Origin of the sequence: Kribbella lupini (genome assembly GCF_039529595.1) — a bacterium.
Taxonomy (GTDB): domain Bacteria; phylum Actinomycetota; class Actinomycetes; order Propionibacteriales; family Kribbellaceae; genus Kribbella; species Kribbella lupini.
Genome location: NZ_BAAANC010000003.1, coordinates 668,054 through 724,907, shown reverse-complemented (window position 1 = coordinate 724,907; position 56,854 = coordinate 668,054). Strand labels below are relative to the sequence as shown.

54 protein-coding genes and 1 pseudogene (1 of these 55 only partly in view) are annotated in these 56,854 nt (G+C 70.4%); 39 read left to right on the top strand and 16 right to left on the bottom strand.

Annotated elements, in window-relative coordinates:
* A protein-coding gene (locus tag ABD235_RS29560) for an SIS domain-containing protein (protein WP_344180082.1) crosses the window boundary here: on the top strand, positions 1–764 show its 3' portion. It extends 118 nt beyond the left edge of the window; 764 of the gene's 882 nt are visible here — the last part of the coding sequence; its start codon lies off the left edge, out of view; it ends in the stop codon at positions 762–764.
* A 46-nt stretch (positions 765–810) separates the two neighbouring features.
* Here the strand turns inward: ABD235_RS29560 and ABD235_RS29555 are convergent, their stop codons facing one another.
* Both ABD235_RS29555 and ABD235_RS29550 read right to left on the bottom strand, forming a co-directional pair.
* Entirely contained in the window at positions 811–1,443 is a 633-nt protein-coding gene (locus tag ABD235_RS29555) for a GNAT family N-acetyltransferase (protein WP_344180079.1), read from the bottom strand.
* A complete protein-coding gene (locus ABD235_RS29550) occupies positions 1,427–2,605 on the bottom strand; it encodes an MFS transporter (protein WP_344180077.1) in 1,179 nt (392 codons plus the stop codon). Before ABD235_RS29550 ends, ABD235_RS29555 begins: the two co-directional genes overlap by 17 nt.
* Before the next feature lie 69 nt (positions 2,606–2,674).
* Here ABD235_RS29550 and ABD235_RS29545 point away from each other — a divergent pair, with 69 nt between their 5' ends.
* From ABD235_RS29545 to ABD235_RS29495, 11 genes are all read left to right on the top strand, one after another.
* Positions 2,675–3,214, top strand: a complete 540-nt coding sequence (locus ABD235_RS29545) for a CGNR zinc finger domain-containing protein (protein WP_344180075.1) — start codon at positions 2,675–2,677, stop codon at positions 3,212–3,214.
* A 121-nt stretch (positions 3,215–3,335) separates the two neighbouring features.
* On the top strand, positions 3,336–3,557 hold the full coding sequence (locus tag ABD235_RS29540) for a biotin/lipoyl-binding carrier protein (RefSeq protein ID WP_344180073.1): 222 nt from the start codon (positions 3,336–3,338) through the stop codon (positions 3,555–3,557).
* A 159-nt stretch (positions 3,558–3,716) separates the two neighbouring features.
* Positions 3,717–4,403 carry an RNA polymerase sigma factor SigE gene (gene sigE / locus ABD235_RS29535; RefSeq protein ID WP_344180071.1) on the top strand — a complete coding sequence of 229 codons (687 nt, stop codon included), beginning with the start codon at positions 3,717–3,719 and terminating at the stop codon, positions 4,401–4,403.
* Entirely contained in the window at positions 4,400–4,630 is a 231-nt protein-coding gene (locus ABD235_RS29530; protein ID WP_344180069.1) for a hypothetical protein, read from the top strand. Before sigE ends, ABD235_RS29530 begins: the two co-directional genes overlap by 4 nt.
* Complete coding sequence (locus tag ABD235_RS29525) at positions 4,627–5,244, top strand: anti-sigma factor family protein (protein WP_344180067.1); 618 nt, start codon at positions 4,627–4,629, stop codon at positions 5,242–5,244. The genes ABD235_RS29530 and ABD235_RS29525 overlap by 4 nt, the downstream gene beginning before the upstream one ends.
* 5 nt (positions 5,245–5,249) lie before the next feature.
* Entirely contained in the window at positions 5,250–6,329 is a 1,080-nt protein-coding gene (locus ABD235_RS29520) for a sigma-E factor regulatory protein RseB domain-containing protein (RefSeq protein WP_344180064.1), read from the top strand.
* 318 nt (positions 6,330–6,647) lie between these two features.
* On the top strand, positions 6,648–7,937 hold the full coding sequence (locus ABD235_RS29515; protein WP_344180062.1) for a S1C family serine protease: 1,290 nt from the start codon (positions 6,648–6,650) through the stop codon (positions 7,935–7,937).
* 188 nt (positions 7,938–8,125) lie between these two features.
* Entirely contained in the window at positions 8,126–8,476 is a 351-nt protein-coding gene (locus ABD235_RS29510; protein ID WP_344180059.1) for a sec-independent translocase, read from the top strand.
* 66 nt (positions 8,477–8,542) lie between these two features.
* A complete protein-coding gene (locus tag ABD235_RS29505) occupies positions 8,543–8,806 on the top strand; it encodes a phosphoribosyl-ATP diphosphatase (RefSeq protein WP_344180056.1) in 264 nt (87 codons plus the stop codon).
* A gap of 48 nt (positions 8,807–8,854) precedes the next feature.
* Entirely contained in the window at positions 8,855–9,700 is an 846-nt protein-coding gene (gene hisG, locus ABD235_RS29500; protein ID WP_344180052.1) for an ATP phosphoribosyltransferase, read from the top strand.
* Positions 9,700–10,176 carry a PH domain-containing protein gene (locus tag ABD235_RS29495; RefSeq protein WP_344180050.1) on the top strand — a complete coding sequence of 159 codons (477 nt, stop codon included), beginning with the start codon at positions 9,700–9,702 and terminating at the stop codon, positions 10,174–10,176. The genes hisG and ABD235_RS29495 overlap by 1 nt, the downstream gene beginning before the upstream one ends.
* Before the next feature lie 39 nt (positions 10,177–10,215).
* Here ABD235_RS29495 and ABD235_RS29490 read toward each other — a convergent pair whose 3' ends face one another.
* From ABD235_RS29490 to ABD235_RS29480, 3 genes are all read right to left on the bottom strand, one after another.
* On the bottom strand, positions 10,216–11,106 hold the full coding sequence (locus ABD235_RS29490; RefSeq protein WP_344180048.1) for an aldose 1-epimerase family protein: 891 nt from the start codon (positions 11,104–11,106) through the stop codon (positions 10,216–10,218).
* Between the two features lie 131 nt (positions 11,107–11,237).
* Positions 11,238–11,894: a uridine kinase family protein gene (locus ABD235_RS29485; protein ID WP_344180045.1), complete on the bottom strand. Its 657-nt coding sequence runs from the start codon at positions 11,892–11,894 to the stop codon at positions 11,238–11,240.
* On the bottom strand, positions 11,881–12,381 hold the full coding sequence (locus tag ABD235_RS29480) for a hypothetical protein (protein WP_344180042.1): 501 nt from the start codon (positions 12,379–12,381) through the stop codon (positions 11,881–11,883). The genes ABD235_RS29485 and ABD235_RS29480 overlap by 14 nt, the downstream gene beginning before the upstream one ends.
* An 89-nt stretch (positions 12,382–12,470) precedes the next feature.
* Between ABD235_RS29480 and ABD235_RS29475 the strand changes: the two genes are divergently transcribed.
* Entirely contained in the window at positions 12,471–12,962 is a 492-nt protein-coding gene (locus ABD235_RS29475) for an SseB family protein (protein ID WP_344180039.1), read from the top strand.
* Here the strand turns inward: ABD235_RS29475 and ABD235_RS29470 are convergent.
* From ABD235_RS29470 to ABD235_RS29460, 3 genes are read right to left on the bottom strand one after another with little or no spacing between them, the layout of a single operon-like run.
* Entirely contained in the window at positions 12,959–15,406 is a 2,448-nt protein-coding gene (locus tag ABD235_RS29470) for an ABC transporter permease (RefSeq protein WP_344180037.1), read from the bottom strand. The genes ABD235_RS29475 and ABD235_RS29470 overlap by 4 nt on opposite strands.
* Positions 15,403–16,131, bottom strand: coding sequence for an ABC transporter ATP-binding protein (locus ABD235_RS29465; RefSeq protein WP_344180034.1), 729 nt, complete (start codon positions 16,129–16,131; stop codon positions 15,403–15,405). Before ABD235_RS29465 ends, ABD235_RS29470 begins: the two co-directional genes overlap by 4 nt.
* Entirely contained in the window at positions 16,131–16,562 is a 432-nt protein-coding gene (locus ABD235_RS29460; protein WP_344180032.1) for a DUF1707 domain-containing protein, read from the bottom strand. Before ABD235_RS29460 ends, ABD235_RS29465 begins: the two co-directional genes overlap by 1 nt.
* Positions 16,563–16,727: 165 nt before the next feature.
* Here ABD235_RS29460 and ABD235_RS29455 point away from each other — a divergent pair, with 165 nt between their 5' ends.
* Positions 16,728–17,447, top strand: a complete 720-nt coding sequence (locus ABD235_RS29455) for a TetR/AcrR family transcriptional regulator (RefSeq protein WP_344180029.1) — start codon at positions 16,728–16,730, stop codon at positions 17,445–17,447.
* 75 nt (positions 17,448–17,522) lie between these two features.
* On the opposite strand, the gene ABD235_RS29450 is transcribed toward ABD235_RS29455, so the two are convergent.
* Positions 17,523–18,689 (bottom strand): glycoside hydrolase 5 family protein, encoded by a 1,167-nt coding sequence (locus tag ABD235_RS29450; RefSeq protein ID WP_344180026.1) that lies wholly within the window; start codon positions 18,687–18,689, stop codon positions 17,523–17,525.
* Positions 18,690–18,833: 144 nt separating this feature from the next.
* The gene (locus tag ABD235_RS29445; protein WP_344180023.1) at positions 18,834–19,850 is read right to left on the bottom strand and encodes a LacI family DNA-binding transcriptional regulator; all 1,017 of its coding nucleotides are present in this window, start codon (positions 19,848–19,850) and stop codon (positions 18,834–18,836) included.
* 94 nt (positions 19,851–19,944) lie between these two features.
* Between ABD235_RS29445 and ABD235_RS29440 the strand changes: the two genes are divergently transcribed.
* The 3 genes from ABD235_RS29440 (at position 19,945) to ABD235_RS29430 (ending at position 23,037) form a co-directional block, all read left to right on the top strand.
* Complete coding sequence (locus tag ABD235_RS29440; protein WP_344180021.1) at positions 19,945–21,237, top strand: ABC transporter substrate-binding protein; 1,293 nt, start codon at positions 19,945–19,947, stop codon at positions 21,235–21,237.
* A 4-nt stretch (positions 21,238–21,241) separates the two neighbouring features.
* A complete protein-coding gene (locus ABD235_RS29435; protein ID WP_344180018.1) occupies positions 21,242–22,120 on the top strand; it encodes a carbohydrate ABC transporter permease in 879 nt (292 codons plus the stop codon).
* Between the two features lie 95 nt (positions 22,121–22,215).
* Positions 22,216–23,037 (top strand): carbohydrate ABC transporter permease, encoded by an 822-nt coding sequence (locus tag ABD235_RS29430; protein ID WP_425553208.1) that lies wholly within the window; start codon positions 22,216–22,218, stop codon positions 23,035–23,037.
* Between the two features lie 56 nt (positions 23,038–23,093).
* Here the strand turns inward: ABD235_RS29430 and ABD235_RS29425 are convergent, their stop codons facing one another.
* On the bottom strand, positions 23,094–23,513 hold the full coding sequence (locus ABD235_RS29425; protein ID WP_344180014.1) for a DUF1844 domain-containing protein: 420 nt from the start codon (positions 23,511–23,513) through the stop codon (positions 23,094–23,096).
* Positions 23,514–23,828: 315 nt separating this feature from the next.
* Between ABD235_RS29425 and infC the strand changes: the two genes are divergently transcribed.
* From infC to ABD235_RS29400, 5 genes are all read left to right on the top strand, one after another.
* Positions 23,829–24,551 (top strand): translation initiation factor IF-3, encoded by a 723-nt coding sequence (gene infC / locus ABD235_RS29420; RefSeq protein ID WP_344180011.1) that lies wholly within the window; start codon positions 23,829–23,831, stop codon positions 24,549–24,551.
* 72 nt (positions 24,552–24,623) lie between these two features.
* Positions 24,624–24,818: a 50S ribosomal protein L35 gene (gene rpmI, locus ABD235_RS29415; protein WP_344180008.1), complete on the top strand. Its 195-nt coding sequence runs from the start codon at positions 24,624–24,626 to the stop codon at positions 24,816–24,818.
* An 81-nt stretch (positions 24,819–24,899) separates the two neighbouring features.
* On the top strand, positions 24,900–25,289 hold the full coding sequence (gene rplT, locus ABD235_RS29410; RefSeq protein ID WP_077015477.1) for a 50S ribosomal protein L20: 390 nt from the start codon (positions 24,900–24,902) through the stop codon (positions 25,287–25,289).
* Positions 25,290–25,312: 23 nt separating this feature from the next.
* The gene (locus ABD235_RS29405) at positions 25,313–26,125 is read left to right on the top strand and encodes a TrmH family RNA methyltransferase (RefSeq protein WP_344180004.1); all 813 of its coding nucleotides are present in this window, start codon (positions 25,313–25,315) and stop codon (positions 26,123–26,125) included.
* Complete coding sequence (locus tag ABD235_RS29400) at positions 26,122–27,030, top strand: CehA/McbA family metallohydrolase (protein ID WP_344180001.1); 909 nt, start codon at positions 26,122–26,124, stop codon at positions 27,028–27,030. The genes ABD235_RS29405 and ABD235_RS29400 overlap by 4 nt, the downstream gene beginning before the upstream one ends.
* Here the strand turns inward: ABD235_RS29400 and ABD235_RS29395 are convergent.
* Entirely contained in the window at positions 27,027–27,728 is a 702-nt protein-coding gene (locus tag ABD235_RS29395; protein WP_344179998.1) for a TetR/AcrR family transcriptional regulator C-terminal domain-containing protein, read from the bottom strand. The two genes, ABD235_RS29400 and ABD235_RS29395, sit on opposite strands and share 4 nt — an antisense overlap.
* 55 nt (positions 27,729–27,783) lie before the next feature.
* Here ABD235_RS29395 and ABD235_RS29390 point away from each other — a divergent pair, with 55 nt between their 5' ends.
* Complete coding sequence (locus ABD235_RS29390) at positions 27,784–29,334, top strand: MFS transporter (protein ID WP_344179995.1); 1,551 nt, start codon at positions 27,784–27,786, stop codon at positions 29,332–29,334.
* On the opposite strand, the gene ABD235_RS29385 is transcribed toward ABD235_RS29390, so the two are convergent.
* On the bottom strand, positions 29,242–29,838 hold the full coding sequence (locus ABD235_RS29385) for a vitamin K epoxide reductase family protein (RefSeq protein ID WP_344179993.1): 597 nt from the start codon (positions 29,836–29,838) through the stop codon (positions 29,242–29,244). The genes ABD235_RS29390 and ABD235_RS29385 overlap by 93 nt on opposite strands.
* Before the next feature lie 140 nt (positions 29,839–29,978).
* Here ABD235_RS29385 and pheS point away from each other — a divergent pair, with 140 nt between their 5' ends.
* From pheS to ABD235_RS29355, 6 genes are all read left to right on the top strand, one after another.
* Positions 29,979–31,088 carry a phenylalanine--tRNA ligase subunit alpha gene (gene pheS, locus ABD235_RS29380; RefSeq protein ID WP_344179991.1) on the top strand — a complete coding sequence of 370 codons (1,110 nt, stop codon included), beginning with the start codon at positions 29,979–29,981 and terminating at the stop codon, positions 31,086–31,088.
* A complete protein-coding gene (pheT, locus tag ABD235_RS29375) occupies positions 31,088–33,613 on the top strand; it encodes a phenylalanine--tRNA ligase subunit beta (protein ID WP_344179988.1) in 2,526 nt (841 codons plus the stop codon). Before pheS ends, pheT begins: the two co-directional genes overlap by 1 nt.
* Positions 33,614–33,751: 138 nt before the next feature.
* Complete coding sequence (locus ABD235_RS29370; RefSeq protein WP_344179986.1) at positions 33,752–35,296, top strand: gamma-glutamyltransferase; 1,545 nt, start codon at positions 33,752–33,754, stop codon at positions 35,294–35,296.
* Positions 35,297–35,431: 135 nt separating this feature from the next.
* Entirely contained in the window at positions 35,432–36,412 is a 981-nt protein-coding gene (locus tag ABD235_RS29365; protein WP_344179983.1) for a glycosyltransferase family 2 protein, read from the top strand.
* Positions 36,409–38,724: a hypothetical protein gene (locus ABD235_RS29360; protein ID WP_344179980.1), complete on the top strand. Its 2,316-nt coding sequence runs from the start codon at positions 36,409–36,411 to the stop codon at positions 38,722–38,724. Before ABD235_RS29365 ends, ABD235_RS29360 begins: the two co-directional genes overlap by 4 nt.
* Positions 38,725–38,829: 105 nt before the next feature.
* Positions 38,830–44,673 (top strand): Ig-like domain-containing protein, encoded by a 5,844-nt coding sequence (locus ABD235_RS29355; protein WP_344179978.1) that lies wholly within the window; start codon positions 38,830–38,832, stop codon positions 44,671–44,673.
* A gap of 51 nt (positions 44,674–44,724) precedes the next feature.
* Here the strand turns inward: ABD235_RS29355 and ABD235_RS29350 are convergent, their stop codons facing one another.
* Positions 44,725–45,249: a GNAT family N-acetyltransferase gene (locus ABD235_RS29350; RefSeq protein ID WP_344179975.1), complete on the bottom strand. Its 525-nt coding sequence runs from the start codon at positions 45,247–45,249 to the stop codon at positions 44,725–44,727.
* An 85-nt stretch (positions 45,250–45,334) separates the two neighbouring features.
* On the opposite strand from ABD235_RS29350, the gene ABD235_RS29345 reads away from it, so the two are divergent.
* On the top strand, positions 45,335–46,210 hold the full coding sequence (locus ABD235_RS29345) for an alpha/beta fold hydrolase (RefSeq protein ID WP_344179973.1): 876 nt from the start codon (positions 45,335–45,337) through the stop codon (positions 46,208–46,210).
* Here the strand turns inward: ABD235_RS29345 and ABD235_RS29340 are convergent.
* Both ABD235_RS29340 and ABD235_RS29335 read right to left on the bottom strand, forming a co-directional pair.
* On the bottom strand, positions 46,176–47,072 hold the full coding sequence (locus ABD235_RS29340; protein WP_344179971.1) for an RNA polymerase sigma-70 factor: 897 nt from the start codon (positions 47,070–47,072) through the stop codon (positions 46,176–46,178). The genes ABD235_RS29345 and ABD235_RS29340 overlap by 35 nt on opposite strands.
* Positions 47,069–47,620, bottom strand: a complete 552-nt coding sequence (locus ABD235_RS29335; protein ID WP_344179969.1) for a carboxymuconolactone decarboxylase family protein — start codon at positions 47,618–47,620, stop codon at positions 47,069–47,071. The genes ABD235_RS29340 and ABD235_RS29335 overlap by 4 nt, the downstream gene beginning before the upstream one ends.
* A 137-nt stretch (positions 47,621–47,757) precedes the next feature.
* Here ABD235_RS29335 and argC point away from each other — a divergent pair, with 137 nt between their 5' ends.
* From argC to ABD235_RS29290, 9 genes and pseudogenes are all read left to right on the top strand, one after another.
* Positions 47,758–48,789 carry an N-acetyl-gamma-glutamyl-phosphate reductase gene (gene argC, locus ABD235_RS29330; RefSeq protein ID WP_344179967.1) on the top strand — a complete coding sequence of 344 codons (1,032 nt, stop codon included), beginning with the start codon at positions 47,758–47,760 and terminating at the stop codon, positions 48,787–48,789.
* A complete protein-coding gene (gene argJ / locus ABD235_RS29325) occupies positions 48,786–49,988 on the top strand; it encodes a bifunctional glutamate N-acetyltransferase/amino-acid acetyltransferase ArgJ (RefSeq protein ID WP_344179965.1) in 1,203 nt (400 codons plus the stop codon). The genes argC and argJ overlap by 4 nt, the downstream gene beginning before the upstream one ends.
* A gap of 26 nt (positions 49,989–50,014) precedes the next feature.
* Positions 50,015–50,905 carry an acetylglutamate kinase gene (gene argB / locus ABD235_RS29320; protein ID WP_344181336.1) on the top strand — a complete coding sequence of 297 codons (891 nt, stop codon included), beginning with the start codon at positions 50,015–50,017 and terminating at the stop codon, positions 50,903–50,905.
* Positions 50,902–52,131: an acetylornithine transaminase gene (locus ABD235_RS29315; RefSeq protein WP_344179963.1), complete on the top strand. Its 1,230-nt coding sequence runs from the start codon at positions 50,902–50,904 to the stop codon at positions 52,129–52,131. Before argB ends, ABD235_RS29315 begins: the two co-directional genes overlap by 4 nt.
* Positions 52,132–52,285: 154 nt before the next feature.
* Positions 52,286–53,218, top strand: coding sequence for an ornithine carbamoyltransferase (argF, locus tag ABD235_RS29310; protein ID WP_344179961.1), 933 nt, complete (start codon positions 52,286–52,288; stop codon positions 53,216–53,218).
* A 161-nt stretch (positions 53,219–53,379) separates the two neighbouring features.
* Positions 53,380–53,919 carry an arginine repressor gene (locus ABD235_RS29305; RefSeq protein WP_344181334.1) on the top strand — a complete coding sequence of 180 codons (540 nt, stop codon included), beginning with the start codon at positions 53,380–53,382 and terminating at the stop codon, positions 53,917–53,919.
* A gap of 70 nt (positions 53,920–53,989) precedes the next feature.
* Positions 53,990–55,405 carry an argininosuccinate lyase gene (argH, locus tag ABD235_RS29300; RefSeq protein WP_344179959.1) on the top strand — a complete coding sequence of 472 codons (1,416 nt, stop codon included), beginning with the start codon at positions 53,990–53,992 and terminating at the stop codon, positions 55,403–55,405.
* A gap of 415 nt (positions 55,406–55,820) precedes the next feature.
* Positions 55,821–56,492 (top strand): DNA-3-methyladenine glycosylase, encoded by a 672-nt coding sequence (locus ABD235_RS29295; RefSeq protein WP_344179957.1) that lies wholly within the window; start codon positions 55,821–55,823, stop codon positions 56,490–56,492.
* An 80-nt stretch (positions 56,493–56,572) separates the two neighbouring features.
* Positions 56,573–56,854 (top strand): annotated as a pseudogene (locus ABD235_RS29290) (hypothetical protein); the annotation flags it as partial.

The following is a 56,854-nucleotide window of genomic DNA, read 5'->3' as shown; positions in this document are numbered from 1 at the left end:
CGGCCGTGGGCTGCGGCACCTCCTGGTTCATGGCGATGGCGTATGCCGCGCTGCGCGAGGACCTCGGCCAGGGCGAGACCGACGCGTTCGCCGGGTCCGAGTTCGCCTTCGACCGCGCGTACGACGCGATCGTGGTGATCAGCCGCTCCGGTACGACGACCGAGGTGCTCGACTTGATTCGCCGTACGTCGGTGCCGACGATCGCGATCACCGCGACGCCGGGTTCGCCGATCACCGAGCTGGCCGACCACACGATCATGCTCGACTTCGCCGACGAGCAGTCCGTCGTACAGACCCGCTTCGCGACTACCACCCTGGCACTGCTGCGGGTGTCGCTCGGCCAGGACCTGACCCAGGCCGCCGCCGACGCCGAGACCGCGCTGACGATCGACGTCGACGAACTCGCCAAGCTGGAGCAGGTCAGCTACCTCGGCACCCGCTGGACCATCGGCCTGGCCCACGAAGCCGGCCTGAAGCAGCGCGAGGCCGCGTCGGCCTGGACCGAGGCGTATCCGGCGATGGACTACCGCCACGGCCCGATCGCCATCGCCCAGCCCGGGCGTGGGGTCTGGCTCTTCGGTGACGCGCCTGAGGGTCTGCTCGGCGACATCACCGCCACGGGGGCCACTGTCGTCCACCACGCGGACCTCGACCCGATGGCATCCCTGGTGGTCGCCCAACGGGTCGCGGTCGCGAAGTCGCTGGCGCTCGGGCTCAATCCCGATCAGCCGCGGAGCTTGAGCCGGTCGGTCATTCTGGATTGACCTGCGCGGGTCGCCTCGGGCCAGCGCGGCTCAGCCGATGACGGCTTCAGGGCCGGATCCAGGCGACCGTGAGCGTGCTGATCAGGTCCCAGCCGAGCCGGGTGTAGAGAGCCCGGCCGGCTTCGGTGGCCACCAGTACGCCGGTCCGGGCGCCCTGCCTCGCCGCTGCGGCCGACAACTCCTGCATCACGACCGAGCCGAGCCCGCGCCGCCGGTAGGCGGGCTGGGTGACGATCTGGTCGAAGGTGGCGTACTTGCCCCAGACGGCGACCTGTCCCTGGGCGGCGACGACGCCGTCGAGCTCAACGGTCAGGTGAATAAGTCCACCACCTGCAGCTGTCACCTTCACGAGTCCGCCGCCAGCAGCGTTGCTCGGCCCTGGCGGCTTCAGCGGGGTGGCCATCAGGTACTCCGGCGGCTCGAGCGTCCAGCGACGCGAAAGCGTGGGCAGGGCACCCGCCGTCTTCAGCCAGGTGCCTGGCTCGTGCAGCTGATCGATCAGGTCCTGCTGCGGAGTCGGCAGAACGTACCGGACCAGGTGACGCGGCTGGCAGACGTCGATGCGGTAGCCCTCGGGCAGCGCGACCGGCGGGGGAGTGCTGCGCGAGATCGACCAGCCGTGCACCCAGCCCGCCAGCACATCGGTGAGCGAGATCGGGTGGTCAGCGGGTGAGGGCATGGGTGGGCCTTCGTTCGGTGGTGAGTCGGCCGAGCGCGGCTGCGGCGATCAGGGAGATGGCTACGGCTAGGAGTGCTGTGTGGGTGCCGACTACGGGGACCAGCAGGCCGCCGGCGGCTTGGCCGAGGGCTGCGGCGCCTACGCGGAGGCTGGCGGCTGTGGTGCTGACGCGGCCTTGCAGTTCGACAGGGGAGTACTGCTGGCGGGCAGCGAACATCGCCGGGAGCATCGGGCCCTCGAGGAGACCAGTGGCGGCTGCGAGCACCAGGAGGACGGGGAACGTGGTGGCCAACGGCCAGGTGCTCATGGCGAGGCCGTACGCCGCGACGGCAACCATGACGACCAGTTCGGGCCGCCAGCGAGTCTGCAGACGACCTAGCAGGACTGCGGTGGTGACACTGCCGAGCTCGAGCGCCGTCCAGAGGTAGCCGGCGGCCGAGCGAGGTACGCCGAGAGCGCTCATGTGGAGCGGCAGTGTGATCAGCAGGACGCCGACCGAGCCCATCAGGGCCGTGGTGGTGATCGTGGATGCGCGCAGCCGGGGAGTCCGCGCGAGGTGGGTCAGGCCGCCGATCATCGAGGCCAGGAAGGGTTCGCGGTTGTCCGCGGTGACAGCGGCGGGGAGTGCGGGGAGCTTGGCCATGGCGATGATGCTGAGCGTCGCGGTCAGCGCGATGACCACCACTGCGGCCTCGACGGAAACGGCTGCGGCGAGAGTGGCCGCTGCGGCCGGACCGGTGATCGTGGCAGCACCAAAGCTCGCGGCCTCGCGGCTGTTCGCCTTGGCCAGCAGGCGCTTGGGCACGAGCGACGGCAGCATGCTGGTGAAGCCGCCGCTCACCATCGGGAGTGTCACGCCGGCCACGGCGGCCAGCGCGGGCGTCAACCAGTCAGGTGCGTGCCCAGTGACGAAAACCAGCGTCACCATGACTGTGCCGAGCAGCGCCTGGTTCAGCCCCAGCGCCGTACGCCGGTACGCCGTTCTGTCGAGCCACGTCCCCAACAGCGGTCCGGTGAGGACGGCGGGGAGCGCGTACGCCGCGCCGGTGATCCCAGCGAGCGCGGGGCTGTCGGTGCGAGCCAGCACGAGCAGGACCAAGGTGAACGCGACCATCTCGTCGCCGAGGCGGGCCAGCGTCGCCGCCCAGTAGTACGCCCGCATGATGCACCTCGCTGTAACGCGTTGGGATCAGTTACGCGTTACGCTAACAAAGCCGTTACTATGGCGCCAATGGAAAGCCTGCAGACTCCGGATCGGCTCGTCCGGCTCGCGGTCGACCTGGTCAACACCCGGACGCTGGAGCCGGAGAAACTGACCAAGCCGGCCGACGTCCGGCAGTTCCTGCTCGACCACGGTGAGTCCGAGCCGGTCAGGATCGACTGGCCGGAACTGGTCGAGGTCCGCCAGGTGCGCGAGCTCATCCGGCCGGTCTTCCACGTCGAGCCCGCCGAGGCCGCGCGGATCCTGAACGACCTGCTCGCGGAGTACGCCGTACGGCCGTACTTGTCGGACCACGACGGATCGCCGTGGCACCTGCATGTCGCGAAGCCGGGTGCGAACTGGGCGCAGTGGCTGGCCGCCGGCACGGCGCTCGGCCTCGCCGGGTTCGCCGCCGGCCACGGCTTTCAGGCACTCGGCGTCTGCGCGGCCGGCGACTGCGAGCGGGTCTTCGTCAACCCAGCCGCCAAGCGTCCCCGCCGTTTCTGCACCCCCACCTGCGCAAGCCGCACCCGAGTCGCCACCCACCGAGCCCGCCGCGCAACCAGCTAGCCGCGGGCCGCTGCAGGGGTGCCACCAGTTGACCGGCGTTGCGGGGGCTTCTGGTGTGGGGAGGGGGGTAATCCGTGCGCACTAGGATCGGGAGTCAGGTTCCGGCGATGGAGGAGTGCTCGTGGGTCACACCGTGGTGGCAGAGCTGGTGGCGAACGTTCTGAAGATCACCGCCAAGGCCGGGGACACCGTCGGGCCGCAGGACACGTTGGTGATCCTGGAGTCGATGAAGATGGAGATTCCGGTGCTGGCCGAGGTGGCCGGGACGATCACCGAGTTCAAGGTGAGCGAGGGGGAAGTGGTCCGGGACGGGGACCCGATCGCGGTGATCGAGGAGAAATAGGTCACCCGGTCAACCGATCGCCGGTCCCGTGGCGTCTACTGGGGGACGAGTGATCACCGGGAACTTCCCGTCCGCGCGCGCCGTTGGACCGTCGTACCGGCATCTCAGGGTTCAGCCCGGGTGTCCCCGACGTGCGCAGAGGACGGTGAACACGGCACCATGGTGGTCACGCTCGTTGCCGAGAGGACCCAGGGAGGCGTTGCCGTGAAGCCGGTCGACACCTCCGTGGTGCCTGCCCTGGCCCCCCAGTCGCTCCCGCAGGACCAGCCCGACGTACTGCCGTCGTGGGACGAGATCGTCCGCACGCACTCGGCCCGCGTCTACCGGCTGGCCTACCGCCTGACCGGCAACAAGCACGACGCCGAGGACCTCACCCAGGAGGTCTTCGTCCGGGTCTTCCGGTCGCTGTCGAGCTACACGCCGGGCACGTTCGAGGGCTGGCTGTACCGGATCACCACGAACCTGTTCCTGGACGGCGCCCGCCGCCGGCAGCGGATCCGTTTCGACGGCCTGCCCGAGGACGCGCACGACCGGCTGCCGGCCAAGGGCAGCGGCCCGGCCGAGAAGCTGGACTCCGACCAGTTCGACCACGACGTCCAGCACGCGCTGGACGCGTTGCCGGAGGACTTTCGCGCGGCCGTGGTGCTGTGCGACATCGAAGGCATGACGTACGACGAGATCGCGGCGGTGCTCGACGTCAAGCTCGGCACCGTCCGGAGCCGGATCCACCGCGGCCGCTCGATGCTGCGCAAGCACCTCGAGCACCGCGCACCCCGGACCGGCCACTCCCGAGTCAGCGGCCCGCCCGCGGACGGGCCCCTTCCCGGTGGAGGTGGGGACCGATGATCGCGCAGGACAAGCTGCAGGCCGGCGGCAAGCCCGCGCCGGCGCTCGCCGAGACGGTCGCGCCTCGCGCCGTTCTCGACCGTGTCGGTAGAGGTCAGGGACCGGTGGCCGCGCTGAGCCAGCCGAGCGCCGTTCTTGGCCGTGCCGGTAGAGGTCAGGGACCGGTGACCGCGCTGAACCAGTCGAGCGCCGTTCTCGACCGTGTCGGTGGAGGTGACGACCGGTGACGGTGCAGCACCCGCTGGACAAGCTGAGCGCCGCCGTCGACGGCGAGCTCGACCACGACTCACGCGACCGGGTGCTGAGCCACCTGGTCTGCTGCGACTCCTGCCGCGCCGAGGTGGACGCCCAGCGCCGGCTGAAGGCGCAGATGTCGGCCCTGGAGTCCCCGGAGCCGTCGACCGACCTGATGCAGCGCCTGCTGGGTGTGCCCGCGTTCTCGCTGGAGCCGCGCGAGGAGGTGCGGCCGGTCGTCACGCCGGCTGTCACGCTCAGCCCGCAGCGCTCGGCGTTCCCGGCCGCCCGGACCGGTGCGACCAGACCGGCTGCTCGGACGACGACGCCGAGGTCGCGTCGGCGTACCGGCGTATTGGGTGCTGCTGGGTCTGCCGCTGCGGTCGCCTCCCTGCTGGGGACGGCGTTCGTGCTGGGCGACCCGGCGCGTGGCACCGAGCAGCCGCCGGTGCTGGCGCCTCCCGTGGCCAGCTTCTCGGCCGACCACGCGGCCACCACGGGTGGTAGCCCGTTCGGTGACCCGGTGGCCTTCTTCAACTCCTACAACGGGACTGGGTACGCCGGGCTGAGCCCGACGCTCCAGCCGGTGGCTCTGAGCGGGCGCTGAGTCCTGTGAGTACTACCCGGCTGGTCGGCCCTGCCCGGCTCGCGGTGTTGGTCAGCACTGTCCTGATCGGTATCGGCCTGCCCCTGCCCGCTACAGCCACGCCTGCGCCCGCGTCACCTCGTGAGGACGCGCCGCAGGCGGTCAGCTGGCTGGAGCGGGCCGCTGCCGCGCCGGACCACATCTCGTACCACGGCACGCAGATCGTCACCTCGTGGGGACCGCAGGGCTCCAGCTCCGCGATGCTCGACATCGTGCACGCGGCCTCGCAGGGGTCGGAGATCAGTCTGGTCGGCTCCGGCTCGTCGGACGCCAAGTCGTTCGTGCAGCGGGCCACCCAGGGGCACAGCCCGGCTGTCGACGGCGGACCGCTCGCGTTGCTCAAGGCGACGTACCAGCTGGTCTACCGGTGCTGCACGGACACGATCGGACGGGCCGCCGTACTGGTGGACGCGCTGCGGGACGACCAGACGCTCGCGGCGCGGTTCTGGATCGACCGGGCGACCGGGCTGCTGCTGCAGCGGCAGCTGTTCGCGGCGGACGGCAAGGCGCTGGTGCGGGCGACGGTGTTCACCGACCTGGAGATCGAGAACGGCGAGTTCCTCGGGCACCTGCCGCCGATGCTGCCGGGCGGGTCGGACTCGATGGGGCTCGGCGGGGTCGACGGGCTGCGGACGCAGGGCTGGACCTGCACGAGCGAGCTGCCGAACTCCCTGGAGCTGTACGACGTGCACCAGGACACCGCTGCCGGGGTGCTGCAGTTCTCGTACTCCGACGGGCTGTTCAACGTGTCGCTGTTCCAGCAGCGTGGGGCACTCGATCCGAAGGCCGTCGCCGGGTACGGGACGACGGGGACGCCGGGCGTGCACGTGCGGTACGGGATGCCGTCGTACGCCGTGTGGTCGTCGGGCGGGATCGTCTACACACTCGTCGGCGACCTGCCGGCGGACGTGCTGGCGCGGGTCGTGGACGCGTTCCCGCACGAGGTGCCGGCGCGGGTGACGCCGGTGCAGCGGATGGGTACCGGACTGGCCCGAATCGCGACGTGGCTCACTCCGATGAGTGCGCTCTCGTGGAAGCTGGGATAATCAAACCTGGGAGTGTTTTGCGGAGCTCTCACCACGAGACAACGACGACGTGAGGCGGCCACCGTGAGCTGGGACGACGCCGAACCGACAGTACGAACGCCACAGGACGCGGAACCGACCCGCCCGGTCCCCACCGCCGGTCCCGTGGTGCCCCCGCCTGCCCCCGAGGGGGGAAGGGGAGGAGGGGCAGCGTCCCCGGAGTCCAGCGCCTCCGGCGCGGACGCGCTCGGCAGGCCCACCTCTGCAACCGGTGCGCCCCAGACGAGCCCGGCTGTTTCTGCTTTGACGCCTCCTTCGCCGCAGAACGGGAGTGCGCCGTTGGCGACCCCGGGCGGCGACGCGGCGTACCGGCAGGCCGAGCGGTCGATGACTCAGCGGAGCTTCGGACGGCCTGAGTCGGCAGAGCCCGCGTTCCGGCCCGTGTACCAAGGGCAGGCGTGGCCGACCCAACCGCAGCCGACGTACGTGCCACCGCCGCCGCTTGACTGGCACCAGCAGCAGGCACGGGCGTACACGCCGTCCCAGCCGCCGAAGAACCCCAACGGGAGCCGGACGATCCTGATCGCGGCGATCGTCTCGCTGATCGTCGCGCTCATCGCCGGCGCCGGTGCGGCCGCGACCGTCGTCGCGCTGGACCGGCCCGACCCGATCGTCGACCAGCCGGGCCCGGCGATCGGCAACGGCGCCGACCCGAAGATCCGCACCGGCAGCGTCTCAGCGGTCGCCCAGGCCCTGCTGCCGAGCGTCGTCCAGCTCAAGGTCGAAGGCGCCGACGACAGCAGCGCGACCGGCTCGGGCTTCGTGATCGACGGCTCCGGCCACATTCTGACCAACAACCACGTCGTCTCGGCCGCGGCCAACGGCGGTTCGATCCAGGTCGTCACGCAGCAGGGCAAGGCCGCGACCGCCCGCCTGGTCGGCCGCTCCCCGGCGTACGACCTGGCCGTCGTCGAGGTGGTCGGGATCGATGCTCCGGCCGTCCAGTTCGGCCGCTCCGACCAGGCGATCGTCGGGCAGGACGTGGTCGCGATCGGTTCGCCGCTCGGCCTGGCCGGGACCGTCACGTCGGGCATCGTCTCGGCCAAGAACCGCCCGGTCACCGCCGGCGGCGAGGGCGAGATCTCCTACATCAACGCGCTGCAGACCGACGCCGCGATCAACCCGGGCAACTCCGGCGGCCCGCTGGTCGACATGAACGCGAAGGTGATCGGCGTGAACTCCGCGATCGCCACCGTGCGTGGCGCCGAGGAGGGCAGCAGCGGCAACATCGGCCTGGGCTTCGCGATCCCGATCGACCAGGCCCGCCGGACCGCGCAGCAGCTGATCGCCAGCGGCAAGGCGTCGTACCCGGTGATCGGCGCGAACGTGGACATGCGGTTCGAGGGCGGTGCTCGGGTCACCGACGTGACCGCGGGCTCCCCGGCCTCGCAGGCCGGGCTGCGGACCGGCGACGTCGTCACCTCGATCAACAACCAGCCGGTCGACACGGCGGAGGGGCTGATCGTCGCGATCCGCACCCACCGGCCGGGCGAGACCGTCAAGCTCGCGTACCAGCGCGCCGGCCGTCCCCGCGAGGCCACGATCACGCTGGGGCAGCAGACCGGCTGAGACGCCGTACGCCGGGTAGTTGGCCGGAACCGGACACCAGCAGGTCCGGCGGCCAGGAGTTGACCGGCAGGAAACCGGGAAGGAAAGTCGGCGGGACTCCGCCGACGTGAGGCTGACCCGCCCGACGTGCTGACCGCACGCGGGCTACCCTGTCTGCGGACTGGGGAACGACCGGAGAAGGTGGGGACATGTTCGGCATCGGGCCGCTCGAGCTCGTCGTGATCGCCATCGTCGCCGTGCTGCTGTTCGGGCCGGACCGGCTGCCGGAGTTCGCCCGGACGGCGGGCCGGCTGCTGCGCCAGGTGCGCCAGCTGGTCAACAACGCCCAGAACGACCTGCGCAACGAGCTCGGCCCGGAGTTCGCCGATCTCGACGTCCGGGATCTCAACCCGCGCAGCTTCGTCCGCAAGCACCTGCTCGAGGGCATGGACGACGACTACGACGACGACAAGCCGGTCTCCAACTCGGCCGACCTGATGGAGTCCGTGCAGCGGCTCCCGGCCGGTCAGCGGGCGCCGTACGACCCCGAGTCGACCTGAGCTTCGTCCCGCTGGACGAGACCTGTTGACCGGGCGTCACCGGCCAACCTCTAGGCTGGGCCCGCGATGAAGACCTTTGAGGAACTGTTCGCCGAACTGGGTGAGAAGGCGCTGACGCGGCCGGAGGGATCCGGCACCGTGGCCGCGCTGGACGCCGGCGTGCACGCGATCGGCAAGAAGCTGGTCGAGGAGGCCGCCGAGTCCTGGATGGCCGCCGAGCACGAGGGCAAGGACCGGGCCGCCGAGGAGCTGAGCCAGCTCTTCTACCACGCGCAGGTGATGATGCACGCGCTCGGCCTGGACCTCGACGACGTGTACCGACATCTGTAGCAGCCGCTGCGGAGACCGGGACCACTTCTTTCGAAAGGCCACAGACCCATGCTGCGCGTCGCAGTACCGAACAAGGGCTCGCTGAGCGAGTCCGCCACCGCCATCCTGACCGAGGCGGGCTACAAGCAGCGCCGGACCACCAAGGACCTCGCGCTGACCGACACCGCGAACGAGGTCGAGTTCTACTACCTGCGCCCCCGCGACATCGCCGTGTACGTCGGGGAGGGCACCCTCGACGTCGGCATCTCCGGCCGTGACCTGGTGCTCGACTCGCACGCCGACGACGACATCCTGATGGAGCTCGGCTTCGGCGGCTCGACCTTCCGGTTCGCCGGCCGGCCCGGCGTCGCGAACTCCGTGAAGGACCTGGCCGGGAAGCGGATCGCGACGTCGTTCGCCGGCATCCTGTCCGACCACCTGGCCGAGAACGGCGTCGAGGCGTCCGTGGTCAAGCTCGACGGCGCGGTCGAGTCCGCGGTCCAGCTGGGTGTCGCCGACGTGATCGCCGACGTCGTCGAGACCGGTACGACGCTGCGCCAGGCGGGGCTCGAGGTGTTCGGCGAGCCGATCCTGACGTCGGAGGCGGTGCTGATCACCCGCCACGGCGTCGACCAGCCGGCCGGTCTGCAGCAGCTGGTACGACGGCTGCAGGGCGTCCTGGTCGCGCGCAACTACGTGATGATGGACTACGACATCCGGGCCGAGTCGGTCGAGGCCGCCAACGCGCTGACGCCGGGCCTGGAGTCGCCGACGGTGTCGCCGTTGCATCGCGAAGGCTGGGTCGCCGTCCGTGTGATGGTGCTCCGGGCCGACGCGCAGAAGATCATGGACCAGCTGTGGGACGTCGGCGCCCGGGCGATCCTGACCACCGACATCCACGCAGCCCGGATCTGATGGCCACCCCGGAGTCGCTCGTGACCGGTGTCACCCCGTTGTTCACCTTCCACCCGCGGATCGTCGCGGCGGTGACGACGGCGATGGCGCTGTCGATCTTCGCGGTCTTCGGGGTGATCTGGTTCCGGCTGCCGGACGAGTCCCGGGCGACGTTCACGCTGTTCCAGCGGCTGACGCTGATCGCGTTCTTCGGGACCGTGCTGTACCTGCTCTACCGGATGGCGACGGTCCGGGTCACGGCGTACGCCGACGGCCTGCGGGTGCGCAACGTGTTCAAGTCGTACTCCTACCCGTGGAGCGACGTGAAGGTGCTGCGCTTCACCGCCGGCGACCCGTGGCTGCAGATGTACGACACCGACGACAACCGGCTCGGGATCCTCGCGATCCAGGCGTCCGAAGGCGCCCGGGCGACCGCGGCGGCCAAGGAGCTCGCCGCCGTCGCCCGCGCGCACGGCGCGGGGACGCAGACTTCCTAGGCGGGAGCGCTCCCGGCGACCGACGGGGCGCCGTACGGGCTAGACGCTGACGGCGAACGTCGTGCTGCGCTCGTCGCCGGGCTCCAGCACGACCAGGTCCTCGCCGGTCACGAAGCTGTCCGGCGGGCAGGTCATCGGCTCCACGGCCAGGCCGACGCGGCCGATCGCGTTGCCCGTGTAGAGCTGCATCCAGGCGGTGTCACTGCGCAGTACGGCGCGGTTGCCGCTGTCCGGGTCGGTCAGCGTGACCACCCAGCCGCTCGGCAGCCCGGTGAACGCGTTGTCGAGGTCGAGCCCGCCGATCTTGCGGGCGGTCCCGAAGTCGAAGTCCGACCCGGCGACCGGCCGCTTGCCGACTGGGGTCAGCCGGTCCGGGGTGACCTCCAGCCACAGCTCGGCGCGGAACTCCAGCTCGCACTCGTCGAGCTGCCGGCCGACCGTGAGGTACGGGTGAGTGCCGTACCCGTACGGCGCTGCGCTGGTCCCCACGTTCTTCGCCGAGGCGGTGACGGTCAGACCGGTCTCCGCGTCGAGGCGGTAGGTGAGCGCCAGGTCGAGCTGGTGCGGGTAGCCCGGCTGGCCGTGCAGGCGGTACGCGACCTCGACCAGGGACTCGTCGAGGCCGTCGTCGATGCGTTCCCAGTTCGCCCACCGGGTCAGGCCGTGGATGGCGTTCGCGCGGGTCGGCTCGGTCAGCGGGAGCTGCTGGGCGGTGCCGCGGAAGGTGTACTTGCCGTCGGTGATCCGGTTCGGCCAGGGGAACAGGTGCTGCCCGATCCCGGCGTGCGCCGCCTCGTCCTCGCCGTACCCGACGAGCACCTCGCGGTCGCCGTACGCGAGCCCACGCAAGCCGCCGCCGACGCTCACGACGGTGCCGGAGTACTCCCCGGCACGAATGGTCCACTGCTCCCCTGATGGCAAAACGCTCATACGCCCATCCTCATATGGATTGCCCACTCGCGCCTGTCGGCCGCCCGACGGTTTGCTCACAATGCGCGGAGCGCGGCGGTGCGCGAAGCGCGCTCGCCTCGGGGCGCGGGCCCTCCCCTCACCTCCCAGATTCAGGAGGCGGCGGAGTCGTGATCGAGGTGAACCGACTTGGTGACGAGTTCGGTTTCGGGGTTGTGGGGGAGGCTGGGGTTGCCGTCGACGACCACGTGGGCGCGGTCGCGGGTGCGTTGGGCGGCGAAGTGGTCGCGTTCCCAGCGCATCCAGTCGAGCCAGCGGTCGCGCAGGGCCTCGCCGTCGCGGGCGATCCCGCGGTCCAGGCGGACCTCGTTGCTGGTCTCGACCCAGAGCCGCAGCGATTGCCAGTGGTCGGCGTCGCGGTCGCAGGACGTGACGCCCTCGACGATCAGCAGGTCGAGCGTGGTCGGTACGACGTGCAGCTCGGCGTACGCGCCCTGGATCCAGTCGTAGCGCCGGTACCGACCCTCGCGGCCGTCGGCGATCCGCTGGAGCACGTGGTCGCGCAGCAGGCCGAAGCCGCGGACGGCGCCGTCCCAGCCGTCGTACAGGTCGTCCATGTGGAGCACCTGGCAGCGGAGTCCGCGCGCCTCCGCACGCGCGGCGAAACGGGCGGCCAGGGTGCTCTTGCCGGAACCGGCCGGACCGTCGACGCCGATCAGGCGGGTCCGGCCGAGTCGCGCCGGGGTGGCCTGGACGTGGTCGAGCAGGCTGTCGACGGTCAGCGTGGTGGGGCTGTCAGTTGATTCCATGGCGCTTCAGGATGTCCTCGATCTCGTCGAACTCCGACGACTCCTGCTTGCTCGCCTTGGCCCCCTTCGGGGCCTTGGCCGGCTTGGCGGCAGGGGCGGAGGCCGAGGCGGGGGCCGGTCCGGTGCTGGTCAGTTCACCGGTGGCGGCCGTGGGCTTCGTCTTGGCCGGCTTCTCCGGGCTCCGGCGGCCCTTGGCCACACCGGAGACGACGTACAGGACGACGGAGACGCCGAACAGCGCGACCCCGGCCCACACCGTGGGGGAGAAGATGAGGTGCGTGACCCAGCTGACCGTCGAGCGCACGACGTCCCAGACCAGCTCCAGCAGGCCGGTCAGGTAGAGCGAGACCGGCAGCAGGGACCAGGCCACGCCCCGGACGCCGGCCGCCGCCCCGCGGCGCCGCCAGGCGGCCCACGAGCCGATCAGGCCGAGCAGGGTGAGACCCGCACAGAACGGCAGCAGCGTCAGATCATTGAAGTCAGGCACACACCCAGGCTCGCACAGACCCGCCCGGAACCAAGCCGGGAAGAGCCCTGAGCACACCCTGAAACCGGCGTCCGGGGACAATGGTCGGCGTGCAGCCTGACAAACGCTTGGCCTTCACCGGGTTCGACAACGACGACGGTACGGCGGATGCCGCGCTGGCCCAGGCCCTCGTCGCCCGCGACCAGGGGGCGATCCTGCACGCCCTGACGAGCGCGCGTCTGCTGGTACCGGTCGTGGCGATGCTCGGCGAGGTCGAGTACGACGACCAGGGGCTGGCGCACGACAAGACCTCCGACATGGCGGTGGCCCTACTCCAGGGTCAGGACGGCCGCAATGCCCTGCTCGCGTTCACCAGCACGGAGTCGCTGGCCCGCTGGAGCCCCGAGGCTCGTCCGATGCCGGCTCAGACCCAGCTGGTCGCCACGGCCGCCGTACAGGAAGGCGCCGCAGCGATCGTCCTTGACGTGGCCGGCCCGGCTCCGGCCGTCATCGAGACCGAGGACGTCCAGCGCCTGGCCGCCGGCCTCCAGGTGGTACGCCTGGAAGACGGCGGCTTCGGTTGGGTCCACCCCACCAACTAAACAACCGCATCGATCGGTTTGCCTTTCATCGCCAGGCGGCTGGTGATGGCTGTCGTCGGGAGGACCAGCAGCAGCACCACTCCGACCCAGCCCACCAAGATCCACCATGGGCCCGACGGGATCGGCCAGCCTCGGGTGGCGATGGCGATCGGGAGCACGGAGAAGGCGGCGGCGATCAGCCCGAGCGCCAAGCCCAGCGCGGCGATCACCAGGTGCTCGAGGTACAGCATCCGCAGCACCTGGCGTCGGGTCGAGCCGGTGAGGCGTTGGAGGCCGAACTCGCGGCGCCGGTCGAGCACCGCCACGGCGATCGTGTTGATCGAGGCGATCGCCGTGTAGGCGATCGCGATCCCCGCCAGCAGGTAGGCGATCCACGCGTCCACCCCGAGCCCGGTGTCGAAGTCGGCACCCAGCACGTCCCGCGAGCCAACTGTTGCCCCCGGCCACTTCCCGAGGTCCAGCCCCGCGATCACAGCCTCGGGCGTCGACGTACGGACCAGCACCTGCGTCGGCAGCCCGCTCGAGGTGTGCGCAGCGAGCAACGCCGACGGCAACAGCAACGACTCGTACCCGGACGTCCCCTCCGCCAGCGCCACCACCCGCACCTTCACGAGCGCGTCGTCCCCGAACCTCAGTCCGATCACCGATCCGACGCCGACCTTCAACCGTCGCGCGACCCCAGGCGGCACCGCCACCGTCTCCCCGGTCAGGTCGTCCAGCGACCCCGCCTTCACCTTCCCCTTGTACACCGGCCCGTTCACCCCGAGCAGCGGCCACGGATCGCTCGTGTGCGAGCTGTCGTACGGCTCCTCGATCCACCCCTGGCTCCGGACCAGCTCGGACGCCGCCGACACTCCTTCCGTACGACGTACCTGCTCGACCACCTCAGCCGGCAACCCGCCGGCCCGCGAGACCACCACATCGCCGTACAGGTTGTCCGTGTAGGCCTCGACCGCGGCCTTCTGCTGCGTGGTCTGCGCGTAAATGTTGCCCAGGGCAATCGCCGACGCGAGCACGATCGGGACCAGGATCGCCGCGAACTGCACCGCCCGGACCCGCAGGTTGATCGCCGCCAACGCTCCAGTCGAACCACGCGACGACAGGAACGACGTCACCCGCGGCGTCAGCGCCGCACGGACCACCAGCGGCCCCAGTACGGCGACCGCGATCGACCCCGTCAGCACCGCCGGCCCGCCGATCGCCGCGGCGTCGGCCGGGCTCATGAAGATCGTCGACACGCCGATCCCCACCGTCCCGACCGCGAACACCGCGCCGATGACCGTCCGCACCCGGCCCACAGTCACCGGCGGGACAGCGGCCTCGGCCAACGCCTGGATCGGCCGGATCCGCGCGGCCCGTCCGGCCGCGATCCCGACCGTCACCCGCAGGATCACCAGCGTCAGCAGCGCGGACCCCGCGAACGGCAGCACGCCCTGGTCGAACCGCAACGCCGCCGGCACGATCCCGCCGCCGGTCAGCATCCCGAAGATCCAGTCGCCCGCGGTCCGCCCGAGCAGCAGCCCGAGCACCAGCGCGACCGACGCCACCAGCATCGTCTCGGTGACCACCATCTTCCGCACCTGCTCCGGCGTCGCTCCACTCGCGCGCAACAGCGCCAGTTCACGTCGCCGCTGCCGCACCGACAGCCCGATCGTCGCGGACACCACCAGCGCCATCACCACGCCGACCATCCCGCCGAACACCCCGGACAGGATGATCAGCGGCAGACTCGTCGCGATGCCCGCGAACTCGGCCGCGCCCCGGTCGTCGCCGGTCAGCGCCACCACCCCGGTCGGCAGGTCGAGCTGCTCGGCCAGGCCTTTCACCGGCACCCCCGCGGCCGGAAAGACCCCGATCGCGTCGACCAGCCCGGGCCGCGGCGACAGCTCGCGCGCCTCGCGGTCGTTGAAGAAGATCGCCTCGACTGCGCCCTCCGCAACACCAGCGAGCACGTACCTTCGCGACTCGCCCTTCACGATCACACTGACCGCAGACCCGACCCGCGTCGAGCCGGCCAGCCGTCGATCGAGCACGACCTCTCCCGCCGCGGGCGCCCGACCAGCGATCAGCCTGTACGGCGCGAGCGCGGCCGACGCCCACCCGTGCCCGCTGAGCTCGCCGCCCATTGAGGCCGGGACCGCCACGTCCTCGACCGCCTTCGCGACCCCCGTCGTACCAGCAAGCTCGGCGGACAGCGCCGAGGAGACTGCGTGCCGTTCGGGATACGCCACCGAGCCGCTCCCGTTCGGCGGGTGGTACGCCGGGCGCCCGGTCACCACGATCGGCGCCTCGGCCAGGCGTTGCGGCGCCGCGTCGAGTCGCAGGCCGGTCTCGAGCAGACCGCCCGCGGCGGCCATCAGGGAGCTGCCGAGCAGCACGGCGACGAAGATTGCCAGGAACGCCGCCGTACGGAACCGCAGGCTGGACAGTGCGAGCCGGATCATCGGGACACCTTCAGACGGGAGAGTTGGGCCAGTTCGGCCGCGACCGACGCAGCGGTCGGCGACGGCATCTCGGAGACGATCCGGCCGTCGACCAGTAACACCACGGTGTCCGCGGACGACGCGGCGACGGGATCGTGGGTGACCATCACGACGGTCTGGTCGAGTTCGCGCAGCAGTGCGAGGACATCGCCGGCTGTCTGGGTGTCCAGCGCACCAGTGGGCTCGTCGGCGAAGGTGATCGCGGCCCGGCAGGCCACAGCGCGGGCGATGGCCACCCGCTGCTGCTGACCGCCGGACAGCTCACCCGGCCGGTGCCCGGTGCGCTCGGACAGGCCGACCCGCCGGATCACCTCGTTGACCCACGCCTTGTCGGGGCGCTGCCCGGCCAGCGTGAGTGGCAGTACGACGTTCTGCCGCACGGTGAGCGCCGGCATCAGGTTGAAGGCCTGGAAGACGAAGGCCACGTGCCGACGGCGCAGCTCGGTCAGGGCGGTCTCGTTGAGCCCGCGCAACGCCGTACCGGCCAGGTGGACCTCACCGGCGGACGGGGAGTCCAGCCCGGCAGCGCAGTGCAGCAGTGTGCTCTTGCCGGAGCCGGACGGGCCCATCACCGCGGTGAACGAGCCTTCGGCGAAGCCGTAGCTGACTCCGTCGAGGGCGGTGACGGCACCAGGACCGGTGCCGTACACCTTGCGGACGTCGGTCAGCTGGACCGGCGCCGACATCAGAGGGCCCGCAGCTGGGACTTGCGGTGGTAGGTCTCGTTGGTCCACCACAGGACGCCGACCGCTGCACCCAGTCCGATGTCGGACCAGAGCCACCAGGGGCCGTCGAAGTGGCCGAAGACGGCCAGCGTCAGCCAGACGACGAACTGGACCACGCAGACGGCCAGCCAGCCGACCGTCGCGATCCGCAGCGCCAGCGTCAGCCCGTACGGCGGTACGGCGTCGGTCAGGCCGTCGAAGACCTGCCGCAGCTCGCCGCGGGTCCGGGCGACGCCGATCAGGTCGTGCCGGTCGCCCGCCTGCAGCGGCGAGAGGCCGCCGAGCCTCGTGGCGCAGTCGATCTTCTCGTGGGCGGCGCGCCGGTCGGTGTCGGTGAGCGCCAGCTCGTCGGGGGACAGCAGCGGGCCGAGGGTCGCGGTCAGAGTGCTCATCGTGGCTCCTTGTCAGGTGGGCCGTCGATCGGCCCGACAAGAAACAGCGTAGGAATTGAACAGTTTGACGCCGAGGGGTTTGCATCCCGCTTCGAGGGTGGACCTAGCACCCCAATCGGCCGGCGAGGCTCGGTTCGCGGTCCGATGTGAGCCAGGATGGTGCCTGTGAGTGACGACCGGACCCAACTGCCGCCGGGGCTCGCCCTGTCGTGGGGCGTGCTGCCGGTCCAGCGGCGTGGGCCGAAGCCGGCGCTGAGCGTCGACCAGATCGTGGCCACCGGCATCGAGTTCGGCGACCGGAACGGCTTCGACGCGATCTCGCTGCAGAAGATCGCGGCCCGGCTCGGCGTCACCACGAACGCCATGTACCGCTACGTGCGCTCGAAGGACGAGCTGTTGGTCCTGGTCCAGGAGACCGCGTTCGGCCCGGCGCCGGACCTCGGCACCGGCGACTGGCGCGCCGGCGCGACCGCATGGGTCGAGGCCCAGGTCGCCAAGTACGCCGAGCGCCCGTGGCTGCTCGACTTCCCGATCCGCGGCGCCCCGGCCACGCCCAACCTGCTCAGCTGGGTCGAGGCCCTGCTGCAGTCACTCGACTCGACCGGCCTGAGCATGCACGACAACCTCGGCTGCGTCGTCCTGCTCGACGGGTACGTCCGCAGCTACGCCACGCTGGCCCGCCAGCTCGCGGCCAGTGAGCAGGTCCCGGTCCAGGCCGAGCACGTCGGCGCCTTCCTCGTGCCGAGGCTTGCCGCGGGCAACTATCCGATGCTCACCAAGCTGTACACGAACCACGAGTACGAGGACGAGCTCGACGACGACCTCGAGTTCGGACTGGCCAGGATCCTGGACGGCATCCAGGTCCTGATCGACCAGAAGGCGTGACCAGCGCCGTACGCCGGCGGGCGAGGGTGGGCGCCGTACGCCGGCGGGCGAGGCCAGGCGCCGTACGCCGGCCGCCTAGGGCAGGACGATCCGGACCGGGCTCTGGGCGCGGGCCGCGACCCACCGCAGGTGGAAGTCGCTGCCCGGCGCGATCTCCGCGCGGCGGTGCAGGTCGGTGCGCAGGTTGTACGGCGCGGTCAGCGTGGTCGGCTCGGCCGGGCGCACTCCGCCGGAGCGGACCTCCGCGATGATCTCGGCCAGCGCGGTCGCAGCGGGCTTGGCCTGGTGGTCGACGGTGAACAGCCCGAGGTCGTACTCGCGGTCCGGGAAGTCCAGCAGCTTGCGGTCGATGTCGTGCGACGACCACCAGGTGATGCCCCACAGGGCCGGGTTGTGCACGACCTGCTCGACAGTACGGCGTACGAACTCGGCCTGGAGGTCCACCGGGATGTCAGGACCCGGTACGCCGATCTCCTGCAGCCAGACCGGCCGCTCGGCGTCCAGTGAGGTCGCGGCGGCGAGCTCGACCAGGTAGTCGGCGTGCGTGAGGGTTGCCGGGCCGAGCGGCCCGTCCACTCGGGAGACCCCGTTGAACACCCACGAGTGGACGGTGCTCAGCTCACCCAGGTCGACCACGTCGACCGGGCTGAACGGGTGGTCCGGCCGGTACCAGGCGTCGTCGAAGACCGAGTGCAGCGCGAGCACGCCCGGCGCGGCCTTCTTCACGGTGCTCAGCAGCTCCTGCGCCCAGGCGGTCGAGGCCCCGGGGGTGGTCGTGCTGTCCGGCCAGAGGTTGTTGACCTCGTTGCCGAGGGTGATCGCGAAGACGTTCGGCCGGGTGGCGACCGCGGCGGCGACCTTCTCGCAGTACGCCATGAGGCCTTCGCGCACGGTCGCGTCCTCGAACAGGCTGGCCTTGTGCCAGGTCAGCGCCCACGACGGCAGGAAGTCGAAGCTCGACAGGTGCCCCTGGATCAGGTCGACCGAGACGGTCAGCCCGTGCTCGGCGGCCGCGTCGATCGTGTCCAGCAGGTCGTCGATCGCCGCCTCGCGGATGATCGCGCGGTTGGGCTGGATCCAGGGCCAGATCGGGAACACCCGCACGTGGTCGAGCCCGATCCCGGCCAGGTCGGCGAAGTCCCGGCGGACGGCCGCCGGGTCGTAGTCCAGCCAGCTGTAGAACCAGCCGGCCGAGGGAACGTAGTTCGCGCCGAACCGGGGCGTGGCGGGATCCGAGAGCATGACGACGATGCTAAAACGGTTTAGAGGATCGGGCAAACAGCGGCCGGTGGCTGGGCGCCGCCGTGTCGCCGGGTGACGTCGCCGAAACGTCCCGCCGCTGCCGGCGAAGGGAGCTTCCGAGGGTCGATCCTCCTCCGGTGCGTCTCATGCTGGGGGAGCGGTGGACTCTCGGACCGTCAGCACCGGGTCCGCTGTGCGGCGGTTGATGCTGACTGTCGGGTCGGCGATCACCTCCAACAGCACCTCGGCGGCCTGGCGGCCGAACTCGAAGGTGTCTCGGGACAGCGCCGTGAGCGCGGGGTGCATCAGCTGGGTGAGGATCGAGTCGTCGAAGGCGACGATCGACAGTTCGCCGGGGACCGAGACGCCCATCTCCATCGCGACGCCGAGGCCGGCGACGGCCATCACGTCGCTGTCGTAGACGATCGCGGTCGGCCGGACGGCCTGTGAGAGCAGCTTCCGGGTCGTCGCCGCGCCCTCCGCGTCGCTGAAGTCCGTGGCCAGCGACGGCGCCTCCAGCAGCCCGAGTCGCGGCGCCGCGTCGCGCAGCGCGCGCATCCGCCGCTGCGTGTGCTGGAAGTTCGGCGTACCGGCCACGTGCGCGATCCGCCGGTGCCCGAGAGCCGCCAGGTACTCCACCACCGCCAGCATCGCATCGCGGTCGGACGCCCACACCGACGGCAGGTTGCCCTTGCCGCCACGCCCGCCGATCACCACCGCCGGCAGCTCCAAAGCCTTCAGCTCGTCGATCCGCGGGTCCCGGACGGTCAGGTCGACCAGGATCACCCCGTCGACGCGGTGCTCGGAGTTCCACCGCCGGTAGACCTCGATCTCCGCCTCGGTGTCCTCGACGATCAGCAGCTGCAGCGAGATCGAGTGCGCCGACAGCCCCGACTGCAACCCCGACACCAGGTGGGCGAAGAACGGCTCCACGCCGAGCGTCCGCGCCGGCCGCGCGATCACCAGCCCGACCGAGTCGACCCGTGAAGCCCCGAGCGCGCGCGCCGCGCTGTGCGGCCGCCACGCCATCTGCTCGGCGATCGCCAGGATCCGCGCGCGCGTCGCCTCGCTCACCCCGGGCCGCCCGTTCAGCGCGAACGACACCGCGCCCTTGGACACGCCCGCGCGGTCGGCGATGTCCGCGATCGTCGGTCTGGCCATCGGCCACCTCCTGGTCGGTCCCCACCCTTGACAGCGGATTCTACGATGTGGATAGTGCAGGAGCTATACCGGTTTATCACTTCAGGAGAATTCCATGCGTAGTCGTCGTCTCGCCCCGGTGGCAGCTCTCGCCGTCGCGGCGCTCACCCTGGCCGGCTGTGGCCTCGGTTCCTCCGAGGAGTCCTCGTCCGGCGCCCAGCCGACCGTCGACGCGAACGCGAAGGTGACCGGTGAGGTCAGCTTCCAGACCTGGGCGCTGAAGCCGAAGTTCACCTCGTACGTCGAGGGCGTGATCAAGGCCTTCGAGGCCAAGTACCCCGGCACCAAGGTGACCTGGCTGGACCAGCCGGGTGACGGGTACGACAAGAAGGTGCTGAGCCAGGCCTCGGCCGGCCAGCTGCCCGACGTGACCAACCTGCCGCCGGAGTTCGCGCTCCCGCTGGCCAAGCAGAGCCTGCTGCTCGACGTCGCCGCGGCCGACCCGGCCGTGAAGACCGACTACGTCGACGGCGGCGTCACGGCGTACCAGTACCAGGGCCTGACCGGCACCTACGGCTACCCGTGGTACCTCAACACCGACATCGACTACTGGAACGCGACCAAGTTCGCCGCGGTCGGTCTGGACGCCAAGAACCCGCCGAAGACCTTCGACGAGCTGCTCGCGGCCGCCAAGGTGATGCACGACAAGTCCGGCGGCAAGGAGTACCTGATGAGCCGGCTGCCCGGCATCGGCGACTTCACCAACGCCGGCGTCAAGATCCTCAGCGACGACGGCAAGAAGTTCACCTTCAACACCCCCGAGGCCGTCGCCCTGCTGGACAAGTACCGCGACGCCTACAAGAACGGCTACCTGCCGCGCGACATCCTGACCCAGGAGTACCTGGGCAACTCCAAGCTCTTCACCCAGGGCAAGGTCGCCTGGACCACCGGTGGCGGCAACGCGATCGTCGACTTCCAGAAGGACAACCCGTCGCTGAAGGGCAAGGTCGTCCCGTCGCCGGCCCTGGACACCCCGCCGCTGTACGTGCAGGGACTGTCGGTCTCGGCCAAGTCGAAGAACCAGGCCGCCGCGATCGCGCTGGCCAAGTTCGTCACCAACGCCGAGAACCAGGCCGCGTTCGCCAAGATCGTGAACATCTTCCCGTCCACCAAGGCGTCCGCGAACGACCCGTACTTCTCCAAGAGCGACGGTACGCCGGAGAGCGACGCCAAGGTGCTCGCGTTCGAGTCGCTGGCCAAGGCGAAGTCGCTGCAGCCGGCCGTGATCAGCGGTGCCACCAACGACTTCATCAACCAGCAGATCTCGCTGGCGATCTCGGGCAAGGTGACCTCGCAGAAGGCACTCGACGCCGCGGTCGCCAAGGCCGACCAGCTGCTCGCCCAGTAACGCGATGCGCTACCACCGGTGGTTCTCCCCGTGGGTGCTGGTCGTCCCGGCACTCGCCTGGTTGCTGGTGTTCAACCTGTGGCCGTCGATCAACACCGTGATCCTGTCGTTCACCAACGCCAGGCCGATCGGCGGCGGGACCTTCGTCGGGCTGAAGAACTTCGAGGCCCTGCTGCACGACGAGCAGCTGCGCTACGCGTTGCTGAACAGCGTCATCTACATGATCGTCTGCCTGCCGTTCCTGACGATCGTGCCGTTGGCGCTGGCGGTCCTGGTCGAGAAGAAGCTGCCCGGGATCACGTTCTTCCGGACCGCCTTCTACACCCCGGTGGTGGCGTCCGCGGTCGTCGTCGCGCTGATCTGGCAGTGGATCCTCGACGACCGCGGCCTGGTCAACGGGATGGCCGAGAAGCTCGGCGTGATCTCCGGGCCGTTGCCGTTCCTGTCCGACCAGTGGCTGCTGCTGTTCAGCGCGATCAGCCTGACCATCTGGAAGGGGCTCGGCTACTACATGATCATCTACCTGGCCGCGCTCGGGAACGTCGGCCGGGAGCTGCACGAGGCGGCCGCGGTCGACGGGGCCAGTGCGTTCCGGCGGTTCACGAACATCACCATCCCCGGCGTCCGGGGAACGATGATCCTGATCGCGATCCTGATCTCGGTGTCGGCCCTGCGGGTCTTCTCCGAGCTGTTCATCCTCAGTGGCGGCAACGGCGGTCCCGGCGGCCGCGACTCGTCGGTGGTGATGCTGATCCAGCAGTACAGCCAGGGCTTCGAGGGCAACCTCGGCTACGCCTCCGCGCTGTCGATCGTGCTGTTCTTCGTCACCGTGGTCCCGATGCTGGCCCTGGCCCGGCTGAACCGGAAGGCGGCGGACGCATGAGTGTGGTCACCGATCCCGCGCGGCCGGTCGCCGTACCGGACGAACCCGGTACGCCGGTGCGCAAGCGCAAGCGCGGCACGTTCAGCTTCAACTCGATGTCGCCGACCGAGAAGGTGGTCCGCTACGTCCTGCTCGTGTTCGTGCTGCTGATCACGATCGGGCCGTTCCTGTGGCAGCTGTCCACGTCGCTGAAGGGCTCCGGCGAGGACATCTACACCCGGATCCCGCGGCTGCTGCCCGCCCAGCCGACGCTCGACCACTACGGCGCGGTGGCCGACACCATCCCGGTCTGGGACTACATGCGCAACTCGCTGCAGGTCGCCGTACTGGTTGTCGGTGGCAACATCATCGGGTCGTCACTGGCCGGCTTCGCGCTGTCGCGGCTGCAGTTCAAGGGCCGCAAGCTGGTGCTCGGGCTGTTCCTGGCGACGCTGGTGCTGCCGGGCGAGGTCACGATCATCTCGCAGTACGTGACGGTCCGGGAGTTCGGCCTGGCCAACACGCTGTTCGGCGTCGCCCTGCCCGGCATGATCGGCGCGCTGAACGTGCTGCTGATGTACAACGCGTTCCGCTCGCTCCCGATCGAGGTCGACCAGGCCGCGATCGTCGACGGCGCGAACGTCTGGCAGCGCTTCCGCTACATCGCGCTGCCGAGCGTGCGCGGCACGATCAGCGTGGTCGCGATCTTCGCGTTCATCGGCGCCTGGGACGACTTCCTCTGGCCGCTGATCGTGCTCACCGACCCCGACAAGTACACGCTGACCGTCGGCCTGCAGTACCTGTCCGGCACCTTCAGCAACAACCCCCGCCTGATCGCGGCCGGCACGATGATCGCCTTCATCCCGATCGTGATCGTCTTCGCCACCCTGCAGCGCTTCTTCTTCAAGGGCGTCGAGGAAGGCGCGGTCAAGGGCTAGTACGCCGTACGACAGCAGCCCCGGCCGATTTCGGCCGGGGCTGCTGCTCGTGGGGGTCAGCGGCGGCGGGAGGCCTTCGGGTGGACCTCGCCGGTGTACTTCTCGCCGGGGCCGGCGCCGGGCTCGTCGGGGATGGTGGAGGCTTCCTTGAAGGCGAGCTGGAGCGAGCGCAGGCCGTCGCGCAGGGGAGCGGCGTGGTGGTGGCCGAGGCTCGGGGCGGCAGCGTCGAGCAGGCCGGCCAGGGCGTCGATCAGCGAGCGGGCCTCGTCCAGGTCCTGGTGGTCGGGCAGGTCCTCGGCCAGGCCGAGGTTGACGGCGGCGGCGCTCATCAGGTGCAGGGCCGCGGTCGAGATGATCTCCACGCTCGGCACCTCGGCGATGTCGCGGGAGACGGTCGACATCGGGTCCACCCGCGACTCCTCGGCGGCGGGGGAGTCGGCGGGGGTGTCGGGTGAAGTGGAGATCGGGTCGGTCATGCTGTTACTCTTACATGGCGACCGACTCGGTCCGACGGTGACCCCTGAGCGGAATAGTTCAGGGCCGCCAGAGGTTCGAGTCTAAGCGGAGGGCCACCTCCCACCCAGTCGACGAAGAGTCGGCGGGTCCCGGTCACGCCGAGGTTCCCGGCTTCACCGCCGGAGCGACCGCGGCGATCGTACGGCGTACCACCCAGCGGTCAGGGGTTGGTGAGCCGTCGATCTGGGAATTGGGCCTTCGTGTGAACACGCGAGGGCCCTCGTTGTTTTCCCGGAGCGATCCGGGAGGCACGAACCCGGCCGGGTGTTCACGAGGTGGTACCAGTTTCGAACAACCCAGGAGGACCCATCACCATTGAACTGCGCGTCAACGAGCGCATCCGCGTTCCCGAGGTGCGTCTGGTCGGACCGAACGGTGAGCAGGTAGGCATCGTCCGGATCGAAGACGCTCTTCGGTTGGCACAGGAAGCCGATCTCGACCTGGTCGAGGTTGCGGCCACGGCACGCCCGCCGGTCTGCAAGCTGATGGATTTCGGCAAGTACAAGTACGAGACCGCGCAGAAGGCGCGCGAGTCCCGCCGGAACCAGACCAACACCGTCATCAAAGAGATGAAGCTGCGGCCGAAGATCGACCCGCACGACTACGAGACCAAGAAGGGTCACGTCGTCCGCTTCCTCCGTGCCGGTGACAAGGTGAAGATCACGATCATGTTCCGTGGTCGCGAGCAGTCCCGCCCCGAGCTGGGGTTCCGGCTGCTGCAGCGGCTGGCCGAAGACGTCACCGAGCTCGGCTTCGTCGAGTCCTCGCCGCGTCAGGACGGCCGCAACATGATCATGGTGCTCGGACCGCACAAGAAGAAGTCCGAGGCGCGCGTGGACGTGGAAGCCGAGAAGGCCAAGAAGCTGGCCGAGCACGAAGCCGAGCAAGAGGCCGAGCGCCTCGAGCGGGCTGCGCAGCTGCAGCAGTTCGAGGCCGAGAAGGCCGCCGGCGCCACCAAGAAGCCGAAGGGTCCGGCCGACAACCTCGACCCGGAGTGATCCGTCGCTCCGGCCGGTGAGGCCGGAGCCGGAGTCCGGTTCGAGTCAACGAAGAAACGAGAGAGCACAGCCATGCCGAAGATGAAGACCCACTCGGGGATGAAGAAGCGTGTCCGGGTCACGGGCTCGGGCAAGATCCGCCGCGAGCAGACCGGTGTCCGCCACCTCGCCGAGGCGAAGTCGTCCAAGCGCAAGCGTCGCCTGTCCGGCACCGTCGAGGTCGCACCGTCGTACGTCAAGAAGGCCAAGAAGCTCCTCGGCATCTGAGCTTCGCCCCTTTTCCCCGGACATCCCCGCCGGGTGGGTACCAGCCCGCCTTCGGCGCAGAAATACAAGGAGTAACACCTCATGGCACGCGTGAAGCGGGCAGTCAACGCCCACAAGAAGCGCCGGGTCGTACTCGAGCAGGCCAGCGGCTACCGCGGTCAGCGCTCGCGCCTGTACCGCAAGGCCAAGGAGCAGGTCACCCACTCGCTCGTCTACGCCTACCGTGACCGCAAGGCGCGCAAGGGCGACTTCCGCAAGCTGTGGATCCAGCGGATCAACGCGGCGACCCGCGCGGAGGGCCTGACCTACAACCGGTTCATCCAGGGCCTGCGGCTGGCCGAGGTCGAGGTCGACCGCAAGATCCTGGCCGACCTGGCCGTGAACGACGCTCCCGCGTTCTCCGCGCTCGTCGCGGTGGCGAAGGCCGCTCTGCCGGCCGACGTGAACGCCAAGAGCGACGCCGCCGCCTGACCGGCGACTTCGTAGCACCTCCAGTGGCGAGCCCGGGTCTGTTGACCGCGCAGTCTGTGCGGATCAAGCAGGCCCGCAGGCTCGCCACTCGTGCGTTCCGGCGCAAGTCCGGCCGCTTCCTGGTCGAAGGCCCCCAGGCCGTCCGGGAAGCGCTCGAGCACCGCGAACGCGTCATCGAGGTGTACGCCGAACCGGACGTCGCCACCCGGCACCGCGACCTGCGGGACCTGGCGACGGTCGCCGGCGTGCCCTGGTTCGAGGTGAACCGGGCCGCCGTCGAAGCGCTCAGCGAGACCGTCACGTCCCAGGGCGTGGTCGCGGTCTGCTCACTCGTCGACGTCTCGCTCGACGAGGCGGTACGGCGTACGGCGTCGCTGGTCGCCGTCGGCGTCCAGGTGCGCGACCCGGGCAACGTCGGCACCCTGATCCGGACCGCCGACGCGGCCGGAGCGGACGCCGTCGTGCTGTCCAGCGAGTCCGTCGACCCGCACAACCCGAAGGCCGTCCGGGCCAGTGTCGGCAGCCTGTTCCACCTGCCGATCTCGCTCGACGTCGACGTCCCCGCGGCCGCGAAAGCCTGGCGGGACCAGGGCATCCAGGTGCTCGCCGCCGACGGCTACGGCAGCTTCGACCTCGACGAGTGCATCGACGACGGCACCCTCGCCAAGCCGACCGTGTGGTTGTTCGGCAACGAGGCGCACGGCCTGCCCGACGGGTACGACGCAATCGTCGACCGCTCGGTAAAGGTGCCGATCTACGGCCGCGCCGAAAGCCTCAACCTGGCGACCGCCGCCGCCGTCTGCCTCTACGCCTCGGCCCGCGCCCAGCGCCGGTGAGCTCGTCGGCCTCGGGCCTTCCGTTCGACCGGCCCGGCCGGTTCTGGCGCGGGAACCTGCACACCCACTCCGACCGCTCCGACGGAGCGTTGTCGCCGCTCGAGACCGCGCGGGTCTACCGCGAGGCCGGCTACGACTTCGTGGCGATCACCGATCACTTCCGGCCCGAGTACGGCTTCCCCGTCACGGACACGCGGGACCTGCGGTCGGACACCTTCACCACCCTCATCGGCGCCGAGCTGCACGCACCGGTCACCGAAGCGGGACAGCAGTGGCACATCGTCGCCGTGGGCCTGCCGCTCGACTTCCAACCGCCGTCCGACGGCGAGACCGGCCCCGAGCTGGCCCGCCGGGCACGAGCCGCCGGGGCCTTCGTCGGCATGGCCCACCCGTCGGCGTCGTTGCTGACAGCCGCCGACGCGGAGAGCCTCGACGCGGCCCATGCGGTCGAGGTCTACAACGCCCTCGCCGACCGCGAGAACCGCGGCGACAGCTGGCACCTCACCGACGTACTGCTCAACCGTGGTCACCGGCTGACGACGTACGCCGCCGACGACGCGCACCTGCAACACCAGGACCCACCGCCGTGCCGGGCCTGGATCCACGTCCGCGCCGAATCGCTCGACCCGGCCGACCTGCTGACCGCGCTGATCGCCGGCCGGTACTACTCCAGCACCGGCCCCGAGCTGTACGACGTACGCCTCGAGGACGACCAGGTCGTGATCCGCTGCTCACCCGCAACGAAGATCCTCCTCAGCGGCGGCCGCCCCGGCGCGGAGGTCGTCGAAGGCACCGACCTGACCGAGGCCACCCTCCCACTCGCCTTGTTCCGCTCCACCCACTGCCGCGTCACCATCGAAGATGCCGCAGGCGGCCGCGCCTGGACCAACCCGATCCACCTCTAGGCGTTGAGTCGCCGCTCCAACCCGTCCAGCAGGGTGTCGAGGCCGTAGGAGAACGCCTCGTTCTGGAGCTGGTCCATGTCGGCGACGCGGCGGCGCTGGACCGACTCGTGCATCATCGGGTCCATGGCCGTGAGCTGGTCGACCTCGGCCAGGATCTCCTGGTTCCGCTCTTCGACCGTGCGGCCGGAGCGGCGGACGGTGGCTTGCCAGGCGGCCTGCGAGTTCGCGTTGCCGAACACGAACGACAGGACGGCGCCCATCGAGTAGTCGATGTCGCGGCCGGTGAAGCCGGCGGCGGTGAACAGCGCCAGGCCGCGCGAGCCCATCCGGACCGCGTTCGGGCCGATGCTCGGGCGGGTGTAGATGACCTCGGGCAGCCAGCCGTGCCGCAGTACGGCGGCGCGCAGGTTGTGCGCGAGCAGCAGCACCCCGGCCCGCCAGCCGGCCAGTTCGGCGTCGGGGACGTCGATCTCGCCGTACACCTCGTCGATGACCAGGTCGATCAGGTCGTCCTTGGTCTGCACGTGCCAGTACAGGCTGGTCGCGCCGGAATCCAGGCGGGCGGCGAGCTTGCGCATGCTCAGGCCGGCCAGGCCCTCGGTGTCGAGCAGATCCATGGTCACCTTGACGATCTGTTCGCGGCTGAGCGTCTCGCGCGCCGGAGCTGCGGTCCGCTGCCTGGTCCAGATCGATGCCATGGGTGTCATTCTAATCCGACTCGCACACTGTTCCAGTTCGTCGTACAGTGTGCGAGTGACTAGTACATCGTTCGAGTCGAGCCAGGCCGGGCACCCGCGGCGCTGGTGGATCCTGCTGATTCTGTGTCTGAGCGTGATGGTGCTGGTGGTCGACAACACCGTCCTCAACCTGGCCATCCCGTCGCTGATGCGCGACCTGTCCGCCACCCCGGCCGACGTGCAGTGGATCATCGACGCCTACATCCTGGCGTTCGCGGGCCTGCTGCTGACGGCCGGAAGCCTGTCCGACCGGTACGGCCGGCGGCGGATGCTCGTCGTCGGGCTGATCCTGTTCGGCCTGGCGTCACTGCTGGCGACCCTGGCGGCGAACCCGTGGCAGCTGATCGCCTGCCGCGGGCTGATGGGCGTCGGCGGCTCGCTGCTGATGCCGAGCACGCTGTCGTTGCTGTTCACCGTGTTCCCGCCGCAGGAGCAGCGCAAGGCCATGGCCGCCTGGTCCACCGTCGCGATGGTCGGTGTGGTCGCCGGTCCGACGGTTGGCGGCGTGCTGCTCGAGCACTTCTGGTGGGGCTCGATCTTCCTGATCAACGTGCCGATCGCGATCCTGGCGATCATCGGCACGATCGCGCTGATCCCCGAGTCAAAGGGCCCCGCGCGGGCTGTCGATCCGCTGGGCGCGCTGCTGTCGGTCGTCGGGATGTCCGCGGTGGTCTGGGCGATCATCTCGATCCCGGCGGACGGTTTCGGCTCCGGCCGGGTGCTCGGTGGACTGGCCGTCGGCGTGGCCGGACTGGTCGCCTTCGCTGTGTGGGAACGGCGGACGCCGCACCCGATGGTCCCGCTGCAGCTCTTCAAGGACCGCAACTTCAGCGGGACGAGCCTGTCGATCGTGCTGCTGTCGTTCACCGCGGGCGGACTCCTGCTCGCGCTGACGCAGTACCTGCAGTTCGTGCTGGCCTACAGCCCGCTCAAGGCCGGCCTCGCCCTGATCCCGTACGCCGTGTCCGCGATGCTCTTCAACGGCATCGGCGCGACGCTGGGCAAGAAGTTCGCCGACCGTACGCTGATCGCGACCGGCCTGGTCGTCATCGCCGCGGGCTTCGGGATCCTGACCCAGGTCACCATGGACACCGGGTACGGGCTGCTGATCGTCGGCCTGATGGTGATGGGAATCGGCGGCGGCCTGGCCGGCCCGGCGGCGTACACGCTGCTGATGCAGGCCGTTCCCGCCGAGCACCGCGGAGTCGGCTCGGCCATGAACGACACCGTTCAGCAGACCGGTGCCGCGCTGTCGGTCGCCGTACTGGGCAGTGTGCTGGCCGCGGCGTACTCGGCTGCTCTGCCTGACGCTGTGCCTGCTCGCGACTCCATCGCCGACACCTTGGCGCTGGGGCCGGAGTTCGTCCAGGTGGCCCGCGAGGCCTTCACCGACGCCATGTCGATCGCCATGACCGCGGGCCTGATCGGCGCGGCCGCGGGTGCGTTGGTCGCGCTGCTCGTCCTGCCGCGCAGGTCAGCCGTTGCCGAGCCAGAAGCGGGTCAGGATGATGCCGGTGACGAACAGGGCCCAGGCGCCGATCACGACCGCGTGGTAACCGCTGAGTGAGCGGACCCACCGGGTGTCGCGGAAGTTGTGGAGGGTGACGTACCAGAAGATCGGGATCGTCACCGCCCACACCACCATGCAGTACGGGCAGAGCGCGCCGATCGTGTAGATGCTCTGGTAGGCCAGCCAGTGGATCAGTACGGCGGCCGCGGTGGCGCCGACCTGCAGGCCGAGCCAGATCCAGCGCGGGAACCGTACGCCGCTGAGCAGCAGGACGCCGAGGGTGGTGACGATCGCGAAGCCGCCGATGCCGAGCAGCGAGTTCGGGAAGCCGAACAGGGAGGCCTGCGGCGTCACCATCACCGAGCCGCAGGACAGCACCGAGTTGATGCTGCAGCTCGGCGTGTAGTTCGGGTCGGTGAGCAGGTGGAACTTCTCCACGGTCAGCACGAACGCGGCCAGGAAGCCGATCGCGCCGCCGACGGCCAGCAGCCAGCGCAGGGCGACGGGTGGGCTGTCCTGGGCTGGTTCGGTGGCGGCGGTGGTGAGGTCGGCGCTGGTCATTCGGAACTGCTTTCGGCTCGGCTGTGATCGGCGGGTGACGCTCCGATTGTGCCCCCTGTGGACAACCGATTCACGCTCCGGCGCCGCGGGTTCCTAGACTGCCAGCAGCAGGTTAGGTATCAGCGACCCGAGAGTGAGCCATGTCCGGTCCCAACAAGAACTACGACCCCGTCGAGGTGACTCCGTTGCACGCCGACGAGGTCGAACGGACGCGGGACGAGGCCCTCGACGCCTTCCGGACCGCGGCCGACCTGGCGGCGCTGCAGGAGGCCAAGCTGGCCCACCTCGGTGAGCGGTCGCCGATCGCGCTGGCCAACCGCGAGATCGGCGCGCTGCCGCCGCAGGGCCGCAAGGAGGCCGGCCAGCGGATCGGCTCGGCCCGCAAGGCGATCAACGACGCGTACGCCGCCCGCCTGGCCGTGCTCGAGGCCGAGCACGAGGAGCGGATGCTCGCCACCGAGCAGGTCGACGTGACGCTGCCCTGGACCAGCCCGCAGCCCGGTGCGCGGCATCCGCTGTCGCTGATCTCCGAGCAGATCGCCGACGTCTTCACCGCGCTCGGCTGGGACGTCGCCGAAGGTCCCGAGGTCGAGGCCGAGTGGCTGAACTTCGACGCGCTGAACTTCCAGCCCGACCACCCGGCGCGGCAGATGCAGGACACCTTCTTCGTCGAGCCGGCCGGCTCCGGGACGGTTCTGCGCACCCACACCTCGCCGGTCCAGGCCCGCTCGATGCTGACCCGCAAGCCCCCGATCTACGTGATCTGCCCGGGCCGCGTGTTCCGCACCGACGAGCTCGACGCGACGCACACGCCGGTCTTCTACCAGGTCGAGGGCCTGGTCGTGGACGAGGGCATCACGCTCGCGCACCTCAAGGGCACCCTGGACCACTTCGTCGTGTCGATGTTCGGCGAGGGCCTGGAGGCGCGGCTGCGGCCGAACTTCTTCCCGTTCACCGAGCCGTCGGCCGAGGTCGACCTCAAGTGCTTCGTCTGCCGCGGCGCCTCCGTCGGCAACCCCGACCGTCCGTGCCGCACCTGCGGCAGCGAGGGCTGGATCGAGTGGGGCGGCTGCGGCGTCGTCAACCCGCGGGTCCTGCAGGCCTGCGGCATCGACCCCGAGCGGTATTCGGGGTTCGCGTTCGGGATGGGCCTGGAGCGGACGCTGATGTTCCGCAACGGGGTGGAGGACATGCGGGACATGGTCGAGGGTGACGTGCGGTTCAGCCGCCAGTTCGGGATGGAGATCTGATGCGGGTCCCACTGTCGTGGCTTCGTGAGTACGTCGAGCTGCCGGACGGCGTGACCGGCCGCGAGGTCGGCGAGAAGCTGATCCGCGCCGGGCTCGAGGTGGAGACCGTCGTCGAGTCCGACCTGACCGGCCCGCTGGTGGTCGGCAAGGTGCTGACCTACGAGCCGGAGCCGCAGAAGAACGGCAAGACCATCCGCTGGTGCTCGCTCGACATCGGCAAGGACGAGCCGCAGTGGGTCGTCTGCGGCGCGGACAACTTCGAGGTCGGTGACCTGGTCGTCGTCGTGCTGCCCGGTGCGGTGCTGCCCGGCGGGTTCGCGATCTCGGCCCGCAAGACCTACGGCCACGTCTCGGCCGGGATGATCTGCTCCAGCACCGAGCTCGGCCTCGGCGACGACGGCACGCACGGCATCGTCGTGCTGAAGCCGGGCGAGGCGACGCCGGGCGACGACGCGATCGAGCTGCTGTCGCTGCGCGACGACGTGCTGGACATCGCGGTCACGCCCGACCGTGGGTACTGCCTGTCGATCCGGGGTGTCGCTCGCGAGGCCGCGACGGCGTACGGGGTGCCGCTGAAGGACCCGGCCGGTCTTGCGTTGAACGGCTCGGGCGAGGGTGGCTACCCGGTGCGCGTCGACGACGCCGACGGGTGCAGCGTGTTCGTCACGCGCACGGTGACCGGGATCGACCCGTTGGCGGCGTCGCCGCGCTGGCTGCAGCAGCGGCTGGTCGCGTCGGGGATGCGGCCGATCTCGATCGGCGTCGACGTCACCAACTACGTGATGCTCGAGCTGGGCCAGCCGATCCACGGGTACGACAAGGACCGGCTGAGCGGCGACATCGTCGTCCGGCGGGCGACCGCCGGCGAGAAGCTGATGACGCTCGACGACCAGACCCGCGAGCTGGACCCCGAGGACCTGCTGATCACCGACGACTCCGGCCCGATCGGCATCGCCGGCGTGATGGGCGGCGCGTCGACCGAGATCTCCGAGTCCACGACGGACGTGGTGATCGAGGCCGCGCACTTCGATCCGATCGTGATCGCGCGCGCGTCGCGCCGCCACAAGTTGTCGTCGGAGGCGTCGCGCCGCTTCGAGCGCGAGGTCGACCCGGAGCTCCCGCGCTACGCCGCGCAGCGCGTCGCGGACCTGCTGGCCGAGCTGGCCGGTGGGACGATCCTGGCCGAAGAGACCGTGATCGACACCCACCCGGCGGCGCCGGCCGTGACGTTCCGGGCGGACCACGCGGCGCGGGTCGCGGGTGCTGAGATCAGCGTCGAGGAGAGCACTCGTCACCTGGAGTCGGTCGGGTGTGAGGTTGCTTCGGCTGCTGCGGACGCCGTACCTGCTGCTTTTGCTGTTGGTGCGAAGGATTCTGCTGCTGAGCTGGTCACGGTGACGCCGCCGTCGTGGCGGCCGGATCTGCGGGACCCCAACGACTTCGCCGAGGAAGTCATCCGGCTGTTCGGGTTCGACAACGTGCCTTCGGTGTTGCCTCCGGCCCCTGGTGGGCAGGGGCTGACGGTGTCGCAGCGCCGGCGTCGTCGGGTCGCGACCGCGCTGGTCGGTGCCGGGCTGACCGAGGTCGTGTCCTACCCGTTCGTGGGTGACGCCGACTTCGACGCGATGGGACTGCCCGCCGACGACGTCCGCCGTACGACGGTGAAGCTGGTCAACCCGTTGTCCGACGAGGAGCCGTCGATGCAGACGACCCTCCTGCCGACGCTGCTCCGGACCGCCGAGCGCAACGTCGGCCGCGGGTCGACCGATCTGGCGATCTTCCAAACCAGCCTGGTCTTCACCCCGCGCCCCGACGCCAAGCCGGCGCCGCTGCCGACCGTCGCGCAGCGTCCGACCGACGACGAGCTCAAGGCCCTCTACGACGCGCTCCCCGAGCAGCCGCTGCACATCGGCGTCGTGCTCACCGGTGCGCGGACTCCCACCGGCTGGTGGGGCAAGGGCCAGCAGGTCAGCTGGGCTGACGCCGTCCAGGTCGCCCGCGCGATCGCGACGGCGGTCGGCGTCGAGCCGACCCTCCGCAACGTCGAGCGCGCCCCGTGGCACCCGGGCCGCTGCGCCGAGCTGACCGTTGGCGACACCGTCATCGGGTACGCCGGGGAGCTGCACCCCAAGGTGTGCCAGGCGTTCGGGCTGCCGGCGCGTTCCAGCGCGGTCGAGCTGAACCTCGACGCCCTGATCGCGGCCGGGCCGGCCTCGGTCACCGCACACCCGTTCTCGTCGTACCCGGTGGCCAAGGAGGACGTGGCGCTGATCGTCGCGGCCGATGTACCGGCCGCCGACGTCGAGGCCGCGCTCACCGAGGGCGCCGGCGAACTGCTGGAGTCGATCCGGCTGTTCGACGTGTACACCGGCGAGCAGATCGGCGAAGGCAAGAAGTCGCTCGCCTTCGCCCTCCGCTTCCGCGCCCCCGACCGGACACTGAAGGAGAACGAGGTCGCCGACACCCGGCAGGCCGCCGTCCAGGTCGCCGTCGACCGTTTCAACGCGGTCCAGCGCGTCGGCTGACCTGATGCACACGATCGCAGCCGGGACCTTCACCAACAAAGCGGCACCTGGGACAGGAAACAGCATGTCCGAGGGCCCGGTTTGGTGTTCAAGGTCCCGCTGCGCGGGGTTGGATCTGGGCATCGGGTGGGCGGTCTGATGGCGGCGCATCCGCGGGTGGCTGTGGCTGCTCCGAACAGGGCTGCGGCTGAGGCCGGCGTGCGGCTGGCTGCTGAGGGTGGGAACGCCGTGGACGCGGCGATTGCGGCAACGCTGGTGACGATGGTGAACGAGATCGGCGTCGTCTCGCCGGCCTCGGGTGGGTTCGTCACGTTGCAGGTCGCCGGCGGCGAGCCGGTGACCATCGACGGCTGGGTGGAGATGCCGGGGCGCGGGCTGCCTGACGAGCGGTTCGGGCGCGGGATCTGGGACGTGACGACCGACTACGGCGGTGGTACGACGACGACCGTCGGCCACGGGTCGGTGGCCACGCCGGGCGGCATGAAGGCGCTCGACCTCGCCCACCGGCGATCCGGCAAGGCGCCGTGGAGTGAGGTCGTGAAGCCCGCGATCGAGGTCGCGCGGCAGGGGTTCACGTTGAGCCGCACGTCCGGGTACTACCTCGGCTACACCCACGACATCATCTTCGGCTGGCACCAGCCGAGCCATGGTGTCGTGCACGACGACGAGGGCGAGGTCATCAAGGCCGGCACCACGATCGTCATCCCCGAGCTCGCCGACGCCTTGCAGCTGATCGCCGAGGTCGGCGCCGAGACGATGTACACCGGCGAGCTGGCCCGCCTGCTCGTGCACGACATGGAGCACAACGACGGCATCCTCACCGCCGAGGACCTTGCGGCGTACGAGGCGATCGTCCGCCCGGCGCTGGTCGTCAAGCAGAACGGCTGGAGCCTCGCGACCAACCCACCGCCGGCGGTCGGCGGCGTCGCGGTCGCCGCGATGCTGGCGCTGCTCGACGGCGTACCGGCCCAGGGCGGCTGGAACCCGTCCGAGCTGGAACGTCTCGTCGAGGTCCAGCACGCGGTGTTCGGCCGCAGGCTGGCCGAGCTCGACGAGGAGGACGTCCGCCGTCTCGAAGGCCAGAAGCTGCTCGACCTCGCGTCGGCCGGTGATCTGCGCGCCCTGACCTCACCCAGTACGGCGACCGTCTCGGTCGTCGACGACGAGGGCGACGCCTGCGCGATCACGGTCTCGTCCGGCTACGGCTCCGGCGTGATGACGCCCGGCACCGGCATCTGGCTGAACAACGCGCTCGGCGAGCAGGAACTCCTGGCCGGCGGCCCGCACAGCCTGGCGCCCGGCACCCGTCTCACCTCGAACATGGCGCCCAGCGTCGCCCGCCGCGACAGCGACGGCGCGGTGCTCGCGATCAGCTCCCCGGGCTCGGACCGGATCCCGACCGCGATCGCCCAGACCTACGCGCTCTACACCCACGGCGGACTGTCGCTCCAGGAAGCGGTCGAGCACCCGCGGATGCACGTCCGGGTCCGCGCCGACGTCGTCGTCGACTACGAGGACGACCTCGAGGTCACCGGCGCGACGACCAACCTGCCGATCCGGCCGATGCCGCCGCACTCGATGTACTTCGGCGGTGTCGCCGCGGCGTTCTGGGACCCCGAGACCGGCCTGCAGGCCGTCGGCGATCCTCGCCGGACCGGCGCCGTCGCCGTGTCGGACTCGTGACGCTGCGCCAGGACACGCCGACGGGTGTCACGAATACTCTGCAAGTAGCTGCCAATTCAGCCACGGGCGCATCTTTTTCACCCTCTCCGGCGTTCTTACGTGATGTGGACAGAGAAACGGCTGGGGGTGGGCGCGGTGGGCGAGCAGGTTCCTGACCTCTCGGTCGTCGTGCCGATGTACGACGAGCAAGAGGTGCTGCCGATCTTCTTCGACCGGATGCGGCCGTTGCTGGACGGACTCGGCGTCAGCTACGAGCTGCTCGTCGTCGACGACGGCAGCCGGGACGCGACCGCGTCGATGCTGCTCGCCGCCGCGGCCGACTGGCCCCAGCTGCGGCTGGTCCGCCTGCTCCGCAACTCCGGGCACCAGGCCGCGATCTCGGCCGGCTTCCGCCGGGCCCGGGGCAACCATCTGGTCACCATCGACGCCGACCTTCAGGACCCGCCCGAGGTGATCGCCGAGTTCCTCGCGACCGCGCGCGACCAAGACGTCGACGTCGTGTACGGCGTCCGGTCCGACCGGTCCAGCGACAGCTGGGCGAAACGCACCACGGCCCGGATGTACTACCGCCTGATGTGCCGGCTGGTCGGCCGGGACATTCCTTTCGACGCCGCCGACTTCCGGCTGGTCTCGCGCCGGGTGGTGGACGCGGTGAACGCGCTGCCCGAGGACGGTCGCGTGTTCCGGCTGGTGATCCCGTGGCTCGGCTTCCCGAGCGCCGAGGTCAGGTACGTCCGGGCCGAGCGCGCCGCGGGCGTGACCAAGTACAACCTGCGCAAGATGCTCCGCCTCGCCTTCGACAGCGTCACGGCCTTCTCGGCCGCGCCCCTCCGACTGGCCACTTGGCTCGGCTTGTTCGGTGGGCTGCTGTCGGTCGCGTTCGTGATCGGCGCGCTGGTGATCAAGCTGACCGGCCAGAGCATCCCCGGCTGGACGTCGACCGTGCTGGCGGTCGCGGTGATCGGGGCGATCCAGTTGCTCTGTCTGGGCCTCCTGGGGGAGTACGTCGCCCGACTGTTCCAGTCGAGTCAGAAACGACCGCAGTTCCTGGTCGGCTACGACAGTCTCGACGACAGCGGCCACCAGGTCCTGGAGCGGGAAACCCTACGAACTTGACCCTCGTCGACCTTCCGCCCGCCGGTCTGACGAGACACCCCGCCCGACCGATGACCCGGCTGTTGCCGTGGTTGCTCCCACTGGCCGTCGCACTCGCCGGCCTGCTCTCCGTCGACGTACCGATCACAGCGATCCTCCGGTACGCCGTCTACTTCGCCGCAGGCGTTGCCCTGCCCGGTGTCCTCCTGCTGCGCGCACTCTGGCGCAGCACCGGCAACTGGGCCGAGGACCTGGGCCTGGGTGCCGTTGTCGGCTTCACCTACCAGCTGCTCGGCTGGGCCCTGTTCACCTTGGTCGGCTGGCAGCAGGCGCTCGTCGTCTGGCCGGCGCTGGTGCTCGCGCTGTTCGCCGCCGTACCGCAGCTGCGCCGGCACTGGCTGATCACTGACCCCAAGCCGCTGCCACTGGCCTGGACGTGGGGCCTGGCAGCAGCGGCGGCAGTCATGGTCGGCGGCGCGACCTTCGGCGTCTACGCCTACCACCCGATGCCACCGGCCGGTACGGCGTACTACCCGGACCTGCTGTTTCACCTGTCGATGGTGAACGAGCTGACCCGGTCCGTGCCGCCGCAGCTGCCGCAGGTCGCCGGGCTCGAGCTGGACTACCACTGGTTCGCCAACGCGGACATGGCCGGTGCGGTCGACATCACGCGGTTGTCGCCGATCCTCGTGCTCTACCGGCTCTGGCTGCTCCCGATGCTCGTGGTCGGCCTGCTGGTGTTCGCCACCTTCGCCCGCACGGTCAGCCGCGCGTGGTGGACCGGCGTACTGGTTGCCGTCGCTGTTGCCGCGCCGCAGCTCGCCCTGTTCATCGACAACGGCGTGGACCTGGCGCCGCCGTTCAGCCTGATCAGTCCGTCCCAGACGTTCGGCATGCTGGCCGGTACGGCGGCCGCGATCTTCGTGGTCGAGCTGCTGTTCCGCGGCCGGCAGCCGAAGGGCCTGTGGGTGCTCGCCCTGTCGGTCGCCGTCGTCGGTGGCGGGGCCAAGCCGACGATCCTGCCGATCCTGGTCGGTGCGGTCGGCCTGTCCGCGCTGTTCGTCCTGATCCGGGACCGCAAGCTGCCGGCTCGCTTCATCGCGGCTGGTGCGGTGCTGGTGGCTGCGGCGGTCGGCACGTTGCTGACCGTTGCCGGGAGCACCAGCGGCTCGGGGTTGCAGTTGCTGGCGATCGTCAAGCTCCAAGGCGGCTATCGGGCCGCGACCGGAGACGCGACGCCGGCTGGTGGTGGCGGGCTCCTCCTCCCGGCGCTCACGTCCGGCCGGTTCCTGTCGGTCGTCGGCGCGCTGGTCGTGTTCGCCCTGATGCTGGTCGCCCAGTCGGTAGCACTCGCCGGGTACGGCCTGCTCGGACGGCGTGAGGTCCGGCGGGACCCGCTCGGCTGGTTCCTGCTCGGCGGACTCGTTGCGGGTTGGGCCGGCTATCTCCTGGTCGATCACCCGTCGGCCAGCGAGTCGTACTTCGTCCGCAGCGTCGTACCGATCAGCCTGGCCGCGATCGGCTGGCTGGCGGCGCTCTGGTTCAAGGAACTGCAGGACCGGCGCCGCGCGGCGGTCGTCGTCGGCGTACTGGCCGCCGGACTCGGCCTCGTCTACGCGGCTGCGCTGACAGGAACCAAGGCGACGCCGAAGGGCGACCAGCTTGACCGCGTCGTACTGGTGGCTCGTCCGCTGGTCGCGGTGCTGGCAGTGACCGTTGTGCTCACGCTGCTCTGGCCGCTCGCGGCGAAGCGCTGGACCAAGCTGGCCGGCCTCGGCGGAGTCGTTGCGCTGGCAACGATCCTCGCCGTACCGGCCGCGGGTACGTTCGCGCTCGGCGTCCGGGCAACCACCAGCCGCCAGGCCAAGTCGTTCACGTCGCCGCACTGGCGAGTCCATCCGGACGAAGCGGCCGCGGCGCTCTGGCTGGCGCACAACGCTCGCCCGGACGACGTTGTCGCGAGCAACACGTGGTGCAGACCGGCCGGCCCGCAACGGCCCGGCTGCGACGCCCGCGGGTACATCGTCAGCGGCATCGCCGGTCGCCGTACGCTGATCGAAGGCTGGGCCTACACCCAGCAGGCGATGAGCAGGCAGGGCGTCAACGGCAAGCGCTACACCAACCAGCCGTCGCCCTGGCCCGACCGCGTCCAGCTCACCGATCAGGCGCTCGACGCACCGACGCCCGAGGTCCTGCGCCGCCTGCGCGACCAGTACTCCGTGCGCTGGCTGTACGCCGATCTGTACGACGGCCCGGTCTCGCCACGGCTCGCCCGGCTCGCCCACCTCAGACATCGCGAGCAGCACGTCCAGATCTACGAACTGACCCGGTGATTCCCGCGTAACATCTACTCCGCGTGGAGCGTTGTCTCTGCGCTGGCCCGTTTCGCCCCGGTGCCGACGCGATGCAGGACGTGCGGTTTGGGGAGGGGCGGAACTGTGGGCAGGAGCTCGGGACGTTCCCGGCCGGTACTGGCGATCCTGCTGACGTTCGTCGTGCTGGGCGCGGTGGCGCCCGCGGCCGCCTACCAGGTGCCCTCGGCACCCTTCGGGCAAACCCGGACGGCGACCGCAACCATGCCCGGCTCAGGCCTGACCCAGACGATCGCGGTCACCGGCAGGACCGAGTTGCTCGACGCAACGACCTCCGGCGACCACGGCTCCGCCGCCGACACCTACCAACCGGCCCTCGCGCGGACCACTCCGGCGCAGGATCTGCTGGTCAACACCGGTGACTGCGCGGCGACCGGAAACTGCGGCAACCGCGGCACGCTGACGATCACCTTCTCGCAGCCGGTTCGCAACCCGGTCCTGCACCTCGCCGGGATCGGCGGCGCGTCCACCCAGAGTGTCAACGGGACACCGCGCGGCCAGTCCGAGCTGCACACCGTGCTCAAGCTCGGCACGGCCGGCCTCAGCCTCCGGAAGGTGGGCCAGGGCAACAACCTCGCCGTCACCAGCGACACGATCACCGCGCTCGACCACGACGCCGGCCCGAGCTGCGTGAACACCGGCACCGGCGACGGCCTTCCCTCCACCGCGACCGCGGCCTGCGGGTCGGTCCAGGTGAACGGCATCGCCACGACCGTCAGCTTCGACCTGACCGCGATCTTCACCAAGCACCCGAAACTGCCGGCCTTCAACACCACGACCTCGGCCGACGCGTTCTCGGTCGTCGCCTCGGTCGGCGAGGACTTCGGCGACGCGCCGTCGTCGTACGGCGCCGCCTGGTCGGTGCTCAGCGACCTGCGGATCGGCGCCGACGCGACCGAGGACAACGCGGCCGTCGCCAACGCGAAGACCGGCCCGACGACGCCCGACCGGGCCGACGACGGGGTCAGCTTCGGCCCGCTGCTCACCAGCGCCACGTCGTACGCGGTGCCGGTGGGCCTGACCGGCGCGTCGAAGCCCGGCCAGGTCTGCGGCTGGATCGACCTGAATCGCAACGGCACCTTCGAGGCCGTCGAGCGGGCCTGCTCGACCTTCGCGGCCGGGCAGGGCGAGACGACGCTGAGCTGGGCCAAGTTCGGGAAGCTCGGCCCGGCCGGGCCGACCACCGCGCGGATCCGCGCCGGGTACACGGCGGCCCAGGTCGAGAAGCCGACCGGCGCCGCGGACTCCGGCGAGGTCGAGGACTACCCGCTCGCGATCAAGCCGCCGCCTCCGCCGGTCGCCGTCAACGACACGGCCAGTACGCCGTACGACACCGGCATCACGACCGATGTCCTCGGCAACGACAAGGCAGGCGACCCCAGTACGCCGTTGCAGCCGAGCTCACTCTGCCTGGTCGACGGCACGGCCTGCCGCCAGATGGTCAACGTGGTGGGTCGCGGCAAGTACGTCGCCAAACCGGACGGCCGAATCGACTTCGACCCGGTGCCGGGTTTCGTGGGCGTCGCGGAGCCGGTCACGTACCGGGTTGCCGACAGCAACGGCGCGACGGCCGAGGCGACGCTGACCGTGACGGTCGAGCTGCCGGCCAAGCCGGTGGCCGCGCCCGACACCGCGACCACCGCGCAGAACGTCAGCCTCGGGATCACGCCGCTGGCCAACGACAAGGCCGCGCCGGGCGTCACCCTCGACCCGAGGACCGTGCAGTTGCGCGACCCGGCCGGCGGTACCGCGAAGGAGGATCCGGCCTTCAAGAAGAAGGTGGTCGTCCCGGGCCAGGGCAGCTACACGGTCAAGCCCGACGGCGGTGTCGACTTCGTCCCGCTGCCGCGCTTCACCGGCGTCGCGACCACGATCGGGTACCGGGTCGCCGACAGCACCGGCCAGCTGACCGAGTCGACGCTGGTCGTCACCGTCACGCCGGTCACACCGAAGGCGCTCGGCGACTCGGTGAGTACGCCGTTCGACACCAATGCCGTGGTCGAGGTGCTCGCCAACGACGAGCCCGGATCGCCGGACGCTCCGCTGGACCCGGCGTCGCTGATGCTCGTCGAGCCGGGGTCCGGCAAGCTGGTGAGCAAGGTCGTGATCGCGCGGCAGGGCGAGTTCCAGGTGGCCGAAGGCAAGATCGTGTTCGCGCCGGCAACCGGGTTCCAGGGCAGCACGACCGCGCTGAGCTATCAGGTGCTGGACAAGAACGGGACCGCGACCCGCGCGCAGCTCGTGGTGAGTGTCGACGCCCCCGGGCCGCCGGTGGCGAACCCGGACACCCTGACCACGCTGCAGGGCACTCCGGCGTACGCGTCGGTGCTGGCCAACGACAAGCCTGGCCCGACCGGTGCCGCGCTGGATCCCGAGAGCCTGCGGTTGTTCCCGACTGCGGGGCGGAGCGAGGTGGGGCCGACGCTCGAGGTTCCGGGGCAGGGGAGGTACTCGACCCGCCCGGACGGGCGGATCCTCTTCGAGCCGCTGCCGGCGTTCCACGGCAAGACGACCCCGATCAAGTACCAGGTTGCTGATGGCAACAAGGCGATCGGCTCGGCCACGCTGAGCGTCGAGGTCACCCGCGTCCAGCCCGACGCGACCGACGACACCGCCAGTACGGCGTACGACACGAACCTGACGGTCAAGGTGCTGGCCAACGACACGGCGGGCGACCCGGCGCTGCCGCTGGTGCCGACCAGCCTGCGCCTGATCGACCCGATCGGCGAGGTGCCGCGTCAGGTGGTCGTCGTCGACGGCGAGGCGACCTTCACGGCGAAGCCGGACGGCACGGTCGAGGTCGACCCGCTGCCGACGTTCACCGGGGTCGCGACGCCGCTCGCCTACACGGTCTCCGACGTGAACGGTACGCCGGCCGGCGCGGCCCTGACGGTCACGATCGCGAAGCCTTCCCCTCCGGTGGCCAAGCCCGACACCGCCCGGACGCCGCAGGACGTGACGCTGCAGCTCGATGCTCTGGCCAATGACCAAGCAGGGCGGGGGACCGGGCTCGACCCGCTCAGCCTGGTGCTGATTGATCCGGCCGACGGCTCGCTACGGAAGGTGGTGACGGTTCCGGGCCAGGCACGGTGGAGTGTCGATCCTGACGGGACCGTGGTGTTCGATCCGATCCCGTCGTTCACGGGGACGGCGACGACGCTGCAATACCGGGTGTCGGACTGGTTCGACCAGGCAACGCGGTCGACGATCGCGGTGACGGTCACGCCGGTGACTCCGGTCGCGGTGGACGACAGCGTTTCGACGCCGTACGACAAGGTCGCGACGGTTCGCGTGCTGGGCAACGACAAGGCCGGGGCCGCGACGGCGCCGCTGGTGCCAGGGAGTCTGCGGCTCGAGGATCCGGCCGACGGCGTGTTCAAGCCGTCGGTGACCGTGAAGGGACAAGGGGTCTTCACCGCGCGCGGCGGGGTGGTGGTCTTCGATCCGGCGGCCGGGTTCAGCGGATCGACGACGGACCTGACCTATCAGGTCGCCGACGACAACGGGACGCTCGCGACCGCGGTGCTGCGGATCGTCGTCGGGGCGCCGCCGGTCGCGCGGCCGGACACGGCGTCGACGCTGCAGGACGTGAGTGTGACGGTGAACGTGCTGAGCAACGACAGCCCGGGCACCGACGCGAAGCTCGACCCGGCTTCCGTCGTACTGCGGGACGCTTCCCAGCGGTCGGACTTCGCCCGGACGGTGACCGTGGCCGGGCAGGGGACGTACACCGTGCAGGACAGTGGGGCCGTGCTGTTCGATCCGCTGCCGGCGTTCCGCGGCAAGGGGCGGCCGATCACCTACCGCGTTGCCGACAGCAACAAGACGACCGCGACCGCGACACTGCTGCTGAGCACCACCCCGATCGATCCGTTCACGGTCGACGACTCGGCGATCACGCCGTTCAACCGGGCGATCACGATCGACGTCCTCGCGAACGACAAGCCGGGTGACCCGAGCGCGCCGCTGGTCGCGGGGAGCCTGCTGCTGAAGGATCCCGCGGACGACGTCTACCGGGCGAAGGTGACGCAGCCGCGCGAGGGGACGTACGTCGCGGACAAGACCGGGCGGGTGACCTTCACACCGGTCAAGGACTACCAAGGCGTGACGACCCCGGCGACGTACCGGGTCACCGACGACAACGGCACGACCGCGGAGGGGCTGCTGTTCCTCACCGTCGGCAAGGGGCCGGAGGCGAAGCCGGACAGCGTCACGACCAAGCAGAACGGCGCGGTGACCTTCGACCCGCTGGCCAACGACGTGCCGGGGACGGCGGCTGAACTGGAGAAGACGTCGGTTCAGCTCTACGGCACGTCGTCGATCCGGGTCTGGGAGCGGAAGGTGACGATCGCCGGGCAGGGGACGTTCTCGGTCGACGCCGTGACCGGTGCGATCACCTTCGCGCCGGTGCCGACGTTCAGCGGGCGGAGCGCTGTTGGCTATCAGGTGACCGACACGAGTGGGAACAAGTCCGCGGCGACGGCGACCGTGACGGTGACGCGCATCGACCCGGTGGCGGTCGACGACACGGCGACGACGGCGTTCGACACTCCGCTCACGGTGCCGGTGCTGGGCAACGACAAGCCGGGCGATCCGAGTGCGCCGCTGGTGCCCGGGTCGGTCCGGGTGATCGATCCGGCGACCGGGGACGCGGTGTCGTCGTTGCGGGTTGCCGGGCAAGGGACGTGGACGGCGCAGCCCGACGGGGGAGTGCGGCTCGTCCCGGAGGGCGGGGCGACGGGATCGGCAACCCCGGTGACTTATCAGGTGAGCGACAAGAACGGCAGCACCGGTACGGCGACGGTCACGGTGACTGTCGACGCCCGGCCTGTCGCGCAGCCTGATCGGGTGAAGACGAAGCAGGGCTCGCCGGTCGTCGTCGATCCGTTGGCCAACGACGAGCCTGGGCCCGGGGCGAAGCTCGATCCCGCGTCGCTGCTGCTGGTCGGGGTGGACGGGAATCTGGTCAGCCGGGTGACTGTCGCCGGGCAAGGCACGTTGGTTGTTGCCGATGGCAAAGTCACGTTCAGCCCGGTGGCGACGTTCACCGGGACCAGCCGGCCGACGCAGTACGAGGTCAAGGACAGCAACCGGAACGCGGCGCGCTCGACGATCGCGGTGACGGTGCTGCCGGTCCGGCCGGTCGCGGTCGACGACAGCGCGCAAACGGCGTACGGGAAGGCCGTGGTCGTTTCGGTGCTGGACAACGATCGGGCCGGTGATCCGTCGGCGGCGCTGGATCCGGCGTCGGTGGTGGTCAGGGATCCGGCGGACGGCAAGGACAAGAAGACCGTCACGATTCCGGGGGAGGGGACGTTCACGGTCGCGACTGCTGGGACCGTGACGTTCAGCCCGGCCGGAGGATTCAGCGGTACGACGCGCGCGGTGGGCTACCGGGTGACGGACAAGAACGGTACGTCGGACACCGCGCGGCTCGAGATCACGGTGACGGCGCCGTCGAGTGCGAAGGCGTTGCCGGACGGTGGGACGTCGACGCCGGGCAGCCCGGTCGTCGTCAACCCGCTGCTGAACGACACGGCGACCGAGGGCGCTGCGTGGATTCCCACGACGGTCTGCCTCGCGACCGGTACGGCGACCTGCGGGCCGCGACTCGTCGTACCGAAGGTCGGTGTGTGGACGGTCCTGCCGGACGGGACGATCCGGCTCGTCCCGGACCGTGCGTTCTCGGGCATCGCGAAGGTCGCCTACCGAGTGACGGACACCGACGGCCGCACGGTCGAGTCGCACCTGAAGATCGCCGTCGGTGCTCAGCCGCCGGTCGATCAGCCGGGCGGTGCGGCACCGGCGGCTGCGACGCTTCCGGACACCGGTGGACCGCCGGCGATGCTGCTGACGCTCGGCGGCCTGCTCGCCGCGCTCGGTCTGACGCTGCTGCGCCGAGGGCGTTAGCCCCAGAGCAGCGAGGCCGGGTCCTGCTGAGGAGCAGGACCCGGCCTCGCTTCAGTTGCGCAGGTCGGTGACGAGCATGATCTCGTCGCGGTAGTCGTCCGGCGCGACCCGGACCGCCCGCGGGTGGCGGCCCACCACGCGATAGCCGAGCTTTCCGTAGAAGGCGTCCAGCCCACCGCCGTCGCGGATCGTCAGCATCAGCTGCTCGAGCCCGAGCCGCTCCGCTGATGACCGCAAGCCGTCCATCAGCAGCCGCCCGGCCCCGCTGCCCTGGTACTTCGGGTGGACCATCACCCGCAGCACCGTCCGCCAGTGCGAGCTCAACTGGCCGCCGTTGGCCACCAGCAGCCCCATCCCGACGTACCGCTCGCCGTTGTGCAGTACGCCGAGCAGGTCGTGCCCCGCCGCCACCCGCTCCAGCGCCAGGTCCAGCGTCTCCGCCACCAGGTGCACCGGCGCCGGCGCGGTGAACCCGACGCTGCCGCCGGCGTCGGTCGCCGCGATCCACGTGTCCAGCAGATCCGCCCGCAACCCGGGGTCCGACACCGCGTCCGCCTCGATCACGACGTACTCCACCAGAACCTCCTAGATGCGACTGGGTTGCAGGAAGAGTCTAAGCCGGCCCACTGGGTACCAGGCCGGGGACCGAAGGGAGAACCAGATGCCGAGCGTCCTGCACCGCACCGTCGATGTGGACGGAGTCGAGATCTTCTACCGCGAAACCGGCCCGCCCGAGGCGCCCGTGCTGCTGCTGCCGCACGGCTATCCGTCCTCGTCGTTCCAGTACCGCGCGCTGCTGCCGGCCCTCGGCGACCAGTGGCGGGTCCTCGCGCCGGACTTCCCGGGATTCGGCTACAGCGCCGCCCCGGACGACTTCGAGTACACCTTCGCCAAGTACGCGACGCTGCTGCAGCGCTTCCTGGACACGCTCGGCGTCGACCGGTTCGTGCTGTACCTGTTCGACTACGGCTCGCAGGTCGGGTTCCAGCTCGCGCTGCGCGACCCCGCGCGGATCACCGGACTGATCATCCAGAACGGCGACGCGTACGAGGAGACGCTCGGACCGAAGTACGCCGCGCTGAAGGAGTACTGGGCCGATCCGACCGACGAGCGACGGGCGGTGCTGGCCGAGGCGGTCAGCTTCGACGGGTTCCGGGAGGAGGCGCTCGGCGAGGTGCCGCCGCACACGGCCGAGCGGATCAGTCCGGACCTGTGGCAGCTGTCCTGGCCGCTGGTGCAGGACCGCCGCGACATCATGTCCGGCTTCTTCCTGGAGATCTGGAAGAGCGTGCGGCAGTACCCGGCGTACCACGCGTACCTGCGGGAGTGGCAGCCGCCGACGCTGATCCTGTGGGGGCCGCAGGACGGGTACATGCCGGCCGAGGCCGCTCGCGCGTACCTGGCCGACGTACCGGAGGCTGAGCTGCACCTGTTCGAGGACGGTGGGCACTGGCTGCTGGAGAGCCACCTGGATGAAGTTGTACCGCTGGTGAGGTCCTTCCTCAGCAGAGTTGGTTCCGGGGCGGTACGCCGGTGAGCTTGTCGGGATTGCGGACGACGTAGATGTGGCTGATCAGGCCGTTCTCGTCGAGCTGCAGGAATCCGGCGGTGTCGACCTCGTCGCCGGCGTAGGCCAGGTAGGCGACCTCGCCGTTGAGCTGGGTGGTGCCGAACTCCATCCCGACCGTCTCCGGCGAGCTGATCACCGCGATCAGCCAGCGGGCGACCTTGTCGGCGCCGTGCACCGGGCGGAGCGCGGCACGGCGCTTGCCGCCGCCGTCGCTGACCAGCTCGACGTCGGGGGCGAGCATGGCGACGACCTGCTCGTAGTCGCCGGACGAGGACGCCGCCATGAAGCGGTTGGTGAGCTCCTGGTGCCGCGCCCTGTCGACGCGGTGCCGCGGCTGCCGCGCGTGCACGTGCTCGCGGGCCCGGTGCGCGAGCTGCCGTACGGCGGACTCGGACCGGCCGAGCGTGTCCCCGATCTCCGAGAACGGCAGGTCGAAGACCTCACGCAGTACGAAGGCGGCCCGCTCCAGCGGCGACAGCGTCTCCAGGACGACGAGCATCGCCATCGACACCGAGTCCGCCACCTCGGCGATCGCGGCCGGGTCCTGCTCGTCCGGCGTCGCGACGATCGGCTCGGGCAGCCACGGCCCGACGTAGTTCTCCCGCCGGGACTTCTGCTGGCGGAGCCGGTTCAGCGCGAGCCGGGTGGTGATGCGGACCAGGTACGCGCGCACGTCGCGCACCTCGGCCCGGTCCGCCGCGGACCACCGCAGCCACGTCTCCTGGACGACGTCCTCGGCGTCGGTCACGCTCCCGACCACCCGGTACGCCGCCCCGACCAGCACCGGCCGGTGCTCGGCGAACTCCTCCGCCAACTCTGTATCACTCACGCCGGCCTCAGCTCGCAGGTCTCCTTGAAGCCCTGGCTGGTCAGCCCGAGCGAGGCGTTGATCCGGGAGCGGTAGTTCTCCAGCGCGATCTGCGCCGTCAGCTCGACCAGGTCGGCCTCGGACAGGTCCTCGAGCAACCGCTCGACCTGCTCGTCGGTCACCGCCGGCGGAGTCGCCGTCGCCGCCACCGCATAACTCATCACCGCGCGCTCCAGCTCCGAGTAGACGTCACTGTCCCGCCACCTTGGCACATCGCGCAGCTTGGCCCGATCGACTTTCTGGTGGTGGAACTCGAAGAACCCGAAATCCATGCACCAGCTGCACCCGATCTCGGCGCTCACCGCCATCGTCGCGAGCGCCTTCAGCGTCGGGTCCAGTCCCTTCCACCGCGCCGCCGACCCCTCCATCGCCAGCATGGTCGTCAGCACCCCCTTGTGGTGCAGCGCGACCTTCCCCGGGTCCAGCACCTCGCCGTACTTGCGCTTGCTGTACCACTCCATCGCCCGCACGAGCACCGTCCGGCGGTGCTCCAGATTGATCCGTGCCATCGCCTGCCTCCTCTGGTCACCCTCCCGGACACGCCACGCCCGGAGGGTTGTGACATGACGTGCGTCACCTAGTCTCGAAGGGCGAGCCCGGGGAAACAGGGTTGGATATTCATGCGTCGTCTGACATACTCATTCACATGACGCTGAGGGTCGCGGTCGCAGGGGCCAGTGGGTACGCCGGGGGAGAGCTGCTCCGGCTGCTCTCGACGCACCCGGAGGTGGAGATCGGGGCGCTGACCGCGGGCGGCAACGCCGGGTCCACCCTGGGGCAGCACCACCCACACTTGACGCCGCTGGCCGGCCGGGTGCTCGAGGAGACCTCCGCGGCGACGCTGGCCGGGCACGACGTCGTGTTCCTGGCGCTCCCGCACGGACAGTCCGCCGAAATCGCCGAGCAGCTCGGCGACGACGTCACCGTGATCGACTGCGGCGCGGACTTCCGGCTGGTCGACTCCGAGGCCTGGATCGAGTTCTACGGCGGCAAGCACGCCGGCCACTGGCCGTACGGCCTGCCCGAGCTCCCCGGTCAGCGCGAGAAGCTCCGCGGCGCGAACCGGGTCGCCGTCCCGGGCTGCTACCCCACCGTGTCCACCCTTGCCCTGCTCCCCGCCGTCCAGGCAGGACTCGTCGACAGCGCCCAACTGGTGGTGGTCGCTGTCAGCGGTACGTCGGGGGCGGGCAAGGGTCCCAAACCGAACCTGCACGGCGCCGAGGTGATGGGCTCGGCCACGGCGTACGGCGTGGGCGGCGTGCACCGGCACACCCCGGAGATCGAGCAGAACCTCGCGCCGCACGCCGACGGTCCGGTCAGCGTCTCGTTCACCCCGGTGCTCGCGCCGATGGCCCGCGGCATCCTCGCGACCGCCAGCGCCCCGGTCACCGAGGGCACCACGATCGAGCAGCTCCGCGCCGTCTACGAGCAGGCGTACGGCGACGAGCCGTTCATCCACGTGCTGCCCGAGGGGCAGTGGCCGCAGACCCAGGCCACCTTGGGCGCGAACACCGTGCACCTCCAGCTCGCCCTGGACCAGCGCACCGGCCGCGTCGTCGTCGTGGCCGCCCTCGACAACCTCACCAAAGGCACCGCCGGTGCCGCCGTGCAGTGCATGAACCTGGCCGCCGGTCTCGACGAGACCCTGGCCCTTCCCCTCGTAGGAGTCGCCCCGTGACCGCAACCGTCACCCCGTCCGCCTCGGTCGATCGGAGCGCCGGGGTCACCGCGCCGGCCGGCTTCCGCGCGGCCGGGGTGATTGCCGGGATCAAGCCCGCGGGCAAGCCCGACCTGACCCTGGTGGTCAACGACGGCCCGGAGTACGCCGCGGCCGGCGTCTTCACCACCAACAAGGTGAAGGCCGCGCCGGTGCTCTGGTCCCAGCAGGTGCTGACCGCCGGGAAGCTGAAGGCCGCCGTGCTGAACTCCGGCGGTGCGAACGCGTGCACCGGTCCGGAGGGCTTCCAGGACACGCACAAGACCGCCGAGGAGCTGGCCTCGATCCTCGGCGTCGGCGCGATCGAGATCGGCGTGTGCTCGACCGGTCTGATCGGTGAGCGCCTGCCGATGGACAAGGTGCTGCCCGGTCTGAAGGCCGTGGTCGATGCTTTGGGTGACACGGCCGAGCACAGCCTGGCCGCCGCGACCGCGGTGATGACCACCGACAACGTGCCGAAGCAGGCGGTGCTGAAGCACGACGGCGGCTGGAGCATCGGCGGCTTCGCCAAGGGCGCCGGGATGTGCGCGCCGAACATGGCGACCATGCTCAGCGTGATCACCACCGACGCCGTACTGGACCAGCCGCACCTCGACCACGCGCTGCGCAACGCGGTCGGCAAGACGTTCAACCGGCTCGACGTCGACGGCGGGACGTCGACCAACGACACCGTGCTGCTGCTCAGCTCGGGCGCGTCCGGGGTCACGGTCACGCCCGAGGAGTTCGAGGTCGCGCTGACCGCGCTGGCCGCCGACCTGGTCAAGCAGCTGCAGGCCGACGCCGAGGGCGTCACCAAGCACGTCAGCATCACCGTGAAGAACGCCGCCACCGAGGCCGAGGCGGTCGCCGCCGCGAAGGTCGTTGCCGAGGACAACCTCTGCAAGACCGCCTTCTTCGCCGCCGATCCGAACTGGGGACGGATCGCGATGGCGGTCGGCAACGCGCCGACGGCGTTCGACCCGCAGCTGCTCGACATCACGCTGAACGGCGCCGCGATCTGCGTGGCCGGCGGCAAGGGCGTCGACCGCTCCGAGGCGGACCTGTCCGGGCTGGAGATCGACGTCGTGATCGACCTGCACGCGGGCGACGCGTCGGCCACGGTGCTCACCACCGACCTGTCCCACGCGTACGTCGAAGAGAACTCGGCGTACTCGTCGTGACGGCGACAGAGCAGTCCAAGGTGAAGATCGGTACGGCGGCCGCCGCGCAGGCGAACGCGGTCGAGAAGGCCGCGGTGCTGACCGAGGCGCTGCCGTGGCTGAAGGAGTTCCACGGCAAGACGATCGTGGTGAAGTACGGCGGCAACGCGATGGTCGACGACGAGCTGAAGCAGGCGTTCGCGTCCGACATCGTGTTCCTGCGGCACTGCGGCGTGCGGGTGGTCGTCGTGCACGGTGGCGGCCCGCAGATCAGCGAGATGCTGGGCCGGCTCGGAATCGACAGCGAGTTCCGGGGCGGGCTGCGGGTGACCACGCCCGAGGCGATGGACGTGGTCGGCATGGTCCTGGTGGGCAAGGTCGGTCGCGAGCTGGTCGGCCTGCTGAACGCGCACGGCCCGTTCGCGGTCGGGATGTCCGGTGAGGACGCCGGGCTGTTCACCGCCGAGCGGCGCGGACTGATGATCGACGGCGAGGCGGTCGACATCGGCCTGGTCGGCGACGTCGTGGACGTCCGGCCCGAAGCGGTGATCGACCTGATCGACGCCGGCCGGATCCCGGTCGTGTCCACGATCGCGCCGGACGAGGACGGCCAGGCCCACAACGTGAACGCCGACACCGCCGCGTCCGCGCTCGCGGTCGCGCTGGGCGCCGAGAAGCTCGTCGTCCTGACCGACGTCGCGGGGCTCTACCGCAACTGGCCGGACAGCGACGACATCATCACCCAGATCGACGCCGCCGAGCTCGCCGAGCTGCTGCCGACGCTGGCCTCGGGCATGGTGCCGAAGATGGAGGCCTGCCTGCGCGCCGTGCAGTCCGGCGTCTCCCGGGCGACCGTGATCGACGGCCGGGTGCCGCACTCGCTGCTGCTGGAGATCTTCACCGACGCCGGAAGTGGAACCCAGGTGATCCCGTCATGACCGAACTCATGCCGCCCGAACTGAGCGAACTGTCCACCGGTGGCGGGAACGGCGCCGCGCTGACCGAGCGCTACACGCACTCGTTGATGAACACCTTCGGGCCGCCCAAGAAGGTGCTGGTCCGCGGTGAGGGCGCCTACCTGTGGGACGCCGACGGCAAGAAGTACCTCGACCTGCTCGGCGGGCTCGCGGTGAACTCGCTCGGCCACGCGCACCCGTTCATCGTGTCCGCGGTGACCAGTCAGCTCACCACGCTCGGGCACGTGTCGAACTTCTTCGCCTCCGCGCCGCAGATCGCGCTGGCCGAGAAGCTGCTCTCGCTGATCGACGCGCCCGACGGCAAGGTGTTCTTCACCAACTCGGGCACCGAGGCGAACGAAGCGGCGTTCAAGATCACCCGCAAGACCGGCCGGACCAAGATCGTCTCCACCGTCGGCGCCTTCCACGGCCGGACGATGGGCGCGCTCGCGATCACCTGGAAGCCGGCGTACCGCGAGCAGTTCGCGCCGCTGCCCGGTGACGTCACGTTCGTCCCGTACGGCGACGCCGCCGCGCTCGAGGCCGCCGTCGACGACGAGACGGCCGCGGTCGTGCTCGAACCGATCCAGGGCGAGAACGGCGTCATCGTACCGCCGTCCGGTTATCTCCAGGCGGCGCGGCGAATCACGTCGGAGCACGGCGCCCTGCTGTGGATCGACGAGATCCAGACCGGCGTCGGCCGGACCGGCGACTGGTTCGCCTTCCAGGCCGAGGGCATCGTGCCGGACCTGGTGACGGTCGCGAAAGGGCTCGGCGCGGGGATCCCGATCGGCGCGTGCCTCGGCTTCGGGGCCGCGTCCGAGCTGCTGCAGCCGGGGAACCACGGGACGACGTTCGGTGGGAACCCGGTGGCGTCGATCGCGGGGCTGGCTGTTCTGACGGTGATCGAGCGGGACGGCCTGCTCGCGAACGTGAGTGCCATCGGCAACCACCTGGCGACGGCGATCGAAGCGTTGGACCACCCGCTGATCGCCGGAGTCCGGGGGCGCGGGCTGCTGCTGGCGATCCAGCTGACGCAGCCGGTGTCCGACCAGGTCGCGGCGCTGGCGATGGAGGCGGGGTTCGTGATCAACAACCCGATTCCCGATGCTTTGCGCCTCGCGCCGCCGTACATTCTGACCAAGGCGGACGCGGACAGCTTCGTGGCGGCCCTGCCGGCGCTGCTCGACAAGGTGGAGGTTCCATGACTGTGCTTTTGGCCTCGCCTTCGGCTCGGCGGGTTTTGGGGCTTTGTCTCCCGGTCTTCCCTCGTCGGTCGGTCGCTGCGCTCCCTCCCTCCTCAGTCCAGACCGGGAGGCCCCAAAACCTTCGGGTGCTCGTTGATTCAAGTCGGGAGGGGTTGTGATCAGGCATTTTCTACGGGATGACGACCTCAGTCCTGTCGAGCAGGACGAGGTGCTGACGCTCGCTGCTCAGCTGGCAGGTGACCGGTTCGGGCACAAGCCGCTGGCCGGCCCGCAGACCGTGGCGGTGATCTTCGACAAGACGTCGACGCGGACGCGGATCTCGTTCGCCGTCGGGATCGCCGATCTCGGTGGGGTGCCGCTGATCATCGACGCCCAGACGTCGCAGCTCGGGCGTGGCGAACCGATCGCGGACACCGCGCGGGTGCTCGACCGCCAGGTCGCGGCGATCGTGTGGCGGACCGCGGGGCAGACCCGGATCGAGGAGATGGCCGGTGCGTCGAAGGTGCCGGTGATCAACGCGCTGACCGACGAGTTCCACCCGTGCCAGATCCTCGCTGACCTGCTGACGGTCCGGCAGCACAAGGGCAAGACGGCCGGGCTGAAGCTGACCTACCTCGGTGACGGCGCGAACAACATGTCCCACTCGTACCTGCTCGGTGGCGCGACCGCGGGCATGCACGTCGTCATCGGCTCGCCGGCCGAGTACCAGCCGGATCCGGCAATCCTCGCCAAGGCGGTGGAGATCGCCGCCACGACCGGCGGCTCGGTCACCTGGACCGACGACGCCTCCGCGGCCGTCTCCGGCGCGGACGTCGTGGCCACCGACACCTGGGTCTCGATGGGCCAGGAGGCCGAGGCCGAGCTGCGCGAGGCGCCGTTCGTGCCGTACTCGGTCACCGAGCAGCTGATGACGAAGGCCGCCGCCGACGCGATCGTGCTGCACTGCCTGCCGGCGTACCGGGGCAAGGAGATCGACGCTGCGGTGCTCGACGGTCCGCAGTCCGTCGTCTGGGACGAGGCGGAGAACCGCCTGCACGCCCAGAAGGCCTTGCTTTCCTGGCTCCTGGCCCGAAACTTCTCCTCATGACTCCGAACGACTCGGACCGCCAGGCGCGGTCCGCGACCGACGTGACCGAGACCGCTACCGGGGCTCGCCAGGCGAGGTCCGCGAGCGACGTAACCGACCGGGCGATCGTCGCCACCGGCGCCGGCCAGGCGCGGAACGCGAGCGACGCGACCGCGCGGGCAATCGCCGCCACCGGCGCGGAGCAGCGCATCGCACCGACCACGAAGACCGCACGTCAGCAGCGGATCGTGGAGTTGCTGGGCCGTCAGCCGGTGCGTTCGCAGACCGAGCTGGCCGAGCTGCTCGGCGAAGCCGGCCTCGGGGTCGGCCAGGCGACGTTGTCGCGGGACCTGGTGGAGATCGGCGCGGTCAAGGTCCGGGACGCGATCGGCCAGCTCGTGTACGCGGTACCGGGGGAGGGCGGGGATCGCAGCCCGCGCGCCGGCGAGGCGGCTGCTTTCGAGGCCCGGTTGGCGCGCGTTGCGTCGGAGCTGCTGGTCTCGGCGGAAGGCAGCGCGAACCTGGTGATTCTGCGAACGCCGCCGGGGGCCGCGCAGTACTTCGCGTCGGCGATCGACCATGTCGGGCTGGACGACGTCCTCGGGACGATCGCGGGGGACGACACCGTGATGGTCGTGTCGCGCAACCCCACCGGGGGAGAGGCGCTGGCCGCTCGCTTTCTCAGCTTGGCGGCGCGGACCGAGAAGGACTCCGGGAACTAGTTGCTTTCAGCAACGGAGTGAGCTGCACCCCCAACTGCTGTGTTTCGTGGTGTCTTGAGAGGATTGCTGGATGAGTACGGGAGAGAGTGCGGCGTTGTGGGGCGGCCGGTTCGCCGGTGGACCGGCGGACGCGTTGGCGGCGCTGAGCAAGTCGACCCAGTTCGACTGGCGCCTGGCGCCGTACGACATCGCTGGGTCGAAGGCGCACGCGAAGGTGCTGCACCGCGCGGGCCTGCTGACCGACGACGAGCTCGAGGGCATGCTGCGCGGGCTCGACGAGCTGCTGACCGACGTACTGTCCGGTGCTTTCCTTCCCGCCGAGGACGACGAGGACGTGCACACGGCGCTCGAGCGTGGCCTGCTGGAGCGGTTGGGCGCCGAGCTCGGTGGCCGGCTCCGTGCCGGACGGTCGCGGAACGACCAGGTTGCGACGCTCTTCCGCAGCTACCTGCGGGAGCACGGCCGGATCATCGCGCGGCTCGTGCTCGACCAGATCAACACCCTCGCCGACCAGGCGGAGAAGCACCTCGGCGTGGCGATGCCGGGCCGGACGCATCTGCAGCACGCGCAGCCGGTGCTGCTCTCGCACCACCTGCTCGCGCACGCCTGGCCGTTGATCCGCGACCTCGAGCGGCTCGCCGAGTGGGACGCGCGCGTCGCGGCCGATTCGCCGTACGGCGCGGGCGCGCTGGCCGGGTCCTCGCTCGGGCTGGACCCGCTGTTCGTCGCGACCGAGCTCGGCTTCACCAACTCCTCGCCGAACTCGATCGACGGGACGTCGGCGCGGGACTTCGTGGCGGAGTTCGCGTTCGTCACCGCGCAGATCGGCGTCGACCTCTCCCGGCAGGCCGAGGAGATCATCCTCTGGGCGACCAAGGAGTTCGGATTCGTCCGGCTGGACGACGCGTTCTCGACCGGGTCGTCGATCATGCCGCAGAAGAAGAACCCGGACATCGCCGAGTTGGCGCGCGGCAAGTCGGGTCGGTTGATCGGCAACCTGACCGGCCTGCTGGCGACGCTGAAGGCGCAGCCGCTCGCGTACAACCGGGACCTGCAGGAGGACAAGGAGCCGGTCTTCGACTCCGTCGACACCCTGGAGGTCCTGCTGCCGGCGTTCACGGGGATGATCCGGACGCTGGTGTTCGACACCGCCCGGCTGGAGGAGCTGGCGCCGCAGGGGTTCTCGCTGGCCACGGACATCGCGGAGTGGCTGGTGCGGGAGAAAGTGCCGTTCCGGGTCGCCCACGAGCTGGCCGGGGCGTGCGTGCAGGAGTGCGAGAAGCGCGGCATCGAACTGTGGGATCTCACCGATTCCGAGCTCGCCGCGATCTCGCCGCACCTGACGCCGGACGTCCGGACGGTGCTCACGGTGGAAGGCTCGATCTCTTCCCGCAACGCCCGCGGCGGCACCGCCAAGGACCGCGTCACCGAGCAACTCGCCGAACTCCGCACCCGGGCAGCCGAGCAGACCGCCCGCCTCGCCTGAACCAGGGCCCGGCCCGGCTCGGTCGCGCCGGCTCTAACTGGCCGACCGGCTCCGCCGGGTCGCGGGCGATCAGCCGCGCGGGCTCTGACTGGCCGACCGGCTCCGCCGGGTCGCGGGCGATCAGCCGTGCCAGCTTTCACTGGCGACCGGCTCGGTTCGGTCGCGGTCGACCGGCCGCGCGGGCTCTGACTGGCCGACCGGCTCCGCCGGGTCGCGGGCGATCGGCCGTGCCGGCTTTCACTGGCGACCGGCTCGGTTCGGTTGCGCTCGACCGGCCGCGCGGGCTCTGACTGGCCGACCGGCTCCGCTGGGTCGCGGGCGATCAGCCGTGCCAGCTCTCACTGGCGGCCGGTCCGGCCCGGTCGCGGGCGATCGGCCGCGTCGGCTCTCACTGGCCGGACAGTAGGGTCCAGGCATGCCTGTTCGTCGTACTCAGCTGGCCGACCCGGTGCTGGAGGTGGCCCCTCGGCTGCTCGGCATGGTGCTTCGTCGAACCACCGACGAGGGCGCCGTCGCCGTCCGCATCACCGAGGTCGAGGCATACGACGGTCCGAACGATCCCGGCTCGCACGCCTACCGCGGCGAGACGGCGCGCAATGCGGTGATGTTCGGGCCGGCCGGGTTCCTGTACGTGTACTTCACGTACGGGATGCACTACTGCATGAACGTCAGCGCCGGGCCCGACGGTCAGCCGTCGGCGGTGCTGTTCCGCGCCGGCGAGGTGATCGAGGGCGTCGAACTGGCCCGCAAGCGCCGCGGAGCTCCGGAGCCGGTGGTCGAGAAGTTCAACTCGGCCCTGCCCACCAAACGCCGCGTCGCCACCCGCAACCCCGACTGGGACCTCGCCCGCGGCCCGGCCCGGCTCTGTGTTGCCCTCGGCATCACCAACCGAGACCCCAACGGCACCGACCTGCTGTCGCCCGACTCAGCCGTCCAACTCCTCCCCGGCCCCGGCTTCAACGGCGAACCGTCAACAGGCCCCCGCGTGGGCCTGCGAGAAGCAGCGGACAACCCCTGGCGCTTCTGGATCCCAGACGACCCCACGGTCTCGCCGTACAGGCCGCACATCCCCAAGCGCCGCCCCTAACAGCTCCCCGGGTCCGCTCGCCGCGCCGCCGCGCTCGCCGCGCCGCCGCGCTCGCCGCGCCCCGCGCGACGCTCGACACCGTGCCCGCGACACTCGTCCTGCTCGGGTTCGGGTTCGGACTCGCGCTGCCGCCGATCAGCACGGCCATGCTCGGCGCGACCCCGCAAGACAGCCACGGTCTGGTCACCGCGCTGGTCGTCGTCGCCCGGATGGTCGGCATGCTCGTCGGCTTCTCGGCGCTGACCGCGATCGGACTGCGCCGGTACTACGCGCTCGCGCTCCCCGCGCTCCCGCGCTCGCCGCGCCTCCCCGCGCTCCCGCGCTCTCCGCGCTCTCCGCGCTCTCCGCGCTCTCCGCGCTCT

Coding starts and splice junctions, on each gene's coding strand:
- ABD235_RS29555 (WP_344180079.1), bottom strand. CDS start 1,443: ATGCCCTCACCCGCTGACCACCCGATCTCGCTCACCGATGTGCTGGCG.
- ABD235_RS29550 (WP_344180077.1), bottom strand. CDS start 2,605: ATGCGGGCGTACTACTGGGCGGCGACGCTGGCCCGCCTCGGCGACGAG.
- ABD235_RS29545 (WP_344180075.1), top strand. CDS start 2,675: ATGGAAAGCCTGCAGACTCCGGATCGGCTCGTCCGGCTCGCGGTCGAC.
- sigE (WP_344180071.1), top strand. CDS start 3,717: ATGGTGGTCACGCTCGTTGCCGAGAGGACCCAGGGAGGCGTTGCCGTG.
- ABD235_RS29530 (WP_344180069.1), top strand. CDS start 4,400: ATGATCGCGCAGGACAAGCTGCAGGCCGGCGGCAAGCCCGCGCCGGCG.
- ABD235_RS29510 (WP_344180059.1), top strand. CDS start 8,126: ATGTTCGGCATCGGGCCGCTCGAGCTCGTCGTGATCGCCATCGTCGCC.
- ABD235_RS29505 (WP_344180056.1), top strand. CDS start 8,543: ATGAAGACCTTTGAGGAACTGTTCGCCGAACTGGGTGAGAAGGCGCTG.
- hisG (WP_344180052.1), top strand. CDS start 8,855: ATGCTGCGCGTCGCAGTACCGAACAAGGGCTCGCTGAGCGAGTCCGCC.
- ABD235_RS29495 (WP_344180050.1), top strand. CDS start 9,700: ATGGCCACCCCGGAGTCGCTCGTGACCGGTGTCACCCCGTTGTTCACC.
- ABD235_RS29490 (WP_344180048.1), bottom strand. CDS start 11,106: ATGAGCGTTTTGCCATCAGGGGAGCAGTGGACCATTCGTGCCGGGGAG.
- ABD235_RS29485 (WP_344180045.1), bottom strand. CDS start 11,894: ATGGAATCAACTGACAGCCCCACCACGCTGACCGTCGACAGCCTGCTC.
- ABD235_RS29470 (WP_344180037.1), bottom strand. CDS start 15,406: ATGATCCGGCTCGCACTGTCCAGCCTGCGGTTCCGTACGGCGGCGTTC.
- ABD235_RS29465 (WP_344180034.1), bottom strand. CDS start 16,131: ATGTCGGCGCCGGTCCAGCTGACCGACGTCCGCAAGGTGTACGGCACC.
- ABD235_RS29460 (WP_344180032.1), bottom strand. CDS start 16,562: ATGAGCACTCTGACCGCGACCCTCGGCCCGCTGCTGTCCCCCGACGAG.
- ABD235_RS29450 (WP_344180026.1), bottom strand. CDS start 18,689: ATGCTCTCGGATCCCGCCACGCCCCGGTTCGGCGCGAACTACGTTCCC.
- ABD235_RS29445 (WP_344180023.1), bottom strand. CDS start 19,850: ATGGCCAGACCGACGATCGCGGACATCGCCGACCGCGCGGGCGTGTCC.
- ABD235_RS29440 (WP_344180021.1), top strand. CDS start 19,945: ATGCGTAGTCGTCGTCTCGCCCCGGTGGCAGCTCTCGCCGTCGCGGCG.
- ABD235_RS29435 (WP_344180018.1), top strand. CDS start 21,242: ATGCGCTACCACCGGTGGTTCTCCCCGTGGGTGCTGGTCGTCCCGGCA.
- ABD235_RS29430 (WP_425553208.1), top strand. CDS start 22,216: ATGTCGCCGACCGAGAAGGTGGTCCGCTACGTCCTGCTCGTGTTCGTG.
- ABD235_RS29425 (WP_344180014.1), bottom strand. CDS start 23,513: ATGACCGACCCGATCTCCACTTCACCCGACACCCCCGCCGACTCCCCC.
- rpmI (WP_344180008.1), top strand. CDS start 24,624: ATGCCGAAGATGAAGACCCACTCGGGGATGAAGAAGCGTGTCCGGGTC.
- rplT (WP_077015477.1), top strand. CDS start 24,900: ATGGCACGCGTGAAGCGGGCAGTCAACGCCCACAAGAAGCGCCGGGTC.
- ABD235_RS29395 (WP_344179998.1), bottom strand. CDS start 27,728: ATGGCATCGATCTGGACCAGGCAGCGGACCGCAGCTCCGGCGCGCGAG.
- ABD235_RS29385 (WP_344179993.1), bottom strand. CDS start 29,838: ATGACCAGCGCCGACCTCACCACCGCCGCCACCGAACCAGCCCAGGAC.
- pheS (WP_344179991.1), top strand. CDS start 29,979: ATGTCCGGTCCCAACAAGAACTACGACCCCGTCGAGGTGACTCCGTTG.
- pheT (WP_344179988.1), top strand. CDS start 31,088: ATGCGGGTCCCACTGTCGTGGCTTCGTGAGTACGTCGAGCTGCCGGAC.
- ABD235_RS29370 (WP_344179986.1), top strand. CDS start 33,752: ATGGCGGCGCATCCGCGGGTGGCTGTGGCTGCTCCGAACAGGGCTGCG.
- ABD235_RS29345 (WP_344179973.1), top strand. CDS start 45,335: ATGCCGAGCGTCCTGCACCGCACCGTCGATGTGGACGGAGTCGAGATC.
- ABD235_RS29335 (WP_344179969.1), bottom strand. CDS start 47,620: ATGGCACGGATCAATCTGGAGCACCGCCGGACGGTGCTCGTGCGGGCG.
- argC (WP_344179967.1), top strand. CDS start 47,758: ATGACGCTGAGGGTCGCGGTCGCAGGGGCCAGTGGGTACGCCGGGGGA.
- ABD235_RS29315 (WP_344179963.1), top strand. CDS start 50,902: ATGACCGAACTCATGCCGCCCGAACTGAGCGAACTGTCCACCGGTGGC.
- argH (WP_344179959.1), top strand. CDS start 53,990: ATGAGTACGGGAGAGAGTGCGGCGTTGTGGGGCGGCCGGTTCGCCGGT.
- ABD235_RS29295 (WP_344179957.1), top strand. CDS start 55,821: ATGCCTGTTCGTCGTACTCAGCTGGCCGACCCGGTGCTGGAGGTGGCC.